Source organism: Faecalibacterium sp. OF03-6AC, from assembly GCF_003478175.1.
Taxonomy (GTDB): domain Bacteria; phylum Bacillota; class Clostridia; order Oscillospirales; family Ruminococcaceae; genus Faecalibacterium; species Faecalibacterium taiwanense.
Map to the genome: position 1 here is coordinate 123,614 of NZ_QUEN01000004.1, position 55,173 is coordinate 178,786.

Genomic DNA, 55,173 nt, shown 5'->3' on the forward strand with positions numbered 1-55,173 from the left:
CCTTACATGCAGCTGCGCAGTGTGGATATCCTCGACGCAAGCCGCCGGGTCATCAATATCATCACCAACCGTCCCCGCATGTGGCTGGCGCTGGATCACCCGGTGATCCTTGCGGCGGAGCGGCTGATGCCCACTGACCTGTTCAGCGTGCCCTCCGGCATGATCCTTGGCATCATCACCGCCGAGGGCAGCGGCCAGAGCCATGCCGCCATCATTGCCCGGGCAATGAATATCCCGGGCATCGTGCAGGTGGGCCGGGATTTTCTGGACGACTGCGACGGCCGCACCGTGATTTTGGATGCCACCGGGGGCCAGTGCACGCTGGACCCGGACGCTGCCGCCCGCCAGCAGGCCGAGACCCGCATCTGCGAGCTGCAGCGGGAGAACAAAGAGATGGGGCAGCTGCATGCTCTGCCCAACAGGACAAAGGACGGCCAGCCCTTTGAGCTGCTGGCCAACTGCTTTGGGCCGGAGGACATCGACACGGCCATGCAGTCCGGTGCACAGGGCGTGGGCCTGCTGCGCACCGGCTACATGATGCTGCCGGGCCGCATTCTGGACGAGCAGGAGCAGTATTTCTTCTACTGCTCCTGTCTGGCAGCGGCGCAGGGCCGTCAGGTGACCGTGCGCACCTTCGACTTTGGCTCAGACCGCACCATTTCCGACGCCTATCAGGGCCTGCAGTCTTCCAAGCTTGGCCTGCGGGGCATCCGCAACAGTCTGCGCCAGCCCCACCAGTTCGAGACGCAGCTCTGTGCGCTGCTGCGCGCCGCCGCCCGCGGCCCGCTGCGGGTGATGTTCCCCATGGTGACGAATGTGGAGGACTGGGACGCAGCCATGCGTGTGGTGGAGCGCTGCCGCGAGCACCTGCGGGAGCGCGGCGTGGCGTTCAACGAAGATACAAAGTTCGGCGTGATGCTCAGCGTACCCGCTGCCTGCCTGACCGCTGAGGAATTTGTAGAGCACGGGGTCGATTTTCTTGTGGTCGGCACCAACGACCTGACCCAGTACACTCACGCGGCAGACCGGGAGCTTGCCAGCGCCGAGCACTACTACCGCCCGGCCAGCAAGGCCATGAAAAAGCTCATCACCATGGTGATGGATGCCGCAAAGGTTCGCAATGTGCCGGTGACCATCTGCGGCCTTGCGGTGGGCAACCCGGCCAACACGGTGCAGTATCTGCAGCTGGGCCTGCGCAGCTTCTCGGTGAGCCCGCAGAACCTTTTGAATGTGAAGAAAGCTCTGCTGGAAGCAGAGACATAAACCCTGAAAATAACAAAAAAGCAGCTGCAACGCAGCTGCTTTTTTGTTATTCCAGATTCCCCGTCAGGGTCATTACCGAAGCAAGCACGGCCAGCGGGGCGGTCTCGCACCGCAGGATGCGGGGGCCAAGGCCCACCGTTCTGGCACCGGCCTTTGCGGCCATCTCGGCTTCCTCGGCGGCAAAGCCGCCCTCGGCACCAGTCACGATGGCAATTTTCAGCTTTTCACCATCGGCGGGCTTTGCTGCGGCCAGCAAGTCGCGCAGGGGCGCGCCGCCGCACTCGTAGCAGAACAGCACAAGGTCGTACTGTGCAAAGGTGCGGCACACGGTCCCGAAGTTTGCCAGCGGCAGGGCCACATCCGGCAGAACACCGCGGCCGCACTGCTTGGCGGCTTCCGCTGCAATGCGGTTGTAGCGCTCGTTCTTCTGCTCCTCTTTTTTGGGGGCCGCCACGCAATACCGGCTGAAGAAGGGCACGATGTGGGCTGCGCCCAGCTCCACGCCGTGCTTGATGATCTGCTCCAGCTTGTCCTGCTTGGGGTAGCCGGCCAGCAGAGTGACCTCCACGCTGGGTTCGGCGGCGCTGGGATAGCCCGGCTCCACCCGGAACTCCACACACTCATCGCCAAAGCCGGTGATGGTGGCGGTGTATTCCACGGCATTGCCGTCGCATAGAATGACAGTATCGCCCAGCCTTGCGCGCATCACACGGGCAAGATGGTGGGCATCGGCCCCGCGCAGGGTGGCGGTGCCGTCAGAGATCTCGGTGGTAAAATAACGGTGCGGCATAAAATCTCCTTACGCTTTCTTGCAGACGATGCACTCCCAGCCGCGCTTCTCCTTCACTTCCACAACGGCAAGGCCGGCCTTTTCCAGACCTGCGATCACTTCGTCCTTGCGGCTGTCGATGATGCCGCTGGCAATAAAGGTGGCACCCTCTGCCATCAGGCCGGGCACAGCCGGTGCCAGACTGAGAATGGCGTTGGCCACGATGTTGGCGGTGATGATGTCGTATTTGCCGCTGGCCTTATCGGAAAGGTCGCCCACCAGCACGGTCAGCTTGTCCTGCACGCCGTTCAACGCGGCGTTCTCGCCTGCGGTGCGCACGGCCACAGGGTCGATGTCCACGCCCTCGGCCACAGCAGCGCCCAGCTTCAGCGCCGCAATGGCAAGGATGCCGCTGCCGGTGCCGATGTCCAGCACCCGCTCGCCGCCGGTCACCCGCTCGTCCAGCGCTTCCATGCACAGGCTGGTGGTCTCGTGGCCGCCGGTGCCGAAGGCAAGGCCCGGGTCAAGGATCAGCTTTACCCGGTCGGTGTCGTACTGCTGCCACGAGGGCACCACCGCCAGACGTTTGCCGATCTCCAGGGGGTGATAATACTTGCGCCAGCCGTTCTGCCAGTCCTCCTGCTCCACGCCCTCGGTCTCCACGGTGTAGGCGATGTTTGCAGCTTCCATGCGGGCGGCAATGAGGGCCAGCGTCTCCACGGGGGAAGCGCCCGGCTCCAGATACATATGGATGATAACGGTATCGCGGGGCTTGTCCAGCAGCTCCTGCTCGATCAGATCCACATGGGCGATCTCGGCCACCTGCTGCTCGATGTCGCTGTAGTCTTCGATATAGATGCCGCCCTCGGCGATCATGGTAGCAACGGCTTCGGCGTTGTCGGCATCGGCCTTGGCCACGGTCAGGCGGATATCAGTCCATTCCATAATGCTGTCTCCTTTTATTTTGCATCCTCGCCCTCTCCGTCATTGCTTGCGCAATGCCACCTCCCCCAAAGTGGGAGGCCTTGGCAGTCCATGCAAAGTTTGCGGTTTTGCCAAGGGCTCTCCCTTTGGGAGAGCTGGACGCGAAGCGGCCTGAGAGGGCGCATGTTCTTTATAATAGTATAGTACCCGATTCGGCTGTGGGATGCAAGCCTTTGGGCAAAATGTACGTAAAAAGAAAGGAATTTTCAACACAAAGACGACCCTTGTGAGGAAAACCCAAAAATTATCGACTGAAAAACGGCAAAATGAGGACTTTTGATGCATTTTGATAGAAAAAAGGCGAAAGGGACTTTCTTTTTTTGCGGAAATATGTTACTATTCTATTACGGAATTATGGACGGCCTGCAACCAGAGGCGTCTGTAAACACAAACATTTCTTAAGGAGGAATGTGCTTTATGATGAAGTATCTCCAGAAACTGGGCAAAGCTTTGATGCTCCCCGTCGCGGTCCTGCCGATCTGCGGTATCCTGATGGGCCTCGGTTATGCCCTTGCTCCGGGCGTTATGGGCGTTCCCGGTGCTGCAACCTCCGGTGCAGCTTACACCGTTGGCTTCCTGCTGGTCAAGGCAGGCGGCGCTCTGATCGATAACATGGCATGGCTGTTTGCCATTGGTGCCGCTGTCGGCCTTGCAGACAACGACGGTACCGCAGGTCTGGCCGGTCTGGTCAGCTTCCTGATGATGCAGCAGCTGCTGAACCCCGGTGTGGTCGGCATGGTCCGTCACCTGGAAGAAGGCACTGCTACCTACATCGCCTTCCAGAAGGTCGCCGGCAACTCCTTCATCGGCATTCTGGCCGCTGTTGTGGGCGCTGCCTGCTACAACAAGTTCAAGGATATCCAGCTGCCTGACTGGCTGGCATTCTTCTCCGGCAAGCGCTTCGTTGCAATCGCTACCGGTCTGATCTCCATTCTGGTGTCCGTTGTTCTGCTGTTCGTCTGGCCCGTCATCTTCGACGCTCTGGTCGCAATCGGCAACGGCATCGCTGGCATGGGCGGCATCGGCGCTGGCATCTACGCCTTCCTGAACCGCCTGCTGATCCCCACCGGCCTGCACCACGCTCTGAACAACGTGTTCTGGTTCGACACCATCGGTCTGGGCGACCTGTCCCACTTCTGGGCTGGCGAGACCTCTGCTGATGTGGGCTGGAGCCTTGGTATGTACATGTCCGGCTTCTTCCCCTGCATGATGTTCGGTGTCCTGGGCGCTGCTCTGGCTATGGTCAAGACCGCTAAGAACAAGAAGGCTGCCATCGGCCTGGTTCTGTCCGCTGCAATCTGCGCCTTCGTCTGCGGCGTTACCGAGCCCTTCGAGTTCGGCTTCATGTTCCTGTGCTTCCCCCTGTACGTTGTGTACGCTGCTCTGTACGGCATCTTTACCGTCATCACCTACTACTCCGGTTTCCGTGCCGGCTTCTGCTTCTCCGCAGGTGCCACCGACCTGGTGTTCTCCGCTTCTCTGCCCGCAGCTGCCAAGACTTGGATGATCATTCCTCTGGGCATCGCAGCCTTCGTGGTGTTCTACGCAGTGTTCTACTTTGCCATCACCAAGTTCGACCTGAAGACCCCCGGCCGTGAGGACGAGGACGAAGAGGCCGAGAAGAAGGTCGTTCTGGCAAACAACAACTATACCGAAGTTGCTTCCGCTGTTCTGGCTGCTGTCGGCGGCAAGGAGAACGTGAAGGACGTTGGTTACTGCGCAACCCGTCTGCGCTTTGAGGTCAAGGATAACGCCAAGGTGGACGAGAAGGCCGTCAAGGCCGCTGGTGCTGCCGGTGTCATCCGCCCCAGCAAGAACGCTTGCCAGGTGATCATCGGCACCAAGGTCCAGTTCGTGTACGACGAGCTGAAGAAGATGCTGTAACGCACACAGCATTCTGAACGGAGTTTGTGCGGGAGACTGGTTGCTCCTGCATTTCCATAAAAGCCGCCGGGAGAAGGGCAGAGCCTGCCGCTCCCGGCGGCTTTTTGCGTTCCCGCGCGAAGTGTGCTATACTGGTACAAAAGGCAGATGCGGGAGGAAAAACCATGAGCAAAGTGTACAGCTGGCGGAAACTGAACGAAAAAGAACTGACGAGGGTCTATCTGGACGAAATGCGGCGGGACTTTCCGCCCACGGAGCTCAAGCCCCTGAGCATGATCCTGAACAGCGAAGCGGACGGCACCGCCCACACATGGGGCGTGTTCGACGGCGAAACACTGGCGGCGTACCTGCTCATGGTGCGCCCGGCAGGCAGCAGGGTGAGCCAGCTGGATTACTTTGCCGTGCTGCCGGAATACCGTGCTGCAGGGCTGGGCGCGCAGCTGCTGGCCGACCTGCCGCAGCATGAGCGCGGTGCGCAGGCCATCCTCATTGAGGCCGAATGCCCGGATAAGGCGGAGGACGAAGCTATGGCTATGCGGCGGCTGGGCTTTTACGCCCGGTGCGGCGCGCGGGACACCGGATTCACCGAGCACCTGTTCGATGCATGGTTCCGCATTCTGGTGCTGGACTGCCCGGGTGCCGGTACCTTTGCGGACCGGCAGGCCGTGGATGCACTGGTGGACTGCTACCGCCGTACCATCAGCGAGACCGAGTGGCAGAAGTACGTGCAGTTCTACTGCCCGGACGGAACAAAATACTGCTGAGCAGAAGGCGCTCTGTGCAAATTATGTGTACAGAGCGCCTTTTTGTCATATTTTTGTTGACAGACTCCCAAAAAGTGGTACGCTAAAAGCACAGCAAAATGCTTTTAGAGGAGGGCAATATTATGGCAGAAAAAATGACCCGGCGTACCTTTATGAAGGGCGCAGCAGCTGCGGCTGCAGCAATCTCTTTGTCCGGCGTGCTGGTCGGCTGCGGCGGTGGAAGTGCTGCGGCCGATGAGGTGAAGCTGGGCGCATATACGGTGAAACTGTACAGTGCGAATACACATGCAGAAGTACAGGGCACCGGCGGCTCTTCGTATAAGATCACGGCAAAGGCAGATATTACATTTGATAAGAATGCGGGAGGCACATTCCAGGAACTGCCCTGTAAAGGAATGTTTACGGGTAAGATCGACACGGTTTCTCTGAATACAGACAAACCGACCGGCAGCCTTAAGATGTCGAATTTCGCAGTTCTGAACTGGTTCATGAGCAAGGCGACGGTTGATGTGGATATGACTGTCCCGGATGCGGAAACTTACCAGAAGATCGCAGACGGGACGCCGGTAGAAGTGACGGTCAAGATCAATAATATTGAAGGAACGCTGTACATTGTGCAGAGCGGCAAGGAGTTCCATGTGGTAAACACGGACCCCGGCACTGCAAACTGAGAAACAGCGCAGCATAACGAATCGAAAAGCGGAAGGTGTCATTGAGCGGCACCTTCCGCTTTTTGTCACCCTGCCCAGCGGAAAGCGGAAATTTTCGGCGCTTTTTCGGAAAATGTAAAATCAAGAGCGATGATTCCGTGACTGACTTTACAAAAAGCTGACAGACAGACAAACTCATGCGCCAAAGATTTACCTCCATTTTGCGCGGGTGTGGTCGCACGGAAAACGGCGGTGCGGTACAATAAGGCCGTTCCCAAGGAAAACACATCAAAACAAGAAAACATCGGCCGGAAATGCATTCCGGCATTTATTGGAGGAAAAGGGTTATGAAAAAGATCACCCGTCGTTCGTTTATCACTGTCTGCGGCGCTGCTGCTGCAGCTATGGCTCTGACCGCCTGCGGCGGCGCAGCCTCTTCCACTGTGGCATCCTCTGCTGCGGAGTCCACCTCTTCTTCTGCCGCTGCTGAGACCGCTGCAGGCACCCTGTCCGGCAATGTGGCTACCGGCGGTTCTACCTCTATGAAGAACGTCATCGCTGCCCTGACCGAGGGTTTTGCCGAGGTGGAGCCGGGTGTCACCGTCAGCTACGACCCCACCGGTTCCGGCGCAGGCATCACCGGTGCTACCGATAAGACGCTGGACATCGGCCTGTCCTCCCGCGCCCTGAAGGACGACGAGAAGAACGACGTGGACGGCACCACCGTGGCTCTGGACGGCATCGCCATCGTTGTCAACAAGGACAGCAAGGTGGCAGACCTGACCGTAGATCAGTTGAAGCAAATGTTCACCGGCGAGATCACCAACTGGAAGGATGTGGGCGGCGACGACGGCGAGATCGTTCTGGTGGGCCGCGAGGCCGGTTCCGGCACCCGCGATGGCTTTGAGAGCATCGTGGACGTGAAGGACAGCTGCAAGTACGCACAGGAGCTGACCGCTACCGGCGCTGTCATCAGCGCTGTGGAGGCCAATCCTCTGGCCGTCGGCTACGCTTCCCTGTCCGCTGTGGGCGACACCGTTGCCATGGTTACAGTGGAGGGTGTGGAGTGCAGCGAGGACACCGTGAAGGACGGCAGCTACAAGATCCAGCGTCCCTTCGTGTTCGTCACCAACAAGAGCGTGACCCTGTCGGAGCAGGCACAGGCCTTTGTGGACTTTGCCACCAGCAAGGACGCTGCCGACCTCATCCGCACCGCAGGCGCTGTGCCGGTGAACGAGTAACGGTTAGCGGGCTCGCCCTCTCAGGCCGCTTCGCGTCCAGCTTGCTCCCCTTCTGGCACTTTGTGCCATCTCCCCCGGACGGGGGAGTCTATCAAAGGGAGAGCCCTTGGCAAAACCGCAAACTTTGCGTGGACTGCCAAAGCCTCCCCCTTTGAGGAAAGACTTCCCCCGTTCCGGGGGAAGATGTCGCGCAGCGACAAAAAGGGGAATGTGGCACGGCGTAAGCCGTGACGGAGAGGGCGAGGCCGTTCACAAAATACCCTGCCGCGTCGGGCTGCCGTTTCTGCGAGCCGACGCGGCTTTTATAAAGGATTTCAGCTATGAACAAAAAATCCTATCTGAGCCGGGTGCGGCTGCCCCGCACCCCCGCCGAATGGCTGGAAGCGGTGATGAACTTCATCTTCTTCCTGTGCGGGATGCTGGCGGTGGGCTGCGTGGTGCTCATCTCGGTGTATATGGTGGTCTCCGGTGTGCCGGCCATCCACAAGATCGGCCTGTTCCAATTCCTGTTCGGCACAAAGTGGGCCTCCACGGCGGCCCAGCCGCTGTTCGGCATCCTGCCCTTTATCCTGTCCAGCATCTACGGCACGCTGGGCGCTGCCATCATCGGTGTGCCCATCGGCCTGCTGACGGCGGTGTTCCTCTCCAAGGCCGCCGACCCCAAGCTGCGCACCGTGGTGGTCACCGCCATTGAGCTGCTGTCCGGCATCCCCAGCGTGGTGTTCGGCCTGCTGGGCATGCAGGTGCTGGTGCCCGCCGTGGCAAAGACCTTCGGCATGGCTTCCGGTGCCTGCCTGCTGAGCGCAATCGTGGTGCTTTCCATCATGATTTTGCCCAGCATCGTGTCCGTGTCGGTCACGGCACTGAACGCCGTGCCGCCGGAGTATGAGCAGGGCAGTCTGGCACTGGGTGCCACCGACACCGAAACATGGTTCAAGATCAGCATTCCGGCAGCCAAAAGCGGCATTGCCGCAGGCATTGTGCTGGGCATCGGCCGTGCCATCGGCGAGGCCATGGCGGTGATGATGGTGGCAGGCAACAGCCCCAACATGCCGGACAGTCCCTTCCGCAGCGTCACCTTCCTGACCACCGCCATCGCCAAGGAGATGAGCTATGCCGGCGGTCTGCAGCGGCAGGCGCTGTTCAGCATCGCGCTGGTGCTGTTCGTCTTTATCATGATCATCAATGTTGTGCTGAATGTTGTGCTGAAGGGAGGAAGCCGGGATGAATAAGGGCCTTTCGCCTTCCCGTCAGATGTGGAACCGGGTCATGACCGCACTGGTCTGGGCCAGCGCTGTGCTAGTGATGGTGCTGGTGGCCGGTATCATCGGCATGGTGCTGGTGCGGGGCATCCCCCACATCAGCTGGAAGTTCCTTTCCACCACTGCCAGTGTGCTGAAAAAGACCGACGGCATCCTGCCCGCCATTCTCAACACATTGTATGTCATTGTTCTGACATTACTGATCGTACTGCCGCTGGGCGTAGGCGCGGCAGTCTACCTGACCGAGTACGCCTCCAACCGGCGGATTATCGAGGTCATCGAGTTCACCAACGAAACGCTGGCCGGTATCCCCAGCATCATCTACGGTCTGGTGGGCATGCTGGTGTTCAGTCAGGCACTGGGCTTCCAGACCTGTCTGCTGTCCGGCAGCCTGACGCTGGTAGTGATGAACCTGCCCACCATCATCCGAACCACGCAGGAATCCCTCAAGACGGTGCCGCAGGGCTACCGGGAGGGTGCCATGGGCTTGGGTGCAGGCAAGTGGCACATCATCCGCACCATCGTGCTGCCCTGCAGCATCGACGGCATCGTGACCGGCTGCATTCTGGCTGTGGGCCGCATCGTGGGCGAAAGTGCGGCCCTGCTTTTCACCGCCGGTGCCGCAGAGGTCATTGCCAAGAGCGTGGCCAAAGCCTACACCTCCAACGGTGCCACCCTGTCGGTGCTGCTGTACCTGCGTGCCTTTGAGGACGGCGATTTCGCTTCCGCATGGGGCATCGGTGGGGTGCTGCTGGTGCTGGTGCTGGCCATCAACCTTGCGGCGCGGCTGGCAAAGACCAAGCTGAAACAGAAACAGTAAAATTTGATTTTACTGTTCAAAATGGCCTCCGCGTTCGCTCTGGCCATGAATAGCGGAAAATTTATTTTTATTTCGTAGATTTGAAAAATCCGCGGATTTTTCAAATCTACATTTTCACGGGAAGGGCCGAAACAGTAAACTTCCTGTTTGAATTCAACAATGAGGTACTCTATGGAAAACACGAATGTGCCGGTCATTTCGGCAAAAGACCTGAACCTCTGGTACGGCGACTTCAAGGCACTGAAAGGCATCTCGCTGGACGTGGGCGAGCGGGAGATCACCGCTCTCATCGGCCCTTCCGGCTGCGGCAAGTCCACCTTTTTAAAGACCCTCAACCGCATGAACGACCTTGTGCCGAATGTGCGCATCGAGGGCGATGTGCGGCTCAAGGGCGAGGATATCTTTGCCCGGGAAATGCAGCTTACCGACCTGCGCCGCCGGGTGGGCATGGTGTTCCAGAAGGCCAATCCCTTCCCCATGAGCATTTACGACAACATCACCTACGGCCCCAAGCTGCACGGCGTGCGCAATAAGGCTGAGCTGGACGAGCTGGTGGAAAGCAGCCTGCGGGGCGCGGCCCTGTGGGACGAGGTGAAGGACCGCCTGAAAAAGAGCGCGCTGAGCCTTTCCGGCGGACAGCAGCAGCGTCTGTGCATCGCACGCGCGCTGGCGGTGAAGCCCGAAGTGCTGCTGATGGATGAGCCCACCAGCGCTCTGGACCCCGGCTCCACCATGAAGGTGGAGGAGCTGATGAGTGAGCTGAAGAAGAACTATACGGTGGTCATCGTTACCCACAACATGCAGCAGGCGGCCCGTATCAGCGACCGCACCGCCTTCTTCCTGCTGGGCGAGCTGGTGGAAGTGGGCCCCACGGCGCAGATCTTCAGCGCACCGCAGGATAAACGCACCGAGGACTACATTTCCGGTCGGTTCGGTTAAAGGAGGAAACAGCTATGAGTATCCGTAAACAGTACGACACCGATCTGGAATCGCTGAAAAATTCGCTGACCGAAATGGGCCGCAACTCTGCCGATGCCGTGGAGAACGCTCTGGAAGCGCTCTGCGTTGCTGATGCCGATGCGGCTGCGGCCATCGTGAAGGGGGATGCCCGCATCAACAATATGGAGCGGGATATCGAGCACCGCTGCATGACGTTGCTGCTGCGTCAACAGCCGGTGGCAGGCGATCTGCGCCGCATCTCCACTGCCATGAAGGTGGTCACGGATATTGAGCGCATCGGCGACCATGCCGCCGACATCGCCGAGATCATCCCCCACCTTGTTACCGTCCGCAAAGAGGGCGACCCGGCGGTAAGTCAGGCCATTGTCATGGGCAAAAAGGCCCACCAGATGATTCTGGATGCCCTCGATGCCCTGACGGCAGAGGACGAAAATGCCGCCCGCAGGGTGATTGCCGCAGACGACGAGGTGGATTACGACTTCAATGCCATCAAGCATCAGCTGGCGCAGGAGATCGCCGAAGATCCCGGCAAGGTGGATGCAGCGCTGGACCTGCTGATGGTCATTAAGTATCTGGAGCGCATCGGCGACCACGCCGTGAATGTGGCCGAGTGGGTGCAGTTCGTGCGCACCGGCCGCTATAAGGACGAGAGCATGTTCTGAGCATTTCCCTTCCTCATTTTTGAGGGTTCGTGTTTTCTTTATTTCTCCTGAAAAAGGCCGTTTCTGCCCGGTGCGGAAGCGGTCTTTTTCTGTAAGACGAAACTCGTGGACGAAAAATAATAAAAGTTTTTTAGCTTTCTGCAATATTCCGGCAGGCCGGTTCGTATCAGAAGTGTAAGGGCCGGCAAAGGGCCTGCGATCTCTGTGCGGCGGGTGTCCGGCTTCCCCCAGTCCCCGCCCGCCGCACCTTTATGGAGGAAGATCAAAATGACACAGATGAAGCATTTTCCGCTGGAAGCACGCAGCGAGACGGTCAGCCGCGAAGCACTGGTGCAGGCGGCACTCAAAGAGATCACCCAGAATTACCGCGAAGCAAGCCTTTCCAACGTGGCACGGGAGTACGGCGTTTCGCTGGCATATGTCAGCGAGTGCGTGCGTGCCCAGACCGGACGCACCTATAAGGAATTGCTGCAAAAGCACCGTATGGAGACCGCTGCCCGCCTGCTGCGCCGCAGCGACATGAACATCCAGCAGATCATTTCTCTGGTGGGCTACGAGAACACCAGCTATTTCTACCGCCTGTTCCACGAGCGGTATGGTCTCAGCCCGCGGGAATACCGGCTGGTGCGCACCGGCCATGGCCGCGCCAGCGCATAAGGTACTTGCTCTAAAAGCAGGGACTGCTGCACATCGTTTTAGCCGAAAGTGCAGCAGCCCCTGCTTTTTGCCGTTTTGGAGCAGTTTAAGGTACTTTGGTGCGGGAACTGGATTTTTATGGTAATTTGTAGTACAATAAGAACAATTCTCAAAGTGCTGTGCCGAACCGAGCGCAGCACAGAAAAGACGAGGTGGAATGGAATGTTTCGTGGAGCAGTGAGAGGTGATCTTGCGCAGATCCTGAAGATCTATGCCCATGCCCGTGCCGCAATGAAGGAATCCGGCAACCCGACCCAATGGGGGGATGATTTCCCGCCGCAGGAACTGCTGGAGGAGGATATCGACTCGAACCGGTTGTTCCTCTATGTGGTCAACGGACAGATCGAGGCCGTATTTGCATTTATTCTGGGGGCAGACCCCACCTATGCCGCCATTGAGGACGGCCAGTGGCTGGACGATACCCTGCCCTATGGCACGGTGCACCGTCTGGCATCGGCCGGAAAGCACAAGGGCGTGGCATCGGCAGTGCTGGACTGGAGCATGGAGCACTGCCAGAGCCTGCGTGCCGACACCCACGCCGACAACAAGATCATGCAGCATCTGCTGGAAAAGAACGGCTTTACCCGCTGCGGCATCATCCATGTGGCAGACGGCTCGCCCCGCTTTGCCTACCAGAAGCTTGCCCCCACCCAGCCGCTGGAAGCATAAAAATACAAAAACCTCTGGAGCTGTTGCACTGGATTTTATCCTTGCGCAACAGCCCCTTTTATTTTTCCTGAAAAGCAAACCTGTCCTTGCTACAAATACAGATTGACAGAAAAACCCCATGGGCACCGACCTGAATGCAAATTTGTGAACGAAAAATGTCTGAAAATGCTTTCATTTCTCTGCCGTATGTGCTATAATAACACCCGTCCTTGTGTAAGAGACAGGAAGCTGTGCGCCATTGGCGTACAATAGGAAAGAGGAGTGTCTATATGAAAACGTTGAATAAGGCAGTTGCCCGCTACAACGGCATCAGCCTGATCGTTCGCATTCTGATCGGTCTGATCATCGGTGCGGTGCTGGCTCTGGTGGCCCCCGGTGCAGGCTGGGTGGGTGAACTGGGCAGCCTGTTCGTTGGCGCACTGAAGGGCATCGCCCCGGTGCTGGTGTTCGTGATTGTGGCAAGTGCTCTGGCACAGGGTTCTTCCAAGCTGGACCGCCGCTTCGGCACGGTCATCTGGCTGTACATGCTCACCACCTTTCTGGCTGCTGCCATCGCAGTGGTGACTAGCTTTATGTTCCCGGTCACGGTCGTGCTGGCAGACGCTGCCCAGTCGGACGTGGTGCCGCAGGGTCTGGGCGAAGTGATGGGCACTCTGCTCACCAACTTTGTGGCAAACCCCGTCAGTGCCATCATGAGCGGCAACTACATCGGCATCCTGTTCTGGGCCTGCATGTTCGGCGTGGCCATGAAGAAGATCGGCTCTGACACCACCAAGACCTTTATGGCAAACACCGCCGATGCGGTCTCCCAGATCGTGCGCTGGATTATCAATCTGGCACCCTTCGGCATCATGGGTCTGGTCTACACCAATGTTTCCGGCAACGGCCTTGCCATCTTTACCCAGTACGGCAAGCTGCTGGCCCTGCTGGTGGGCACCATGCTGTTCATGGCCCTCATCGTCTCCCCCCTCATCATGTTCCTCTATCTGGGCTGCAACCCCTATCCGCTGGTGTTCCGCTGCCTGCGTGAGTCCGGCCTGACCGCCTTCTTCACCCGCAGCTCCGCCGCCAACATCCCCGTGAACATGGCTCTGTGCGAAAAGCTGGGTCTGGACAAGGATATGTACTCCGTCTCCATCCCGCTGGGCGCTACCATCAACATGGACGGTGCCGCCATCACCATCACCATCATGACGCTGGCCGCTGCTAACACTTTGGGCATTCAGGTGTCTCTGCCTGCAGCCATCGTGCTGAGCGCCATGAGCGCTCTGGGTGCCTGCGGTGCTTCCGGCGTGGCCGGCGGTTCCCTGCTGCTGATCCCCATGGCCTGCTCCCTGTTCGGCATTTCCAACGATGTCGCCATGCAGATGGTGGGCGTCGGCTTCATCATCGGCGTGGTGCAGGACTCTGTGGAGACTGCCCTGAACTCTTCCGGTGACGTGGAGTTCGCCGCCACCGCCGAGTACCATCAGTGGCGCAAGCAGGGCAAGCCCCTGCCGGAGTTCCTGAGCGGCAAGAAGAATTAAAAGAGTAAAAAAATGGCTGGCATCCTGCGATGCCAGCCATTTTTTGTCAGTCGATGACCTTTGCCTTCTGCAAAGCCACCAAAATCAGCGGGATGAGCACCAGCTGTGCAATGATGCCCGGCACGGCGGTGAGCAGTGCGCCGGACAAAAACGCGCTGAACGGGAAGCTGGAACCGGTCAGGCCGGCCAGCACAAAGCGTACCGTACCCCAGACCAAACGGCCTGCCACCATGGCGGTGACAAGAGAAGCGTACATCATGGGCACGGTGTGCTTCACCTTGTGCCAGAGCACGCCGGACACAAGGCCGTAGGCGGCCAGCTCAAAGGCCATGGCAATGGCGATGGGGAACATCGGCGGCATGCCGAACAGCACCGACCGCACCAGCGGAGCAATGAAGCCCACGGCAAGGCCCCATGGGCCGCCCAGCACAAAGCCGCACAGCAGAATGGGAAAGTGCATCGGGCACAGCATGTTGCCCACCTGCGGCACATGGCCGGTGATCATGGGCAGCACAAAGGCCAGTGCAAGGAACAGTGCAGCCAGCACGAGGCTGCGGGTGGTGGAATGGGGGTTCGTTTTCATAAAAAGCTTCCTCCTTTGGCCAGACAAAAAAGGGGTCTGCCCGGCTTACAAGCCAACGGCAGACCCCTTCGTGGTGTCTATAGCAGCAAAAATAAGATGGCAGAACGCAAAGGCCCCCTGTGGGTTTTGCTCTGCACCGCTGCGTAAGCGCAGCGGTGGATAAAATGCTCTATCAGGATGGAGAACACGGGCTTCTGTCCGCACACCCGGCTTCGTGCCGGAATCTGTGAAAAATATAGCAGATGCCTCTGGCTTTGTCAAGATACGGCAAAAAGCCTGCAATTTGACCAAAAAGCGGCAAATTTCCGTGAATATTTCCCCGCGTGTGTACATTTTGCATGAAGAAGCTTGACCTTTTTGCATAGAATAGCTAATATAAACTTGAAAAAGAGCGCGCTGCGGGCAGCAGGACTGCACCGGCGCTGACGAAAGGCTTTTTTGAACATGTGCAAATCTGAGGTTCATACGGGAGGACCATCATGACAAATGCAGAAAAACTTACTCTGGCCAAGCACGCCTGCCACATCCGCATGGGCGTGATCGAGGGCACGCACAGCGCAAAGTGCGGCCATCCGGGCGGCAGTCTGGATATCGCCGAGCTGCTGAGCTACCTCTATTTCGTGGAAATGAACATCGACCCGAAGGACCCCAAGATGGCCGACCGCGACCGTCTGGTGCTGTCCAAGGGCCATGCTGCACCGGCACTGTATGCAGCGCTGGCAGAGCGCGGCTATTTCCCGGTGGAAGACCTCAAGACCCTGCGTAAGATCGGCAGCTATCTGCAGGGCCACCCCAACATGAACGAGACCCCGGGCGTGGATATGTCCACCGGCAGTCTGGGTCAGGGCGTGTCTGCCGCTTGCGGCATGGCACTGGGTGCCAAGCACGCCGGTAAGCCCATCAACGTCTTTGCCATCGTGGGCGACGGCGAGGTGGAAGAGGGCGAGTGCTGGGAAGCTTTCATGTTTGCCGCACACTACGGCCTTTCCAACCTGTGCGTTGTGCTGGACCGCAACCATCTGCAGATCGACGGCACCACCGAGACCGTGATGAACAGCGCCCCGCTGGAAGAGAAGCTGAAGGCCTTCAACTTCAATGTTGTCACCATCGACGGCCACGACTACGACCAGATCGAAGCCGCCATGCAGGCATTCCATGCAGAGACTGTAAAGCCCACCTGCATCATCATGGACACCACAAAGGGCAAGGGCGTTTCCTATATGACCAACTCTGTGGACTGGCACGGCAAGGGCCCCAACGATGACGAGTACAAGATCGCAATTGAGGAACTGAACGCCGCATACGCCGCGCTGGAGCAGGAGGAAAACTAAGATGGCAGATGTGAAGAAGATCGCTACCCGTGAAAGCTACGGCAACACCCTGAAGGAGCTGGCCGCAGAGGGCCACGAGGATCTGGTGGTGCTGGACGCAGACCTTGCTGCCGCCACCAAGACCGGCATGTTCCGCAAGGCTTACCCGGATCGTCATTTTGACTGCGGCATTGCCGAGGGCAACATGATGGGCGTGGCTGCGGGCCTGTCCACCATGGGCTACGTGCCCTTTGTTTCCAGCTTTGCCATGTTCGCCGCCGGCCGTGCCTTTGAGCAGGTGCGCAACTCCATTGGCTATCCCCACCTGAACGTGAAGATCGGTGCTACCCACGGCGGCATCTCGGTGGGCGAGGACGGCGCTTCCCATCAGTGCTGCGAGGACTTTGCCCTCATGCGCAGCATCCCCGGCATGACCGTGGTCTGCCCCGCCGACGATGTGGAGGCCCGTGCCGCTGTGCGTGCTGCCTACGCAATGGAAGGCCCCGTCTATCTGCGCTTTGGCCGTTTGGCTGTGCCTGTGTTCCACGATGCCGAGAACTATCACTTCGAGATCGGCAAGGGTGAGCAGATCACTGAGGGCAGCGACATTGCCATCATCGCCACCGGCCTGATGGTCAACGAAGCCCGCATGGCTGCGGAGCAGCTGGCTGCCGAGGGCATCCATGCCCGGGTCATCAACATCCACACCATCAAGCCTCTGGACGAGGAGATCGTCCTCAAGGCTGCAAAGGAGTGCGGCAAGGTCATCACCGCCGAGGAGCACAACGTCATCGGCGGTCTGGGCGAGGCCGTCTGCGCCGTGCTGAGCGAAAAGCTGCCTACTCCGGTGCGCCGCGTAGGCGTGCAGGACGTGTTCGGCTGCTCCGGCCCTGCATGGGACCTGCTGCGTGAGTACGGTCTGGACGCCGCTACCATCTGCAAGACTGCCCACGAAATGCTGGGCAAATAAAGCTGTCCGGAATCTCACAAAAGCTGAAGGGGCTGCTGCACGTTTGTTCAAAACGATGTGCAGCAGCCCCTTTTTGCGCCCCAATGTGACCCGGTTACGGAAAAGCCCTGGCGTTTTGGGTATACTGATGCCATAAGAACAACCACGAACGAACCCTTTCAGGAGGTAGAAATATGGCAGTTGTTACGATCACGAAAGAAAATTTTGAGCAGGAGGTGCTGCAGAGCGCAAAGCCTGTCCTGCTGGACTTCTGGGCCAGCTGGTGCGGCCCCTGCCGCATGCTCAGCCCCGTTGTGGACGAGGTAGCTGAGGAGCGCACCGATGTGAAGGTGGGCAAGGTGAATGTGGACGAGCAGCCGGAGCTGGCCGGGGAGTTCGGCGTCATGAGCATCCCCACTCTGCTGGTGTTTGAGCAGGGCAAGCTGGTGCGTCAGGCCGTGGGTGCCCGCCCGAAGGCCAGTGTGCTGGAGCTGCTTGGGTAAATATGCGTGCTGAAAAGGAGCTGTTGCGCCATGCGACGGCTCCTTTTCTTCTTTTCCCTGTACAAACGCACAGAAAAATCGTATCATTGAGTTGGAAACACCGTCACTTTCCTACTTTACAACTTTACCGAGATAAAGTAAAATAAACTCAAGTAAGAAATGGGGGAACCGACAATGGAATTCAGCATTGCAAACCTGCAGCCCAAGGAGCGCGCCTCCTTTGCGCTGCGCGCCTTGTACGAAGCGGCGGGCTGCCGCAAGTATCATATGGGCCGGTTTGAGGAGTACGGCCTGTATCAGGCCAACCGCAGCTTTTTGTCGTCCGAGCAGGTCATCACCTTTACCGATCTGGATGGCCGTCTGCTGGCCCTCAAGCCGGACGTGACCCTCTCCATTGCCAAGACGGCACAGCCCGCCCCCAGCGAGACCCTGTGCTACTACTATCACGAGAACGTCTACCGCCCTTCCGCCGAGAGCCACACCTTTAAAGAGATCAGCCAGATGGGCCTTGAGATGCTGGGTGCGGTGGGCGAAGCACAGGTGCAGCAGGCGGTGTGTCTGGCGGCGCGGTCGCTGGATGCGCTGGGGGCCGAGTGGGTGCTGGAAGTGAGCCACATGGGCTACCTGTTCGGCCTGTTCGACGCGCTGGGCGTGCCGGATGCCGCCCGCGCAAAGCTGCTGGAAAAGCTGCGGGAGAAAAACGCCCACGAGCTGCGGGCTGCAGCCGGAGCAGCCGGTCTTGCCGATGCCGCCGACATCCTGTGCAGCGTGCTGGGCCTCTGCGGCAGCTATGCCGATACCCTTGCAAAGGCCGCTGCCCTGTGCCGCAATGACGCCATGCGCGCGGCTGTGGCCGAGCTGGAAGCGCTGGCTGTGCCGCTGGAAAAGGCGGGCGGCGTGATCCGGCTGGACATGACGCTGGCCGGTGAGATGGAATACTACAACGGCCTTGTGTTTCAGGGCTATCTGAAAGCCCTGCCCCGCCCCCTGCTCAAGGGCGGCCGCTACGACCTGTTGATGCAGAAGTTCACCCCCGGTGCCGGTGCCATCGGCTTTGCGGTCTATCTGGACGAGCTGGACCGCCTGAGCGCCCCGCTGCCGCCGGTGCAGAAGAACAGCACCGACAGGGTGATGCTGAACGTGGCTCTGCCCAAGGGCCGTCTGGGCGATAAGGTGTATCACCTGCTGGCGGGCATCGGCTACGGCTGCCCGGAGGACTACAACGCCACCCGCAAGCTGGTGGTGGAAAACCCGGAGGCCGGCATCCGCTACTTCCTCGTCAAGCCCAGCGACGTTGCCATCTATGTGGAGCACGGTGCCGCCGATGTGGGCATCGTGGGCAAGGACATCCTCACAGAGGCTTCTGCCGATGTGTACGAGCTGCTGGACACCGGCCTTGGCAAATGCCGCATGTGCGTTGCCGCCCCGGCCGATTACCAAGACGACCCCAGCCGCCCGGTGCGGGTGGCCACCAAATTCGTCAACATTGCAAAGAGCTACTACGCATCTATGGGGCGGGACATCGATATCATCAAGCTGAACGGCTCCATTGAGCTGGCCCCCATTCTGGGCCTTTCGGACGTCATCGTGGATATCGTGGAGACCGGCACCACCCTGCGGGAGAACGGCCTGAAGGTGGTCACCGAGTTCATGCCCATCTCGGCCCGGTTCATTGCCAACAAGGCCAGCTACCAGTTCAAGCACGCCGAAATGGACACCATGCTGGAAAAGCTGCGGGCGGAACTGCAGAACAAGGAGGAAGCAAAATGATCAAGCTGTATAACTTTGACGAGCTGAAGCCCGAAGAGATTCTGAACCGTGATATCCGCGCGGAAAAGAACGTGGAGGATGTGGTGGACGGCATCATTGCCGATGTGCGCGCCCGGGGCGACGATGCCCTGAAGGATTATGCGCTGAAATTTGACGGCGCGAAGATCGATGCCCTGCAGGTGACGCAGGAGGAGATCGACGAAGCCTTTGCGGGCATGGACCCCTACTTCCTCGAAACGCTGCGCGAAGCCGCTGCCAACATCGAGAGCTTCCACCGCCAGCAGGTGCACAAGAATTTTGTGGTGAACGACAAGCCCGGCATCGTGCTGGGGCAGAAATATACCCCCATTGAAAAGGCCGGTGTCTATGTGCCCGGCGGCACGGCGGCCTATCCCTCTACCGTGCTCATGGACGTGATCCCGGCAAAGGTGGCAGGCGTGTCCGAGATCGTCATGACCACCCCCGCCGGAAAGGACGGCAGGGTGAACCCGGTCATCCTTGCAGCCGCTGCCACCGCAGGCGTGACCAGGATCTTCAAGACCGGCGGCGCACAGGCTGTGGCGGCTCTCGCCTACGGCACCCAGAGCATCCCTGCGGTGGATAAGATCGTTGGCCCCGGCAACATCTACGTTGCCACCGCCAAGCGCAAGGTGTTCGGCAAGGTGGGCATCGATATGATCGCAGGCCCCAGCGAAATTCTGGTGCTGGCCGACGGCGGCTGCAACCCCGCATGGGTGGCAGCAGACCTGCTGAGTCAGGCCGAGCACGACAAACTGGCAAGCCCGGTCCTCGTCACCGACAGCCCGGAGCTGGCCAAGGCCGTGCAGGCGGAGCTGGAGGTGCAGATCCCGCAGCTGCCCCGTGCCGCCATCGCCCGCGCCAGCGTGGACGACAACGGCAAGATCATCCTCTGCACCGACCTGCACAAGGCCATTGAAGCCTGCAACATCATTGCACCGGAACATCTGGAAGTGTGCGTGGAGGACCCCTTCGGCGTGCTGAACGAGATCAAAAACGCAGGCAGCATCTTCCTTGGCCGCAACGTGCCGGAAGCGCTGGGCGATTACTTTGCAGGCCCCAACCACACCCTGCCCACCAGCGGCACCGCCCGCTTCTCAAGCCCCTTGGGCGTAGACGACTTTGTAAAAAAGTCCAGCTTCCTCTACTACACCCGGGAAGCGCTGGGCGAAGTAGCCCCCCGCATCGCCGATTTTGCCGAGCGCGAGGGCCTGCACGCCCACGCCCGCAGCGTGACCATCCGGTATGAAAAGTGAGGATTTGAACCATGAGTAAATTCCTTTCTCCCACGCTGGCCGCTGTCACCCCCTACACCCCGGGTGAGCAGCCGCAGGATCAGCAGTACATCAAACTGAACACCAACGAAAGCCCCTATCTGCCCTCCCCGGCGGTGATCGCTGCCGTGAGCGAGCACGAGGTGGAAAAGCTGCGCCTTTACTCCGACCCCGCCTGTGCCGACCTGCTCAAGGCGGCCGCAGCCCACTTCGGTTTGCAGCCGGAGCAGATCATGCCCGGCAATGGCAGCGACGAGAACCTCTTCTTTGCGCTGCGTGCCTTCTGCGACGCAGACCACCCGCTGGCCTATGCCGACATCACCTACGGCTGCTACGGCGTGTGGTGTGGGCTGATGCACATTCCCAGCCACATCATCCCGCTGAAAGAGGATTTCACCCTTGACCCGAAGGACTACTACGGCCTGAACCAGACCATCGTCCTTGCAAACCCCAACGCCCCCACCGGTATTGCACTGCCCCGGGCGGAAATTGAGGGCATCTTAAAGGCAAACCCGAACAATGTGGTCATCGTGGACGAGGCCTATGTGGACTTTGGCGGCGAGAGCTGCGTGCCCCTCATCGACCAGTACGAGAACCTGCTGGTGGTGCAGACTTTTTCCAAGTCCCGGCAGCTGGCCGGTGCGCGTCTGGGTCTTGCCATGGGCAATGCAAAGCTCATTGCCGACCTGAACCGGGTCAAGTTCAGCCTGAACCCCTACAACATCAACCGCCTGACCCTGAAGGCCGGGCAGGCTGCGCTGGAAGATACCGCTTATTTTGACAGGACCCGCGCCGCCATCGTGGACACCCGCGCATGGACAAAACAACAGCTGGAACAGCGCGGATTTGCCGTGCTGGACAGCCGCTCCAACTTCCTGTTTGCAAGTACCAACAGGAAAGACGGCGAAACACTCTACAAAGAGTTGAAGAAAAATGGCATTCTGGTGCGCCATTTTGACGCGCCCCGCATCCAGAACTGGCTGCGCATCACCATTGGCACGCCGGAACAGATGCAGACGCTTATGGAAACGCTGGATAAGATCATGGAGGAATGAACCATGCCGAACCGAATGATCTCGCTGGAACGCAACACCAATGAGACCCAGATCGACCTTACCCTTGATCTGGACGGCACCGGCCGCTACGAGGTGGACACCGGGTGCGGCTTTCTGAACCACATGCTGGAGCTGTTCGCCCGCCATGGCCGTTTTGACTTAGTGCTCACCTGCCACGGCGATGTGCAGGTGGACTACCACCACACCACCGAGGATGTGGGCATTGCACTGGGTCAGGCCTTTGCACGGGCGCTGGGCGATATGCGCGGTATCCAGCGCTACGGCAGCTTTTATCTGCCCATGGATGAAGCGCTGATCCTGTGCGCCGTCGATCTTTCGGGCCGCTGCACTCTGAACTGGGATGTCCATTGCAGCACCGAAAAGGTGGGCGATTTTGACGTGGAGTGCGCCAAGGAATTCTGGCTGGGCTTTGCCCGCAGCGTGCCGGCCACTGTCCATTTTGTACAGTTTGCCGGTGAAAATACCCACCACATCCTCGAGGCCTGCTTCAAGGGCGCAGGCCATGCATTGGGCGCGGCCGTGAAGATCGACGAAGCCCACAAGGACGAAATTCCTTCCACGAAAGGACTGCTGGTATGATCGCAATTATCGATTACGGCGTGGGCAACCTGTTCAGCCTGAAGTCCAGCCTGAAACAGCTGGGACTGGAAGCCGTTGTGACTGCGGATGCGGACACCATCCGCAAAGCCGACCGGCTCATCCTGCCGGGCGTGGGCGCTTTTGCCGATGCCATGGCAAAGCTGGAGGCAACGGGTCTTGTGCCGGTCATGAAAGAAGAAGCCGAAAAGAAGCCGCTGCTGGGCATCTGCCTTGGCATGCAGCTGCTGTTTGAAAAGAGTTACGAGTACGGTGAGCACGAAGGCCTTGGCTTTGTGAAGGGCGAGGTCTGCCCGCTGGAGCCCGACCTTGCGGACAAGAGCCTGAAGGTGCCGCAGATCGGCTGGAACGCCTTGCACCTTGTAAAGGACGACCCGCTGTTCAAGTACATCCGTGAGGGAGAATACGTCTATTACGTCCACAGCTACTACGGCAAGAACTGTACGGAGAGTACACTGGCTGTGAGCGACTATTCCATTCCCGTCACCGGCGCGGTGCGGGCAGGCAGGGTGTACGGCACCCAGTTCCACCCGGAAAAGAGCGGGGATACCGGCCTGCGCATTCTGAAAGCATTTGCGGAATTGTAAGGAGAAAAATTATGCAGCTTTTTCCAGCCATCGACCTGCGGGGCGGCAAGGTGGTGCGCCTGACGCAGGGCGACTACAGCCGCATGACCGTCTACGGCGAGGACCCCTGTGCACAGGCGCGGGAGTTCCTTGCAGCGGGGGCCAAAAATCTGCACGTCGTCGATCTGGACGGCGCAAAGGACGGCACCCTTTCCAACTACGATACCATTGCCGCGCTGGCAAAACAGGGCGGCTTATACATTGAGGTGGGCGGCGGCATCCGCACCGAGGAGCGCATTGAAACATATCTTTCCCTCGGCGTGGGCCGCTGCATCCTTGGCAGCGTGGCGGTGACGGATTTTGCCTTTACCGCCCGGATGCTGAAAAAATACGGCGATAAAATTGCCGTGGGCGTGGACGCAAAGGACGGCTATGTGGCCATCCATGGCTGGAAGGAGGTCAGCGCCGAGCCGGGCGTGGACTTCTGCAAGCGGCTGGAAGATGCCGGATGCACCGCCATCATCTACACGGACATTGCCTGCGACGGTGCCATGAGGGGCACGAACCTCGGACTGTACCGCACGCTTGCCAAAGAGGTGCCCGGCGTGGCCTTTACGGCCAGCGGCGGCATCTCGTCCGAAGCAGAGCTTCTGGAACTGAAAAAAATGGGCACTGCCGCTGCCATTTTGGGCAAGAGCCTGTACACCGGCGCACTGGACCTTGCGCGCTGCGTGCATCTGGTGCAGGAGTGAACGGAGGGGAAACGACATGATCACCAAACGCATTATCCCCTGCCTTGATGTGCGAAATGGCCGCGTGGTCAAGGGCACGAACTTTGAAGGCATCCGGGACGTGGCCGACCCGGTGGAAATGGCCCGCATGTACAACGCTGCCGGTGCCGACGAGCTGGTGTTCTACGATATCACCGCCAGCTTCGAGGGGCGGGCACTGTTCACGGATATCCTGACCCGCGTCGCCAGCGAAATTTTTATCCCGCTCACGGTAGGCGGCGGCATCAACACGCTGGAAGATTTTGACCGGGTGCTCAAGTGCGGCGCGGACAAGGTCAGCGTCAACTCGGGCGCACTCAAAAATCCCGGCCTTATCCCGGCGGCAGCACAGCGCTACGGCAACCAGTGCGTGGTGCTCTCTGCCGATGTGAAGCGGGTGGACGGCCAGTTCCGGGTGTTCGCCAAGGGCGGGCGCGAGGACACCGGCCGGGATGCACTGGACTGGATCAGCTGGTGCGTGGACCACGGCGCAGGCGAGATCTGCCTGAACAGCATCGATACCGACGGCGTGCGCAGCGGATTCGACCTTGAGATGCTGGATGCAGTTGCGGCGCGGGTGAACGTGCCCATCATTGCCAGCGGCGGCGCAGGCAAAAAGGAAGACTTTCTGGAGCTGTTCCGCCACAAGGGCATCGACGCAGGCCTTGCGGCGGGCATCTTCCACCAGAAGCTGCTGACCATCCGCGACCTGAAAGAATACCTCAACGCAAACGGCGTGGAGATGCGGCTGTAACGCCGGGGCATTTCTCCCCGGCGCGGGGAGAAGCCGTAACGCGAAACTGGATTTCCGCAAAAACAACCCGCAAACTCTTGCGTTTGCGCACCGAATACGCTAAACTAGTAATATCCCCATCCGGGGAGGGAGAACCGTTATGAATCTGAAATTTGATGAAAAGGGCCTGATCCCTGCCATCGTGCAGGACCACTACACCAAAGAGGTGCTCACCCTCGCATACATGAACGCCGAGACGCTGGCGCTCACCATTGCCGAGGGCCGCACTGTGTTCTGGAGCCGCAGCCGTCAGGAGATCTGGCGTAAGGGCGAGACCAGCGGCAATGTGCAGCGGGTGGTGTCCATCACCGCCGACTGCGATGCCGATGCACTGGTGGTGGAAGTGGTCAAATCCGGCCCCGCCTGCCACACCGGCGCCGAGAGCTGCTTTTTCAACGAAGTATACGTCTCGCCGGAGCTGAAGCAGTTCAGCTGGCAGGGCCTGTACCAGCTCATCAAGGGCCGCAAGGATAGCCCCAAGGAGGGCAGCTACACCACCTACCTGTTCGAGAAGGGCAAGGAGAAGATCCTGAAAAAGGTGGGCGAAGAGTGCACCGAGGTCATCATTGCGGGCGAAAAAGAGGATAAGGAAGAGACCGTTTACGAGATCAGCGATCTTGCCTACCATGTTCTGGTGCTGATGGTCAGCGCCGGCATCACGGTGGAGGATGTGACCCGTGAACTGGAAAAACGTCACGTCATTGACCACAAGGTCAAACAGGAAAGGATGCAGTGAATTATCTATGGCAGATTATAAGAAGTCCAGTGTCCATTGCCACTCCACCATGTGCGATGGCAAAAATACCTTGCAGGATATGGCAAGTGCTGCGTGTGCGCAGGGCCTGACCACGCTGGGCTTCACCGGCCATAGCTACACCCAGCGCGACCGTGAATACTGCATGAGCCCCAGCCGCACCGCCCAGTACAAGGCCACCATTGCCAAGCTCAAGACTGAGTACAAGGGCAAGGTGGATATCCTGTGCGGCATCGAGTGGGATATCCTGAGCGAGGATAAGCGCACCGGCTACGATTACTGGATCGGCAGCGCACACCACCTGTACGGCAAGAACACCGGCAAGTATTACGAGATCGATTTCCGCCCGCAGGACCTGTGGGACTGCATCAACGATGATTTTGACGCAGACCCCCTTGCCGCTGTGGAAGCCTACTTTGCCGAGGTGGAAAAGGTGGCTGCCCTCAAGCCGGATATTCTGGCCCACATCGACCTCATCAAGAAGCTGAATGCCAACGGTGAGTTCTTCGACGAAGAGTCGCCCCGCTACAAGGCCGCTGCCCTCAAGGCACTGCAGGCCGCAAAGGCAAACGATTGCCTGCTGGAAGTGAATACCGGCGGTGTGTACCGCGGCTACCGCAAGGACTTCTACCCCGGCCCGTGGCTGCTGGGCGAGTGGCAGAAGATGGGTGGCAAGGTCATCATCACTTCTGATTCTCATGATATCAACAGCCTGACCTACGGCTTTGACGAAGCTGCCGCCGCCATCAAGGCTGCAGGCTTTACCAGCGTGCAGGTGCTTACCGGCAGCGGCTTCGAGACGCAGGAGCTGTAAGAGCGCTATTTTATTGCCAGCATCCTCGCCCTCTCAGTCATCGCTGACGCGATGCCAGCTCCCCCAAAGTGGGAGCCTTTGGCAGTCCACGCAAAGTGCATCGTTATGCCAAGGCCTCTCCCTTTGGGAGAGGTGGCACCGAAGGTGACGGAGAGGGCGAGCCAGCAAAAAGATCGATCATCTGCAATGCCTTTTCCTGTTTTTTATAAATCGGGAGGGGATTGCAGATGTTTTGTTTTGTGTACAGATATCTTAAAAGTTATAATTTTGGAGGACCCCTATGACCCACGCGCAGCCCCAAAAGAAAAGCTTCTTCAACATGAACGTAGACCTGATGCACGGGCCTATTTTAAAAAGCCTGCTGCTGTTCATGCTGCCCATTCTGGTTTCCAACCTGTTCCAGCAGCTCTACAACACGGTGGATACCATGATCGTGGGCAATGTGCTGGGCGATACAGCCCTTGCTGCCATTGGCTCCTGCGGCTCGATCTACGAGCTTTTAGTCGGCTTTGGCATCGGTATCGGCAATGGCCTTGCCATCGTTGCAGCGCGCTCCTACGGCGCGCAGGACGAAGACCTGCTCAAGCGCACGGTGGTGGGGTCGGTCGTCATTGGTCTGATCGCGTCGCTGGTCATTACAACGGCAGGCTTTTTCGGCCTGCATGCCCTGCTGCAGCTGCTGGATACCCCGGCGGAAATTCTGGAAGATGCCTACAGCTACATCATCGTGATCGACCTTGGCGTTGTGGTCATGTTTATGTATAACCTGTGCGCAGGCCTGTTGCGCGCCATTGGCAACAGCGTAATGCCGCTGGTGTTCCTGCTCATCAGCTCGGTGCTGAACGTGGGGCTGGACCTGTGGTTCATTGCCGGGGTTGGCATGGGCGTGCAGGGCGCAGCGGTGGCAACGGTCATTGCACAGGGCATCTCGGTGGTGCTGTGCGTTCTGTACGTGCTGGCAAAGGTGCACATCCTCATCCCGGAGAAAAAGCATTTCGCCGTGGGCAGTCATCTCTACTGGGAGCTGTTCAGCCAGAGCATCTCCATGGGCCTGATGAGCAGCATCGTGTCTGCGGGTTCGGTGGTGCTGCAGTACGGCATCAACGGGCTTGGCACCCTGACCATTGCGGGGCACACCGCTGCCCGCAAGCTGTTTGCCTTTACGGATATGCCGCTCATCTCCATGGCGAACGCCGGTTCCACCTTCGTTTCCCAGAACCGCGGCGCAAACCAGCCCGACCGTGTGCGCAGGGGAATGCGGCAGATGTATCTGTACTCGGTGGTGGTGATGGCCGCCGCCGTGGTGCTGATGAACTTTGGTGCTCAGTGGATGGTGCAGCTGATCTCCGGCTCTTCGGAACCCATCGTGCTGGAAAACGGTGCGCGGTACCTGCTGTGGAACGCACCCTTCTATGCCGTTCTGGGCGTGCTGCTGTGCACCCGCTACGCGCTGCAGAGCCTTGGCCAGAAGGTGCTGCCGCTGTTCTCCAGCGTGATCGAGCTGGTGGGCAAGGTGATCTTTGTGCTGGTGTTCATCCCGAAATTCCAGTACAACGCCGTGATCCTGTGCGAGCCCATCATCTGGTGCTTCATGGCGGCATATCTGGTGGCGGTGTACCTGCACGAGCCGTTTGTGTTCCCGAAAAAATAACCCTCTCAGTCATCGCTGCGCGATGCCAGCTCTCCCGAAAGGGAGAGCTTTTTGCATTTTACGGGAAGCACAAAGAAAGCTCCCCCTTTCGGGGGAGCTGGATGCGAACAAAGTGAGCAGACTGAGAGGGGTTACAGCGCCGAATAGCCAAAGCTGTTCACCAGCGCATCGATGTGCTGGCCGGCCTTGCACAGGGGACAGTCGCGGCTGTCAAAGCTGGCGTAGTCCGGCAGGCTGGCGGGGTCAAAGATGGAGGTGACTTCATAGCCCATGCACTCGTGGGTGGTGGCAAAAATAGCGGAAAGGCCTGCCACGGTGCCGCCGTAGTAGTTCACGGCCTCCACAGCGGCCTGCACGGTGTAGCCGGTGGTGATGGAAGCCGCCAGAATGAGCACATGCTTGCCCTTGACCATGGGGGCCAGATTGTCGCGCAGGATGATCTGGCTACCGGTGGTGTACTCCGGGGTGATCACATAAATGGTCTGGTGGGCGTTCATGTTGGCAAAGCCGTCCTTGGTCAGCTCGTTGGCAAGGCAGGTGCCGATCACCTGCGTGCCGTCCAGACAGAGCACGGTGTCCACAATGGTGCTGTGCTGGTAAGCGGCCACCAGCTCCTTTGCCACGGCCTTGGCCTCGGAAAGGCGGGACTTCTGGGTGGTGACATCGATGTAATAGTTGATATGGCTGTGGCTGGTAGCAAAGTGGCCCTTTGCTACGCGCAGGAACAGGTTACTTTTTTTGGTGGGAAGCTTTACCATATTGATCATCGAAACAGCACTCCTTTTCAGGTTTTCCGGGTTGCCCCTCAAATGCAAAAAGCACCGCATCGCTGCGATGCTCCTGCACATTTTTATAACCCTATTGTACCGGAAAAGAAACCTGTGCACAAGGCATAAATCCACTAAAAAACTTTGTACATTTTACATGATATCGCCCAAAACTTGGATACAAATGGCCCGCATACGCAAAAAGACCCGCACCATATGGCGCGGGTCTTTGGAAAACTATGATCGAAGAAATTATTAGAGGCCCAGATCGTTGGCAGTGATGTTCCAAGTTGCATAAACATCATTGTAGAGATCCTTGCCGGTTTCGTCAGCAGAATGCTTCGGGCAATAACGAACAGCAACATTGGTAGCACCAGTCAGATTAATGCCGGTGACAGTCAGAGCAACATTGGGCAGAATCTGATTCTTGGTGGTGGCATCATTGCCGCCAGTCAATTCAAAAGTAGCTGCTGCAACGCCGGTAGGATGCGTGTTAACGTTATAGGAACCGGGATGCTCGCCGCCAGTTACATCAACCTGGAAGTGACCTTTGCTGACCTGTAGGCCGGCAATAAGGGACTTGATCTTAAAATTGCAGACAAGCTTCTTGTCGGTAAGATTATAAGTCGGCTTGCTGTCGCCGCTCAGCAGAGTGGCTTCACAGATGCCGCCGCCCGGCTTCAGGGTGCTACCAACCGTACCAGTGGGCTGGTTCGGGTTGGAGCAGCCGGTCAGGGAGCCGGAGACTGCCACGGCAGCGGCGGCCAGTGCGGTATATTTCATAAAGTCACGGCGGGAGAATGTATAGGACATGTTCGTTCCTCCTTTAAAAAGCAGATCAGTACGGCCTTACGGCACTACCTATAAGATAGGCGAAACCGGGCCGGATGTCAATGCCTTTTGGCAAAATAAAATGATGAAATTTTGAGCTGTGACGTTGTTTTGCGACGAAATTTCGTCCCGGGAAACCGTTCTCTCAGGCGCGGGTCACGTCTGCGGCGGTCATGACAAAGGTCATGGTCTTATCCGCTGCAAAGGTGGGCATGTAAGTAACGCTCAGCTGCTGCCAGCCCTTGGGGACCATCAGCATCAGCTGCAGATAGCCGGTACCCTGCGGGGGCAGATTGGTGGAATCCGAGAAGGTCTGAGAGTTGGAGTTGTACAGCGAGATGTTGGCACCGCACTCCACGCTCTGGCCGTCGCAGGAAGCAGAGAAATCGGTAGAAGCTGCTGCCAGTGCATGGAAGTTTGCATCCACGTTCTCCTGCGGGGGCACGGGATAAGCGGCGTTGATCTCGGCCAGATTCTGTGCGCCGATGTTGAAGGTCTGGTTCTTGGTGCGGTTGACCACGGTGACCAGAACAGCAATGTATTCGTAACCGGCCTGTGCAGGTACGGTATCAATGTTGAACAGGCTGGTCAGCTGAACGCCAAGGCCGTTCCAGTTGCTGACCTTATCACCGACCTTGACATCCACGATGGTGGCATTGCCATTCTGCTGGCAGCCGCCCAGCAGGCTTGCTGCGCCCAGAGCAGCAACGGATGCGCCGGTGCACTTGAGGAAGGTACGGCGGGAAATGGAGTTGGACATAGAATAAATCCTCCTTTTGATAGGAAAAAACCGTATTCCAGAATGTTCTATTCTGTTTATACCCTTTCTGCCCGAAAGATGCAAGGGTTTTGGGGCTGAATTTACAGCTTTTTCACAGGAATATCACCCTTCGTGGGTAAGGCCCTTCACATGTGTTTCGCTGGTTTTGACCAGATTTAACAGGCTGGGCGTATAAAGCGGGAACTCGCGGGTCAGGCTTTCTGTGGTCATGGTCAGGCAGGCCGGGTCCTTTACGCCCTCGCCGCCGTTCACATCCTGTCCGTCCAGCAAGGCTTCCACGTTGGCTTCGGACATGCGCATCACGGCATCGGAGCAGCCGCGCCAGCGGATGGGCTCGATGCTGAACATACTGGCGGCGTTGTGGGGCTCGGCCGAGTACAGCAGGCGGAACATTTTGGCTACGGCCATCATCAGGTAGGCGCTCACCTCGGTGGTAAGGGCCTTGCTGTGGCACTGGCCGATCTTGGCGTACAGCACGTTCAGGCTGTTGGAGATCAGCTTTTTGTTCATGGTGGGCAGCACGCTGCCGTGGTAGATGTTGTCCTTCATCTTGTCCGGGTTCGGGATGTCTTCTGCCGAGAGCATCATGCCGTTGCGCTCTGCACTGCGGCCCAGAAGATAATCGCAGGAAACATTATAATAGTCTGCCACGCGCACCACAAAGTCCAGGCCGCATTCGCGGATGCCTTTTTCGTAGTGGGACAGCAGCGCCTGCGAGACGCCAAGATCCTCGGCGGCCTGCTTCTGGGTGATGCCGCGTTCCTTGCGCAGCAGCTTGATGATACGGTTGAATTCCATGATTTTTGGCTCCTCAAAGTTCGATGTAGGGGGACATCCTTGTTTTTGGTTTACAGCAGGTTGATTATACACAACGAAAAACCTTTTGTAAAGCAAGAAAAGTGACGATATTTTTCGTTGATTTTCGTCATTTCTGTCAAAAGGCTTGCTCTGGACACCATATCTATGTTAAACTATAGGTATTAACGCATACATTTTGTGGCGTGCGCGGGGCCGCAGCTGCCGCCAAAGAGCAAAAAATCTGGCAGACGACACGTTTTTCTGCCAGATTTTTTCTCCGCAGCGGGTTTTACCGTCCGTTCCCGTGCCGCCGCACAGCGATAAAGAGAGGCACTATCCATGAAAACGTTCAAGCTTCATCTCATCCGCCACGGCATGACTGCGGGCAACCTGCAGGGCCTGTACATCGGCAGCGGCACCGACATCCCTCTGTGCGACGAGGGCCGCGCTCAGCTCAATGAGCTGAAAGAGCGGTTCGAGTATCCGCAGGTGGATACCGTGTTCTCCTCCCCGCTGCTGCGCGCGGTGGAAACAGCCAACATCCTGTTCCCGGATGCAAAGCACACCTTTACCGTGCACGACCTGCGGGAGGCCGGCTTTGGCAAGTTTGAGAACAAGCCGGTCAAGGAGCTGGTGCACGACGAGGACTTTAAAAAGTGGATCACCCCCGGCTCCGGCTATGTGCCCGAAGGCGCAGAGCCTACCGACCAGTTCCACGCCCGCTGCGCCGAAAGCCTGATGAAGCTGTTTGAGTATATGATCCGCATGGATGTGACCGAAGCAGCCTGTGTGACCCATGGCGGCGTGATCATGAGCATGCTCAGCCAGCGCGCGGTGCCCACCCGCCGCCCGGAGCAGTGGATGGCAGACCCCGGCTGCGGCTACACGGTGCAGACCGATGTGCAGCTGTGGATGCGGGACCGTCTGGTGGAAGCCATCGACATCGTGCCCTTTGGCTATGCCGATACCCTGCGCGGTCAGGCCGAAGCCGAGGAGAACGAAGCCTTTGAGTAAGGATTCGGTTACAGTTTCGGCCCATCCCTTGACAGAAGCGGCGCAATCCTTTATTGTATAAGGGAACGATTATTTTAGGAGGAAGTTCCATGTCCCAGTCCATTTCCCGCCGGTCATTCCTGAAATGTGCCGGTTCCGGTGCGGTCAGCCTTGCGGCAGCGCTGCTCACCGGTGTATCTGCTGCGGCGCAGCAGCCGCATCTTGCAGGCGAACCTGCCCTGCTGGACGGCAAAGCTGCCGTGGAGCTGCTGGGCTATGCCCCTGCGCAGGAAATGGGCAATGTGCTGGTGTACCTCTCGGTGGAAAACCTCTCCGCATCCACCCTGCCGGTGGGCGCAAGCTATCTGCAGAGCCGTGAGGTGTGCACGCTTGGGGAGCTGTACAGTATGGGCACCGGCGTTACCGCTGTGTGCGATGGCAAGCCGGTGCGCTGCGGCAGCTTTGCTGCGCCGCTCTACGGCGAGAACGCGGCGGATGCTTCGGTGTTCACCCTGAACCTGACGGCGGGCCGCGGCGCGCTGCTGCACTGCTTCTGCGCAGTGCCGGACAACTGGCAGACGCTGGAGCTGACCTATCACCCGGATTTCGCGGCGGGCCGCAGCGTGACCTTTACGCTCAACCGCAGCACGGACCGCGCCGTGCTGGGCGTGGTGCCCACCTCTCCTGCCGAGGTCGGCAGCGTGGTGGATCTGTAAAAATAACCTTAAAAACCGAAGTATCCTCGCCCTCTCCGTCATTGCTATGCAATGCCACCTCTCCCATAGGGAGAGGCCTTGGCAAAACCAGAAGCTTTGCCGCAATGCCAAAGGCTCTCCCTTTGGGAGAGCTGCCGAACAATGTGAGGCTGAGAGGGCGAGGACGCTGACCTATAATAAAAAGACCATCTGAGATGCAGTTAAAAATGCCTCAGATGGTCTTTTTTGTTTTGTCAATTCAGCACATTCTGCCCGGCGGAATCCAATACCGTCAGCTCCTGCCCGGTCACGCTGGAGACCAGCGCAATGTAGCTGCGTCCGGTGCGGATGGTCAGCGGCCTGCCGTCGGCATCATAAAAGGCAAAGGTGGAGTCTGTGCCCTGCGTCCATGTGATGTGCCACAGCTGGCTGCCGTTCAGCCAGACACCGCCGCCAAGGGACAGGTCGTAGTCCAGCGTGGTGCCGTCGTCCCGCAGGCTGGAAGCGGAGTAAAGGACCAGCAGATTGTCGAATTGCGCCTGCGCGCCGGTGTTGGCATCCAGCTGGGCGGTGCCGTCTGCACGGAGCATTCCGTAGGTGCCGCTGGCCGCATCGTAGGCAAAGCCGGTGGTGCTTTGGGGCGCAAAGTTGATCTGCACCTGTTCGGCATCCCGGGAACCGGGCTCCGGCAGGCGGGGCTCTTTGGCCTGCGGCAGCAGGGCGGGCAGAGCGGAAATGGCAGAGCAGTCCTCGGCAGTGCTGGCCGAGGAGGAAGCGCTGCTGCCGTGGTCGCCCAATGCGCCGGAAAGGTTCAGGCTGCCCAGCACGGAAGCGACCTCCGCGCCGCTGGTATGCCACAGCGGCGCGCCGCTCCAGACATCATCGCAGGAAAAGGCGTTGCGGCCCACTTCCAGCGCGTCCACGGCCCGCAGGTTATAATAATCCAGATAGTTGCGGGCAAACTGCCCTGCACCCCGCTGGATGGGCAGTACTTCCTGCCCGCTGAGCAGCCGCCAGTAAAGATCCTGCCCAAGGGTCACTGGGCCGACGGTTGGCATGGCCGCTACCGAAGGATAAGCCAAGCACAGGCTGGTGGGCTGGCCGCTCTCGGTCAGGGCTTCCAGCACCACCGATGCGCTGCCAATGCCCCACTGTGTGGTGCTGGAAGCGGCGTTGTCGATCACCACGGCGGCGGTGCGTTCGCCGGGATACTGCAGCTCCTGCCCGGTCAGCGGGTCGGTGGGCGCTGCACTGTCCGGGGCAGTGGGGCCGGCCAGCGCACACCCGCACAGCAGGGCTGTGCACAGCACCGCCGTGCCAAGGGCCAGATTCCAGATGCGTTTCATGCGGTTCCCTCGTTACTGATAGCTGAAGTTGGACCACTCGTCGTCGTCCACGATGGCAAGATAGGTCTTGCCGCGGTTGAAAAGCATCTGCGCACCGGTCTTGTCGTAGACCAGCAGCGGATGCTCAGGCGAAGCCTTTTCCCAGCGGCCATGCTGTACAGCGCCGCGGCTGAAATAATAGGCATCGCCGCCGGAGATGTAGCTTACCTGCTGCACATCGCCGGAGTCGCCGGAATAGCGTTCGATGGGCGCAAAGCAGACCAGCAGGTTGTCAAAGCTCAGCTGCTTTGCGTTCAGCTCGTCCACGGTGTTTTCAAACTTGCCGGAGATACGGCTGTACATCTGCATTTTATAGGTGCGGGCCTGCGGATCATAGCGGAAGCTGGTCTTGTAGTGGTCCGAGTGGGTGATGCTGACCGTCCTGCCGGATGCTGCATCCTGCATGGCGTTCTCCTCGCCGGTGCGGTAGTCCGCAAAGCGGAAGAAGGTGGTGTCGTAATCGTATTTCAGGCCGATGCCCGCGTTGGAAGCGGCCTGCCGGATCTCCTTGCCGGAGGTGAACTCGGTGTGTTCATAGGCCACATCCCGGCCCCGGCTGTCGCGGTGAGCCACATGCGGATGGGTGGGAGTATTAAAGTAGCTCTTGCCGCCGATGTTCAGGCCGGAATAGTTGTATACGCTGATGAATTTGGTGCAGGCGGCGCTCTCACCGTCGTGGTAGTACAGCGCCTGATAGGGCATCAGCAGCTGCAGGAACTGGTCGCGGCCAGAGCGCAGCGGGCCGATCTCCGGGATGGAGCCGGCATCGTGGAACACCGCGCAGAAGCGGGTGATGCCGCCCTCCACCTTGCACTCGATCAGCAGATCGGCAGAGGAAAGGCCGCGCTGCGGACGGGCGTTCTGACGAGAGGTGTTGGAGATGTTGTTCACCATCACGCCCACGATGCGGCCATTGCTGCGCTTGGCCTCACCGGTCAGCGGGTCGGCATCGTAAGCGGGCAGTGCGGCAAGACTGGCAGCGGGCTGCTCGCCTGCTGCCAGCGAGGAAGCCGCCATGGCCTCCGAGGATGCAGCAGAAGAAGCTGCGCCGGAAGAACTGATGCCCAGTGTCTGCTGGAGCCAGCTGGAAAAATTGCTGCCCAGAATGGCACTGCCGGAAGCACTGCAGCTGGAAAGCGCCAGCGAAGCGGCAGCGGCACCGGTCAGGCGAAGAACAGCACGGCGAGTGATCTTCATAGGAAAAACCTCCTGCAAAAAACGTATCGGCGCGGCCCGGCAGAATGCCAAAGCCGGGAAAAAGTTTGCGGGTGCAGCGCGGCGGGGCGCACACTGCCGGGCAGTAAAACGCAGCGCACTGCAGACGGATTTGATTTGATTGTAACGATTCTTGCCGGGTTTGTAAAGAGGAAGTTATCGGGATGAAGCCCCTTCCGCTGCCGACACCGGAGCATCTTCGATCTGCTGCGCGGATAAAAAGCGGAAGCCCACACCGATGCAGGAGCTTTTTGCGCCTTTTTGCCCGGGAACCCTTGCAATTTTGCGCAAGTTGTGGTAATATTATTCGGCAGTATGTTCACTGCGGAAATATGCGCTCGTAGCTCAGCCGGTAGAGCATCTGACTTTTAATCAGAGGGCCAGGGATTCGAGTTCCCTCGAGCGCACCAAAAGGACGATAAATCGTTGAGATAAACGGTTTGTCGTCTTTTTTGTTTTATACGGGCTTTTGGGGCTTGTACCTATGATTTTTTCAAAAATTTCAGAGGTCAGAGGTACAAAAATGAAGAAGATTCAGAAGAATGCAGCCCGATTTGATAATCTAAAGCAAGATTTTTTGGACGATAAGAAGTATTCTGGCACGGCAGAAGCCACGTTGAACGGCTATCGGTATGATATTACACGGTTTTTGAAGTTTCTGTCAGATGAACAGTCAGCCGTGAATCGATGCAAGTAGATAGAACGATTGATCGATTTGTGCTAGACTTATCAATAAGAAATGGATTATCTTGCAGAGGTGCGTATCTGGATCAGGAAAAAGACTACTTATCTGGTTCGACAAAAGCAACCTATCAGAACAAAGCGTATCTGAGCAAAAACGATCCCAATTTACATAACACACCAAAAGATGCAATCGTTTTTGACGCAGCGGTCAATGCGGTGGTGGCCCCCTGTTTTGCCCGCGGAAAATACCGGCAGATTTTGAATGAAGCAAAGTATTATCAGGCAATTGAAAGCATCTACGATGACTTTACTGCGGCAGTAGAACGCTCTGCGGCGCAGGATACAGTTTATGTTCAACAGATAAAACACCAGGATACTATTATGCTTTTCGTACTTCAGCTGGGATCTTGTTCTGGCTCAGATATCCCACAGGGAGGGCGCAGAGGTGGAAACTGCGGCGGCACCTGCGCGCATGGCGGCCATGACGTCGGCTTTGTCCCGCAGCAGGCCGCCTGCAATGACAGGCACCTGTGTGCGGGTGCTGATCTCGGCGATGACCCGGGGCATGATGCCGGGAAGGATCTCGACAAAATCTGGCTTGCCCTGCTCCAGCTGGCCGGACAGGCTGGTCAGTGAGAGGGAATCCAGAATGAATGCCCGCTGGACGGTCAGTAGGCCGCGGTGGCGCGCCCGGCGGATCAGGGTCGGGCGGGTGGAGATGATGCCGTCCGGGTGGCACAGGGCGTTGAGGGAGTCCACCGCGATCTCCCGTGACGAAAGGCCGTCCACAAGGTCAATGTGAACCACGGCCAGTTTTCCGGCATCATGTATGCGGTGCACCAGACCGTCTACGGTGAGCAGGGTGCTTGCCAGCAGAAAAATAGTACTGCAGGGCGAGGCCAGCGCAGCAGTCAGGGCTTCGTCCGTTTTCACAGCGGCGATCACCGGTTCGTCCAGCAGGGTTTCAGCAAGAGGATGCATCGGGTAAGACTCCTTTTTATCAAGTGCTTCTATTATCCTATAAAACAGCCGCCGTGTAAATGAGCTGCACGGCGGCTGTAATGTAAAATTTTGGGTTGATCAGAATGTGGTTGCAATCAGCTCACCGCCGCCCAGAATGGCAGTGGTATTGGAACAGCTGACCATGACGATAAACATTAAAAAATAAACAATTAAAAAATATTTTGTGTACGAGCTATAGGTTTGGGCAAAGATCGTCAATGCTCTGCCCAGTCGCAGCTGCGGCCAACAGCCTTGTGCCAGCCGGAGAGCAGACGGGTGCGCTCGGCCTCTTCCATCTGCGGGGCAAAGGTCATATTGCAGTGCCACAGGCTGCGGATCTCGTCCCGATCCTTCCACACACCGGTGGCAAGGCCCGCCAGATAGGCAGCGCCCAGAGCGGTCGTCTCCCGGATGGCCGGGCGCAGCACGGTCTTGTTCAGGATGTCAGCCTGGAACTGCATCAGGAACTGGTCGCGGGATGCACCGCCGTCCACCTTCAGCGAGGTGATGGGCACGCCGGTGTCCTTTTCCATAGCAGCCACGAGGTCTGCGCTCTGGTAGGCAATGGACTCCTCTGCCGCGCGGATGATGTGGTTCTGGGTGGTGCCGCGGGTGATGCCAACAATGGCACCGCGGGCGTACATATCCCAGTACGGTGCACCCAGACCAGTAAAGGCCGGCACGATGTAAATGCCGCCGTTATCCGGCACCTTCTGGGCATAGTATTCCGCGTCGCGGCTTTCCTGGATCATGCGCAGGCCGTCGCGCACCCACTGGATGACGGCACCGCCTACAAAGACGCTGCCCTCCAGCGCGTACTCCACCCTGCCGTTCAGGCTGATGGCGATGGTAGAGATCAGGCCGTTCCGGCTGCGGCAGATGGTATCGCCGGTGTTCATCAGCAAAAAGCAGCCGGTGCCGTAGGTGTTCTTGGCCTCGCCCTTGCGAAAGCAGCTCTGTCCGAACAGCGCAGCCTGCTGGTCACCGGCAATGCCGGCCACCGGGATCTGCACACCGCACAGGTCGGTGGTGCCGTAGACCTCGCTGGAATCCGTCACGCGGGGCAGGATGCAGCGCGGGATATCCAGCGCCTTGAGCAGGGTGTCGTCCCAGTCCAGCGTGCGGATGTTATACAGCATGGTGCGGCTGGCGTTGGTGCGGTCGGTGACATGCACTCTGCCGCCGGTCAGCTTCCAGACCAGCCATGTGTCCACAGTGCCGAACAGGATCTCCCCTGCTTCGGCGCGCTCCCGCGCACCGGGCACATTGTCCAGGATCCACTTGATCTTCGTTGCGGAGAAATAGGCATCGGGCATCAGGCCGGTGTTCTCCCGGATGTAGTCTGCCATGCCGGGCTGCTGCAGCAGTTCATCCACCAGCGGAGCCGTGCGGCGGCACTGCCAGACGATGGCATTGTAGATGGGGCGGCCGGTGGCCTTTTCCCACAGGATGGTGGTCTCCCGCTGGTTGGTGATGCCAATGGCGGCAATGTCGTGGACATCGACGCCGCTCTGGGCCACCACCTCGTTCATGACTCCATACTGGGTGGACCAGATCTCCATAGGGTTGTGCTCCACCCAGCCCTGCTGCGGATAGATCTGCTCAAACTCGCGCTGCTGCACCGCAATGATGTTCTGCTCATTGTCGAACAGGATGGCACGGCTGCTGGTGGTTCCCTGATCCAGCGCCAGAACATATTTTGTACTCATGCTTTTGCTCCCTCCGTATCGTTTCAGGAGTGTGTATCACAGATTTCGTGTCGCCACAACGTCCACGCCGGTGCCGCACACATCTGCCAGCACCACCTGCCCGGTGCGGACGGGGGCGTGCAGGGTGACGCGATCCAGCGCAGCCATGACCTCGGTCATCTTCTCTTTGGGCACGGCCTGCGCAGTCTTTACCGGGCAGCGCGGGTACAGCCCGCCCTCCGCCCGCACGGTGCTGGTGAGGATGCGGGTGGGGTGGGTCAGCTCTTCCCTGCCGTAGGCGGCACCGTTGGGGCAGGCGTTTCCAGTTACATTATAATCATTTTCCGGGTCTACCTGCAAGTGGCAGCCGCAGGGACAGCAGATGCAAATGACTTCTTTGATGCTGCTCATTCTGCAATAACCTCCTCTACCGCAACGGTCAGCGGGCCGTCTGCTTTTTCCAGCAGGACTTTTGGCAGTGCGATGTGCTCCATCTCACCGGGAGCCATGCGCTGGCGCTTGAACCGGGCCAGCTGCCTGCCGCCGCAGGTCACGGTGATCTGGCTGGGGCCGTAGTTCTGCCGCACACGGAAGGAAATGTTCACGCTCCTGTCCACATCAGCGGGGCGCACCCGCTGCGGCACGGTGTAGCCCACGCCATTGCCCGGAACAAGGTCAAGCACAACCGTATCGGAGGCTTCGCCCTTCAAAACATAGGCCGCCGCAGAAGCACCGGCAAGGTCGCTTTCGCCCGAAACGAAGTCCACCAGATCATGCACGTGCACCACATTGCCGCAGGCGAACACACCGGGGATGCCGGTCTCCATATTCTCGTAGACCACAGCGCCCTTGGTGTGAGGGTCCATGGGGATGCCCGCCTGCCGGGTCAGCTCATTTTCCGGGATCAGGCCGACGCTGAGCAGGATGGTGTCCACATCAAATTCCATCTCGGTGCCCGGGATGGGGCGGCGGTTTTCGTCCACCTTGGCAACGGTGGCCTTTTCCACGCGGGCCTTGCCCTGAATATCCACGATGGTATGGGACAGATACAGGGGGATGTCGAAGTCCTGCAGGCACTGCACGATGTTGCGGGTCAGGCCGCCGGAATACGGCATGACCTCCACGCAGGCCAGCACTTTGGCACCTTCCAGCGTCATGCGGCGGGCCATGATCAGGCCGATGTCGCCGCTGCCGAGGATGAGCACCCGCCTGCCTACCAGATAGCCCTCCATGTTGACATAGCGCTGGGCCGCACCGGCGGTGTAGATGCCGGCAGGGCGGGTGCCCGGGATGCCGATGGCACCGCGGGTGCGCTCCCGGCAGCCCATGCAGAGGATGATGCTTCTGGCTTCCAAAATCTGATAACCCTTTTCCCGGCTGACACAGTGGATCTTTTTGTCCGGGGTGACGTCCAGCACCATCGTGCCCAGCTCCACCCGGACACCGGTGGAGCGCAGCAGTTCAATGCAGCGGCCTGCGTATTCCGGGCCGGTGAGCTGCTCGCCAAAGCGGTGCAGGCCGAAGCCGTTGTGGATGCACTGGTTCAGGATGCCGCCCAGTTCGTTGTCGCGCTCTAAGATAAGGATATCGCGCAGACCATGCTGCCATGCGCTGTAAGCTGCGGCAAGGCCTGCAGGGCCGCCGCCGACGATGACCAGATCAATCATGGTGCTCTCCCTCCTGCTTGGTTTCGCACAGTAAGACGTTGGTGCCGGCCTTATCCTGCAGCACGTCCAGCGGACGGATGCCCAGCGTTTTGCTGATCAGCTCCAGCACCCGCGGCCCGCAAAAGCCGCCCTGACAGCGGCCCATACCGGCACCGCAGCGGCGCTTGACACCGTCGATGGTGGTGGCGGGGATCTCTTCGTGCAGAGCGTCCAGAATTTCGCCCTCAGTGATCGTCTCGCAGCGGCAGATCACGCGACCATAGGCGGGTTCCTTTGCAATGAGCCGGGCTTTTTCTTCGGGCAGAAGCTCCTTGAAGCGCACCCGGGTGCGGCCATCCCTGTAATCCGCCTTGGGGGCGGGCAGATCGCCGTGGGCTTCCAGAATTTTGACGGCTTCTCTGGCAACGGCCGGTGCACTGGAAAGGCCGGGCGATTTCATGCCCGCCAGATCGATGAAGCCGGGTGCGCCTTCTGCTTCGCCGATAACGAAGTCGCCCGTGTCCACATTGGCACGGACACCCGCAAAATTGCGGATGGACTCGCTGAAGCGGATGTTCGGCACGCTGCGGCGCGCTGCGGCGCTGACGAAGGCCAGCCCGGCAGCGGTGCAGGCGGTATCGTCCCCTTCCACGGGGGCGGCGTTCGGGCCGACGATCAGGTTGCCGTGGACGGTGGGGGCCACCAGAACGCCCTTGCCGTTTTCGTTGGGGCACTGGAAGATGACGTGGTGCACACGGCTGCCCTCGGATTTATCCAGCAGGTAGTATTCGCCCCGGGTGGGCTGGATGGTAAATTTGTGGGGTGCGGCCATATCGTGCACGGCCTGCGCCGAGACACCCGCCGCATTGATGATATAGCGCGTTTCCACAATTCCGGAGGGGGTGGTCAGTGCCCAGCCGCCGGCGGTCTTTTCGATGTGGGTCACAGGGCAGCTGCGGTGCAGCTCCACGCCATTGCGCACAGCCACTTCTGCCATTGCCAGCGCAAACTCCCACGGGCTGACGATGGCGGCGCTGGGCGCATACAGCGCGCCAACAACAGTGGGGGCCAGATTCGGTTCCATGGAAAGCGTTTCCTCTGCGGAAAGCAGCCGGATGCCCGGTACGCCGTTGGCGATGCCGTTCTCATACAGTTTCTGCAGGTGGGGCAGCTCTTCCGGGCTGAGGGCCAGCACCAGACTGCCGCACTGCAGGTACGGCACATCCAGACGGGCGCAGATCTCCTTGGCCAGTGCAGAGCCCTCCACGTTGAGCCGTGCCATCCGGGTGCCCGGTTCGGGGTCGTAGCCAGCGTGCAGAATGGCACTGTTGGCCTTGGTGGTGCAGTCTGCCACGTCATTTTCAGCCTCGAAAATGGCGGTCTGCAGCGGGTAATGGGACAGCTCATAGGCTGCTGCCGCACCAATGACACCGCAGCCGATAATTGCTACATCCAGCATAAAAACCTCCTGATCGCTCCGTTTGCCGAATAAAAGAAAAAGAGCAGGACAAACAAAAGGGCCTTTCGACTCTCCCCTTGCTTGTTCTGCTCGATTCTCTGAACAAACTTTTATTGTCTTTATGATAATGCGATCTGCACAAGATGTCAAGCATTTGTTGAAAATTTAAAGCTCATTTTTACCTGTGCGGCTTTTTTCTGCTCTTTACGGGCGCGGAGGCTTTTGGCAGAGCACGGCCTGCTGCAGCATGGCCTGCAGCGCTGCGCCCGGCCACAAGGCCGGAGCCGAACGCCCAGTGCAGGTTAAAACCGCCGCAGCTGCCTGCGCAGTCCAGCGTTTCGCCCACAAAGTAAAGGCCCGGACAGCCCTTGAACTGGAAGTGCTGATCCACCTCCCGCAGGGCCAGCCCGCCGCCGGTGGTCTGGGCCTGCTTCCAGCTGCAGGGGGTCAGCCCTTCAAAGCGCCAGTGCTTGGCGGTGTGGGCCAGCTTCTGCCACTGTCCGGCGGTGAGCACGGCAGGCGCGTCGCTGTCCTGCAGCCCGGCGGCAGACCACACAGTACGGCCCAGCTTCTGGTTCAGCAGGCCCAGCCAGAAGTCAACGGCGCTGCCCCCTGCCGTCTGGGCGGCGTGGGCCGCAAACAGGCTGGCAAGTGCGGTTTCGTCCACTGCCGGGAAGAGGTCCAGCTCCACAGCAGGAGCCTTGGGGCCGCGGCCCGGGGCCAGCAGGCCGGACAGCTGCATGATGCAGATGCCGGAAAGGCCGTAATCGGTGAACTGTACCTCGCCGTTCTCGCAGGCAAGCACACGGGCACCGTCCAGCAGGGATGCTGCTGCCTTGGCACGGATGCCAGCCAGCGCTTTACTGGGCTTTGCGCACTGCAGGGCGGTCAGGCAGGGGTACAGCGGCTCCACCCTGCCGCCGCACTGGGCGGCGAACCGGGTGCCAAAGCCGTCGGTGCCGAACTGCGGCCCTGCCTCGCCGCCCATGGCGCAGATGACGGCATCGGCGCGCAGCGTTTCGGCAGAGCCCTCTGCCGTCTCGAACTGCACGGCGTAGCCGCTGCGGCTCTGGCTCAGGGTGCGCACGGTGCAGCCGGTGCGCAGCTGCACATGGTGCTGCGCAAGGTGGTGCTCCAGCAGGGCCAGCACGTCCGCCGCCTGATTGGAGTACGGATACACCCGGCCCGCCTCGTCGGTGCGGGTGTAAAGCCCCAGCGCACGGAACCAGCGCAGCGGGTCGGCGGTATTTACGGCATCCAGCAGCGGACGGAGTGCTGCCGGGTCGGCGGTGAAATACAGCTCCGGTGCAATGCCGGTGTTATCCAGATTGCAGCGGCCATTGCCGGTGGCGAGCAGCTTTTTGCCCGGCTTCGGGTTGCGCTCCAGCACAATGACCTGTGCAGCGGGGGCACTTTGTGCCGCCGCCAGCGCGGATGCAAGACCGGCGGCACCGCCGCCCAGAATGAGGATGTTCGGCATCCGGACACCTGCCTTTCTCAGCAGAATTTTAGGATCTGTCTTCATAAGCGGGGTGCTGTGCTTATGAAAACGGCTTTTTGTATCATTGTAGCAGAACCCTGCCGGAAACGCAACGAAGAGGCAGCTTTCCGTGCAGGTCTTTTTGCGCGGAGGCAGCAGGTATAAATGGCCCGGCCTGACAGATACTAGTGCTGCAGGCATTTTTAAGGAAACGGAGGAGCAAAAACATGAAAGCAACAGGAATCGTGCGACGCATCGACGAGCTGGGCCGGGTGGTGATCCCCAAGGAGATCCGCCGCACCCAGCGCATCCGCCGCGGCGACCCGCTGGAGATCTTCACCACGGGCGACGGCGAGGTGATCTTTAAAAAGTATTCGCCCATTGGCGAGATGAACGCAGTAGCGGCCCAGTATACCGAGGTGCTCAGCAAAAGCTTTGCACTGACCGCACTGGTGGCCGACCGTGACCGCATCCTGACGGTGAGCGGCTCCGGCCGACGGGAGCTGGCCGACCGCAGCATCAGCCAGCCGATGGAAAAGCTGATAGACGGCCGCAGGCTGTACCAGAGCGAGGGCATTGCCGAAAAGTGCATCCTGCCCTGCGAGGGCTCGCCCCGAGCAGTACTGTGCGCCGCACCCATCATTGCGGCGGGCGATGTGACCGGAGTGGTGGCCCTGCTGACCGAAGACCGCACGGCCACGCCGGATGCCGCCCAGCTCAAGGCCGTGAATGTGGCAGCGGCATTTCTGGCAAGGCAGATGGAAGAGTAAAGAACATGCCAGAGCGCTTTCCTTATAATAAGGAGGGCGCTTTCTTCGTTTATGACAGAATTATGAATCTTTTAAAACATTTTTCCAAGGGGCTTGACAGCACCGGAAAATTGGTTATAATGGTCTTAGCACTCAGGAACAAGGAGTGCTAAACAAACAAAGCGAACGCAAAAAGGAGGCAGGCGCTATGACGATGGATGCACGCAAGCAGCGAGTCTTGCAGGCGATCGTGGCGCTGTATGGTCTCGAAGGCGAGCCTGTTGGCAGCAGCGTGCTGGCAAACTACTTTGACATGGCAGTTTCCAGCGCAACGCTTCGCAATGAGATGGCGGCGCTGACAAAGCTGGGCCTGCTGGAGCAGCCCCACACCAGCGCGGGCCGTGTGCCCAGTGCCAAGGGCTACCGTTACTACCTTGATAATCTGCTTGCCGACGATCAGCCGCTGGACCGTGTGACCCGCGCCCGTGTGGATGCGGTGTTCGCAAGCCTCGACCATGAGCCGGAAAAGCTGGCCGCAGGTGCCGCCAAGGCGCTGGCCGCCATCAGCGGCTGCACCGCCGCCGTCAGCACCCCATGTGCCGAAGACCTGTGCATCGCCCACTATGAAGTGGTTCAGGTGGGCCGCAGCGCAGCGGCTGTGCTGGCCGTTACCACAGCCGGTTACGTCCGTACCCGTGTGGCACGGGTGCGCACCGGCCTCTCCCGCGAGAATGCGGCAGCACTTGCCGCACTGCTGAACCGCAACCTTACCTTTGTAGCGCCGGTGGATCTTTCCACCCGGCTGCTGGCAGAGCTGTGCAGCCAGATCGACCCGGAGCTGGTGCCTGTCATCAGCGCGGCAGCGGCCATCCTGCAGGATTCCGTCAAGCCCCACGTATTTCTGGGCGGCGAGCAGTATCTGCTGGACTGGCCCCAGCTGGACGGCAAGGTGGGCGACATCCTCACCCTGCTGAACGACGAGGAGCAGGCCGCTGGCCTGATCGCACCTCCGGCAGAACGCAGTGAGAGCGTGCTGCTGGGCGAGGATCTGGAACCGCAGATCCCGGGCCTGTGCATCGTGAGCGACCGGTATCTGGTGGGCGGAGGCCTGTGGGGCTCCATTGCATTGATCGGCCCCACCCGGATGCCCTTCCAGAAGCTGATGCCGCTGCTGCATTACTTTGCAGACCAGCTGGGCGAGGGCATGAGCGGCAAACGAAAAGACACCCCGCAGGCTGCCGTACCGCGGCGGACTGTGATCTATAAGGAGGATCTGGAATGAGCGAAGAAGCAAAAAAGACGGCTCCGGCTCAGGAAGCGGAGCAGCCCGAAACGGCTCCCGAGGAAAAGGCCCAGCAGGCAGCACCCGAACAGGAACCTGCTGCTGAAGCTGCCGACCCGAAGGATGACAAGAAGAAGGATGGCGGCTGGTTCAACAAGAAGGCCCGTGAGCTGGAAGCCGTAAAGGCAAAGCTGGATGCTGCCGAAGCCAACGCCGCACAGGCCAAAGACCAGCTGCTGCGCATGGCAGCGGAGTACGAGAACTACCGCAAGCGCTCCACCCGCGAAGCCGACCAGAAGTTCAACGATGGCGTTTCCTTTGCGGTGAACCAGATCATCCCCATTCTGGACACGCTGGAGATGGCAGCAAATGCCCCCACCACCGACGAGAACTACAAAAAGGGCGTGACCATGACGCTGGACAAGGCCGCCAAGGCGCTGGATGCCCTCCATGTGGAGGAGATCGAAGCGCTGGGCAAGCCCTTTGACCCCAACTTCATGAACGCAGTGCAGCAGATCCCCGCCCCGGATGGACAGGAGAGCGGCACCGTGATCACCGTCTACCAGAAGGGCTACAAGCTGGGCGATAAGATCGTCCGCCATGCGACCGTTGTAGTGGCCGAATAACAAAGCAGAAACCCGAAAGGGTTTTGAATATAACATCCGCTTACAAACATCTGAGCATCACATAAACAATAAGATTTGTTCTTTCGAGAGGAGTTTTCATTATGAGTAAGATCATTGGCATCGACCTTGGTACTACCAACAGCTGCGTGGCTGTCATGGAGGGCGGCGAGCCCGTTGTTATCGCAAACTCTGAGGGTGCACGCACCACCCCGTCTGTGGTGGGCTTCACCAAGACCGGCGACCGTCTGGTTGGTCAGGTGGCAAAGCGTCAGGCCATCACCAACCCTGAGAACACCGTTGCTTCCATCAAGCGCTTCATGGGCACCGACCACAAGGTGACCCTGAACGGCAAGGAGTACACTCCCCAGCAGGTCAGCGCTATGATCCTGCAGAAGCTGAAGGCTGATGCCGAGGCTTATCTGGGCGAGCCTGTTACCGAGGCTGTCATTACCGTTCCTGCATACTTCAACGACAGCCAGCGTCAGGCTACCAAGGACGCAGGCACCATTGCAGGCCTGAACGTCAAGCGTATCATCAACGAGCCTACTGCCGCTTCTCTGGCATATGGCATCGATAAGGAAGAAGACCAGAAGATCATGGTCTACGATCTGGGCGGCGGCACCTTCGATGTGTCCATCATCGAGATGGGCGACGGCGTTACCGAGGTTCTGGCCACCAACGGTGATACCCATCTGGGCGGCGATGACTTCGATGAGCGCATCATCAACTGGATGGCAGATGCCTTCCAGACCGAGAACGGCATCGACCTGCGCAAGGACAAGATGGCTGCGCAGCGTCTGAAGGAAGCTGCCGAGAAGGCAAAGATCGAGCTGTCCAGCGCAATGAGCAGCCAGATCAACCTGCCCTTCATCACTGCCGATGCTACCGGCCCGAAGCACTTGGATATGACCCTGACCCGCGCAAAGTTCAACGAGCTGACCGCTGATCTGGTCGATCGTACCATGGGCCCCGTCCGCAAGGCTCTGCAGGATGCAGGCCTGCGTCCCTCTGACCTGAAGAAGGTCCTGATGGTCGGTGGTTCCACCCGTATCCCCGCTGTCTACGATGCAGTCAAGAAGGAACTGAACTGCGAGCCCTTCAAGGGCATCAACCCCGATGAGTGCGTGGCTGTGGGCGCTGCCATTCAGGGCGGCGTGCTGCAGGGCGATGTGAAGGGCCTGCTGCTGCTGGATGTCACCCCGCTGAGCCTGGGCATTGAAACTCTGGGCGGCGTGTGCACCAAGATCATCGACCGCAATACCACCATCCCCACCCACAAGAGCCAGGTGTTCTCCACCGCTGCAGACAACCAGCCCTCTGTTGAGGTCAACGTTCTGCAGGGCGAGCGTGAGTTCGCACGCGACAACAAGAGCCTGGGTGTCTTCCATCTGGACGGCATCGCTCCGGCTCCCCGTGGTGTGCCTCAGATCGAAGTTACCTTCGATATCGATGCAAACGGCATCGTGAAGGTCAGCGCAAAGGATCTGGGCACCGGCAAGGAGCAGAACATCACCATTACCGCTTCCACCAACATGTCCAAGGAGGACATCGACAAGGCTGTGAAGGAAGCTGAGCAGTTTGCTGCCGACGATAAGAAGAAGCGTGAAGAGGTCGATATCCGCAACGGTGCCGACCAGATGGTGTTCCAGACCGAGAAGATGCTGAAGGAGAACGGCGACAAGCTGCCCGCCGACGTGAAGAGCGAGGCCGAGAGCAAACTGGCCGACCTGAAGACCGCTGTTCAGTCCGGCAACGTGGACGACATCAAGGCAAAGCAGGAAGCTCTGAGCCAGGTGTTCGAGAAGATGTATCAGGCAGCCGCTGCCGCACAGCAGGCCGCCGGTGCACAGCCCGGCCCCGATGCAGGTGCAAACAACCAGCAGAAGCCGGGGGATGACGGCGTTGTGGATGCCGACTTCAAGGAAGTCTGATAAAAAACACAGCAGTGTGTGCCCGGCCAAACCGGCGGACGCACGCGTGGAATAGCAAAAGCCGCTCCGGTTTTGCCGGAGCGGCTCTTGCTGGTTATAGAGCGAGGAACCAACCGGGGCGTTTCCCGGATCAAACGTTCCCGGAGAGGTGAGTGGATATGGCACAGGAAAAGCGTGATTACTACGAAGTGCTGGGGGTATCCAAGACTGCGACCGATGCCGAGATCAAAAAGGCATACCGCAAACTTGCAATGAAATACCACCCGGACTATAACCCCGGCGATAAGGACGCCGAGGAAAAGTTCAAGGAAGTAAACGAAGCAAACGAGGTGCTTTCGGACCCGAAGAAGCGCCAGCTGTACGATCAGTACGGCTTTGCAGGTGTTGACCCTGCCTATGCAGCACAGAACGGCGGCGGCCCCGGTGCGGGCGGCTTTGGCGGTTTTGGCGGCGACGGCGTGGATCTGGGTGACATTTTCGGCGATATCTTTGGCGGCGGCTTCGGCGGCTTTGGCGGTTCGTCCCGTCGGGCCAATCCCAACGCACCCCGTAAGGGTCAGGACATCCGCGTGCGCATCACCCTGAGCTTTGACGAGGCCGTGCACGGCTGCAAGAAGAACATCACCATCACCCGCCAGCAGGAGTGCACCGAGTGCCACGGCAGCGGCTGTGCCGCCGGTTCCAGCCCCGAGACCTGCCCGGACTGCGGTGGCCGCGGCTTCGTGATCCGTCAGCAGCGCACCCCCTTTGGCGTGATGCAGACCCAGCAGCCCTGCTCCCGCTGTGGCGGCAAGGGCAAGCTGGTCAAGAATCCCTGCAAGGTCTGTCATGGCAGCGGCAAGGTGGCTGCTAAAAAGACGCTGGAGGTGTCCATCCCCATGGGCATCGACGACGACCAGAGCTTTGCACTGCGCGGCATGGGCGATGCCGGTGCAAACGGCGGTCCTTCCGGTGATGTGATCGTCATGGTCACGGTGCGCCCCAGCGAGGTGTTCCAGCGCGACGGCTACGATGTGTGGGTCACAGTGCCCATCACCTTCAGTCAGGCTGTGCTGGGCGACACTGTGCAGGTGCCCTCCATTGACGGCAAGGTGGAGTACACCGTGCCCGAGGGCACCCAGAGTGGTACCACCTTCCGCCTGCGCGGCAAAGGCATCCAGTACCTGAATGGCCGCGGCCGCGGTGATATGTACGTCAAGTGCGAGGTGGAGATCCCCAAGAAGCTGAACAAGACCCAGCGGGAGGCCCTGAAGAAGTTCGAGGGCACCCTGAAAGAAGAAAACTACGAAAAGCGCAAGGGCTTCTTCAAAAAGCTGAAGGACATGTTCAACAGCTGAGACGGAAAACCGCATAACATAAAAAGCGGCGGCACTTCCCAAACGGGAGGTGCCGCCGCTTTTGTTTTTTTTCAGAACAGAGACCGGGACTTAGTTGCCGAAGATCAGCAGGGCGTTGGGCACCAGGCCGATGATGGTTGCGCAGGAACCAATGAACCAGAAGCTGCAGCCGATGTCATGGATGGTGTTCGTGGGGCTTTTTTCAGCATGGGCAACCAGAGCGTTCATGCCGTTTTCCACCCAGTTGGAGTTGATATTTGCCTTGCGGTAATCGTGGATGGCAGAAACAGCCTTGTACCAGCCGTACAGCGGGAACCATGCCATGGCGGCTTCCACAACACCTACGCCGCCCTCGGTGTAGGTCATTTCTTCGCAGGACAAAACATTGTATGCAGCAGGATAAGTAATGGCGTTCGTCATAAAGCAAAACTCCTTTTTTAGGTTTGATAAAAAAAGCGGCGGCTCTTCCGCTGAAGAGCCGCCGCAAAAAGCCCTTTGGTGTACTCCTGAAAATTAGAAGTAGATGTTGCCCAGAGAAATAACAGCATACAGACCCAGACTGCCGATGGTAAAGACTGCGTTGTTGACAATGATACCAGCGTAGTAGAAGCCGTTGGTCACGTTGCCCTTGCACTCGGCCAACATGTTGTTCCATGCATTGGACAGCCAGTTGTCGCGGTCCTTTGCAACTTCCTCACGGCACTTGCCAATGCCGATCTGGGTAGCATAGCCGGGCCAGAACCAAGCTGCCAGTGCCTGACCGACAGTAGCACCGCCTTCGGTGTAGGTCATTTCTTCATTAGACAGGACGTTGTAAGAAGCAGGCATCATCATTTTGTTTTCCATAATAACACTCCTTTGAATCAAAGCTATACAGACAGTGCAAGATCGCACTGTTTAAAACCCAAAAATAAACCGGGATATGCGCTTGGAGACCGTTCTCATGAAGCAGGGCGCGCCGCCGCATGACGCGAGTAGTTGCTTGCAGGAAAAGGAAAGCAGTGCTGTTCTCTGCAGGCAAAAGGCCGTTCAGACGGTATACAGTGCTCAGGCAGCCGATTTCTTATTTCTGCTTGATGAAAAGCCCGCGGCCCTCTCTGGCGGAAAAGGCCGCGGGTAAAGGGGTCTTTGGTCTCTCCGGACGGATCTTATGAGCAGGGTCAAAGCAGGACGATGGCAGCATTGACCAGAAAACCAACGCCGGTAGCGCTGGTCGCGGTGACCCAGACGATGCGTCCCAGATCACGCAGCATGTTCTGCGCACTGGAATCCATATCGCGGCTCAGAGCATCCAGACCGGTATCCAGCCAGTCGTTGGGGTGGCTCTTGCGGTAGTTGCGCATGGCGGTAACACCCATGTACCAGCCAATGGGCGGAATCCAGTTCAGCAGAGCTTCCGTAAAGGTAGCACCGCCCTCGGTGTAGGTCATCTCTTCGCAGGAAAGAACGTTGTAGGAAGCAGGCATCATGATCTTGTTTTCCATAATAACACTCCTTTGAATCAAAGATCGTATCAGCACATTCTATGCACTGTTCACACCAGATCGAACCATCGGTGAAGAGCAACTGCTCTATATCGCCATTGTACAACACCCGTTGCATTTTTTCAAGGGGTGAATGGGCAGAGTGCGCAAAAACTGGAGAGACTTCCGAAAAGAACTGGAAAAATTTGTGAAAAAAGACTGCAATAATTTGACATAAAACAACAGCGCCCTTTCCTTTGCGGAAAAGGCGCTGCCATGTTTACCCGGCCACACCGGCACGGTAGAGGTACGGGTCGCTCTTGAAGCTGTCAAAACTGTAGAGCACAAGGATCTGGTCATAATCGTTATCCGCGATCAGCTGATCCAGACCGTAGTTGTAGTTGCGGAAGTCCACCACATCGATCTGGGCGTAATTTGCCGTCAGATACGGTGCAAAGCAGTTGGCGTAGCTGTCCTTGATCACCAGAATGCGCCCGGTACCGTCGCCCTCAATGCGGCTCAGGCCGTTGTTGCCATGCAGGAACATGGCGTACTTATCGTACACGTTCAGCTTGTCCGTGTCGTACAGGCCGGTGGTCTGGCCGTCTGCGGGCTGGCCTGCAGCGGTGACGTTATAGATGGTCAGGCTGTTCGGCAGGTCGTAGTAGGTGATGGTATCCGGCACGGCATTCCATGTGCGTGCCTTGGAGTAGTGGGTGCCGTAGAAATTTTCGGCGGTCAGAGCCGTGTGCGCGGCGGGGTCGAAGGGGGTCAGGCTCAGCGTACCGCACAGCTGCTGGTAGGCGTAGTATGCGCCAAGGCTCGTCCAGTGATGGTCGGTGCGGTAGTAGATATATTCGTCCTTGTGTTCGGCAAGGGTCTGCCGCACATCCACAAAGCGCCCTCCGGCGGCCTGTACGGCGGCGGAAAGCTGGTCGAGATAGGCATCCTCGTCCAGCAGCGGCGCGTTTGCAGGCACGTTTTCCGGGTAAATGACCGATGCTGCCGGGGCCAGCAGTACATCCACCTTACCCGGGTGGCGCTGGCACAGTGCTTCCACAGCGGCGGTGTTCTTGGGCAGGGTGCGGTTCTCGCTGTCCAGCAGGCCGAAGGTGCGGGGGAACATCATGTGCTCTTTGCCCAGCAGGATGCCGCCGTTCTGCTCCTTCTGCAGCAGGGTGGTCTCCACTACGCTCTGCAGGCTGATCCACTCATCGCGGCCGAACACCTGATCCTTCACGTACTTTGTGTAGGCGGTAAAGTAGCTGTTCAGCCCCTTGGCGGAAAGCTGGGTCAGCGCCGGGCGCTGGGAAAGGGTGGTGTTTTCCATCTCGCTGTAGGCGCGGTCCGGTGTAATAAGGTCCAGTGCGAACAGACTAAGAAAGAACAGGCTGAACACCACCAGCACCGGGTAGTGCAGGAGCGAGGAAGATTTTTTGGAATGCTTGTCCATCTTCACGCCTCCTTAAAAGTTGAAATAGAGGAATGGGCTGTTGGTGCTGCCCACCACATAGGCGGTGGAGACCACCAGCAGCGCCAGAATGGCGGCACAGCGGGTGACGGCATTCTTTTTGAGCAGGTTCCAAATCTTTTCAATGAGCGGGGTGCAGCAGAGGATGCTGACCACCAGCAGCACACTGTAGTTGCGCAGGAAGTACAGCGGCGAAACACCGCCGGAAGGAACGAACAGCTTGTGGAACAGCAGACCGAAGCTTACGCCCGTATCGTTGCCCACGAACATGGCCCAGCCCACCACAACGAGGAACAGAGTGTAGATGTGGGGCCACACTCTGCCCTTTTGCAGGTGGGGCAGCAGGAACAGCTTTTCTACAGCCAGCAGCACAAAGTAGTACAGGCCCCAGCAGATAAAGTTCCAGTTCGCGCCGTGCCAGATGCCGGTGAGCAGCTCCACCACGAACAGGTTGAAGATCTGGCGCTTCAGGCCCTTGCGGTTGCCGCCAAGAGGAATATACACATACTCCCGGAACCAGCCGGAAAGGGTCATGTGCCAGCGCCGCCAGAACTCGGTGATGGATGCGGAGATATAAGGGTAGTTGAAGTTTGCGGGGAAGTCGAAGCCCAGCATCTTGCCCATGCCAATGCCCATCATGGAGTAGCCGGAAAAGTCAAAGTAGAGCTGCAGGCTGTAGGCGATGATGCCCAGCCACACCAGCGGGGTGGATGCATTGGCAAGGCCCACAAAGGTGGTGGAAGGGCTGTCCGCAACGCCGATGATGTCTGTCCACAAAGCACCGATGGCATCCGCCAGCAGCACCTTTTTGGCAAGGCCAAAGGTGAACAGGGTCATGCCCTCTTCGATCTGCTGCAGGCTGTAGCGATGCCGGTATACGTGCAGCTGGTTCGAGACATCGCGGTATTTCACGATGGGGCCAGCGATCAGCTGAGGGAACATGACCACATAGGCACCAAAGTCGATGATATTACGCTCTGCCTTTACATCCCGGCGGTAAACATCGATAGAGTAGGAAAGGGTCTGGAAGGTGTAAAAGCTGATGCCCAGCGGCAGAGTGCCAATGCCCTGGATCTCGGCAAAGGCGGTGCCCAGCAGGGCGTTTGCGCTGCGCAGCACAAAGTTTGCGTATTTGAAGTAGAACAGCATCCCAAGGCTGCCAATGAGGGCTATCAGCAGAAATGTCCTGCGCAGGGCCGGCTTTTGGTCGAAGTGCTCGATGCACAGGCCGCTGATGTAGTTGATGAGGATGAGGGCCACCATGACCGGGAAAAACCGTACCTCGCCCCAGCAGTAGAACACCAGACTGCAGAGGAACAGAACGGTGTTCTTGAGCTTTGCGGGCGCAAGGTAATACAGCGCCAGCGTGATGGGCAGAAACCGGAACAGAAAGATGATGGTGCTGAAAACCAAAGCGTCAGCCTCCTTTTAGCCGAAAAAAGCCGATGCCGCAAATGGCACCGGCCTTGGGTGGATCCAGATTCAGTCTGCCAGTGCGCTGTCCACGGCGCTGTCCAGATCGGCAGTGCACTCGTTGGATGCGATCACCATGACAATGGTGTTGCCCTTGAAGGCGATGACAGCGTTCTCCACGTTATCCTGCGCCTGAGCAAACTCGGCGTAGTTGCCGTAGAAGGCCACCTGATCCTGCTGGTAGGAAGCCAGCTGGTTGGCTACGTCCTCGGCCTTGCCGTCGGCGGCTTCGAGCACCAGCACCAGACCGGCATCGCCGTTGTCGTTGCTCTTCACGCCCTTGTAGCTCACCACGTCCTCAGCCTTCAGGCCGAAATCGTACTCAATGTTCATGGCTGCGATCTCGAACTGGTTGGAGATGGGGTCGGCTTCCAGCAGAGCATTGAAAACACCGTCCAGTGCATCAGAGCCGTTCTCGGCAGCATTGTCCACAACAGCGGATGCGGCGGCGCTGGAAGCGGGAGATTCCGCAGCAGCGGTGGAAACGGAGGAGGGAGCGGCCGAAGAGCTGGCGGAACTGCCGCAGCCGGTAAGAGCGACAGCAGCCAGCGCGCCGGTGAGAGCAATTGTAAAGATTTTTGTGCGATTTATCATAAAATATTCCCTCTTTTGTTCAAAACATTCTTGCAGCTGTCCAAAGCGGTCCTGCATCAGGGCAGACTATTGTTATCTTACCATAACTGTGTGCAAAATGCAACGAAAAGCCCCTCGGTTTTACGGATTTTTAACCGGTGATCTTCTCCCCTGCAGCAAGCTTCTGCAGCACGGCAACGGCATCCTCAAAGCACAGGCCGCTCTGCTGGATCAGGGCCGCATTTTCCGGCCCCACATAGCGCCAGTGCCACGGCTCGTAGGTGATCTCGGTAACGGCTTCTGCGTTTTTGGGGTACCGCAGGATGAAGCCGTATTCCACGGCATGGGCGCTCAGCCAGCGGAAGGCCTCGGTGTTTTCAAAGCCCTCGGTCAGGTCGGTGTGCTCCGGGCTGTTCAGGTCGGCAGCAAGACCGCAGTTGTGCTCCGAGTAGCCCGGCGGGTTCACGATATTTGCCGCCTGCTTTTTTGCTTCGGCTTCGCTCAGGCCCTTATTGCGGAAATACTGGGTCTTTTGGTCGTAGAGGTTCTTCTGGTAGTCCACGCTGCGGTAGCCGCTCTGCATCCAGATGGTCACGCCGTCCTTTGCGGCGGCGGCCTGCATGGCGAGGAACGCATCGGCGGCTTCGGTCTGCAGGGTCTTGTTCACAGCGGTGGCCGAGCCGCACGCCTTGGTGGTAAAGGTATGATCGTCCGGCATTTTGTTCGTGTGGTTCACCAGCACCATGCGGGGATCATCCAGAATGGCCTGCGCCTGCCGGGCGGTCAGCAGACTGCTTTCTGCCTCTGATGCTGCCGAGGCGCTGGACGTGGAAGTTGCCGAGGCGGCAGGCACAGCGGAACGGCTGTGCAGCACGAACGAGGCCCCGCCCACGGCAATGCAGGCCACGACGGTAACGGTGAGCACGCGCCGCACGGCGGGCCGCAGATGGCGGCGGTGATGAGGATGGACAGACAGGTTCATCTGGAATACCTTCTTTCCGGTGGATGTGCATAGAGTTTGCTTCCTATGGGCAAGCTATGCCCGGAGGGGAAACAATATGAAAATGACAGCACAGGAATATGCGCGCCGGGTGCGGCGCATCGGGCCGCACTCGCCCTTGGGGCTGGACTGCCTGTGGGCTTTTGGCGTGGGCGGCGGTATCTGCCTGCTGGGCGAAGTGCTGCGCCAGAGCTATCTTGCCATGGGCGTGGAAGCCGACCTTGCCGGCACCCTGACCAGCTGCAGCCTGATCGTGCTCTCAGCGG

Annotated in this window: 57 protein-coding genes and 1 tRNA gene (2 of these 58 only partly in view); 35 read left to right on the forward strand and 23 right to left on the reverse strand. The window is 58.9% G+C overall.

Annotated elements, in window-relative coordinates:
• A protein-coding gene (locus DXA66_RS06185; RefSeq protein WP_118527575.1) for a phosphoenolpyruvate--protein phosphotransferase crosses the window boundary here: on the forward strand, positions 1–1,263 show its 3' portion. It extends 345 nt beyond the left edge of the window; 1,263 of the gene's 1,608 nt are visible here — the last part of the coding sequence; the start codon falls outside the window, past its left edge; the stop codon is at positions 1,261–1,263.
• A gap of 46 nt (positions 1,264–1,309) precedes the next feature.
• Here the strand turns inward: DXA66_RS06185 and DXA66_RS06190 are convergent, their stop codons facing one another.
• A complete protein-coding gene (locus DXA66_RS06190) occupies positions 1,310–2,053 on the reverse strand; it encodes a 16S rRNA (uracil(1498)-N(3))-methyltransferase (RefSeq protein WP_118527577.1) in 744 nt (247 codons plus the stop codon).
• Positions 2,054–2,062: 9 nt separating this feature from the next.
• Entirely contained in the window at positions 2,063–2,977 is a 915-nt protein-coding gene (gene prmA, locus DXA66_RS06195; protein WP_005943732.1) for a 50S ribosomal protein L11 methyltransferase, read from the reverse strand.
• 456 nt (positions 2,978–3,433) lie between these two features.
• Between prmA and DXA66_RS06205 the strand changes: the two genes are divergently transcribed.
• The 11 genes from DXA66_RS06205 (at position 3,434) to sstT (ending at position 14,150) form a co-directional block, all read left to right on the forward strand.
• The gene (locus DXA66_RS06205; RefSeq protein ID WP_118527579.1) at positions 3,434–4,900 is read left to right on the forward strand and encodes a PTS transporter subunit EIIC; all 1,467 of its coding nucleotides are present in this window, start codon (positions 3,434–3,436) and stop codon (positions 4,898–4,900) included.
• A gap of 164 nt (positions 4,901–5,064) precedes the next feature.
• Entirely contained in the window at positions 5,065–5,664 is a 600-nt protein-coding gene (locus tag DXA66_RS06210) for a GNAT family N-acetyltransferase (RefSeq protein WP_118527581.1), read from the forward strand.
• A gap of 122 nt (positions 5,665–5,786) precedes the next feature.
• On the forward strand, positions 5,787–6,335 hold the full coding sequence (locus DXA66_RS06215; protein WP_158576338.1) for a twin-arginine translocation signal domain-containing protein: 549 nt from the start codon (positions 5,787–5,789) through the stop codon (positions 6,333–6,335).
• A 326-nt stretch (positions 6,336–6,661) separates the two neighbouring features.
• On the forward strand, positions 6,662–7,555 hold the full coding sequence (locus DXA66_RS06220) for a phosphate ABC transporter substrate-binding protein (RefSeq protein ID WP_118527585.1): 894 nt from the start codon (positions 6,662–6,664) through the stop codon (positions 7,553–7,555).
• 320 nt (positions 7,556–7,875) lie between these two features.
• Positions 7,876–8,787, forward strand: coding sequence for a phosphate ABC transporter permease subunit PstC (gene pstC, locus DXA66_RS06225; protein ID WP_118527587.1), 912 nt, complete (start codon positions 7,876–7,878; stop codon positions 8,785–8,787).
• The gene (gene pstA / locus DXA66_RS06230) at positions 8,780–9,637 is read left to right on the forward strand and encodes a phosphate ABC transporter permease PstA (RefSeq protein ID WP_118527589.1); all 858 of its coding nucleotides are present in this window, start codon (positions 8,780–8,782) and stop codon (positions 9,635–9,637) included. The genes pstC and pstA overlap by 8 nt, the downstream gene beginning before the upstream one ends.
• 171 nt (positions 9,638–9,808) lie before the next feature.
• Positions 9,809–10,576, forward strand: a complete 768-nt coding sequence (gene pstB / locus DXA66_RS06235; RefSeq protein ID WP_118527591.1) for a phosphate ABC transporter ATP-binding protein PstB — start codon at positions 9,809–9,811, stop codon at positions 10,574–10,576.
• A 14-nt stretch (positions 10,577–10,590) separates the two neighbouring features.
• Positions 10,591–11,259: a phosphate signaling complex protein PhoU gene (gene phoU, locus DXA66_RS06240; protein ID WP_118527593.1), complete on the forward strand. Its 669-nt coding sequence runs from the start codon at positions 10,591–10,593 to the stop codon at positions 11,257–11,259.
• Between the two features lie 267 nt (positions 11,260–11,526).
• Positions 11,527–11,916, forward strand: coding sequence for a helix-turn-helix transcriptional regulator (locus DXA66_RS06245; protein WP_118527595.1), 390 nt, complete (start codon positions 11,527–11,529; stop codon positions 11,914–11,916).
• 201 nt (positions 11,917–12,117) lie between these two features.
• Entirely contained in the window at positions 12,118–12,624 is a 507-nt protein-coding gene (locus tag DXA66_RS06250; protein WP_118527597.1) for a GNAT family N-acetyltransferase, read from the forward strand.
• A gap of 278 nt (positions 12,625–12,902) precedes the next feature.
• A complete protein-coding gene (gene sstT / locus DXA66_RS06255; RefSeq protein ID WP_347562854.1) occupies positions 12,903–14,150 on the forward strand; it encodes a serine/threonine transporter SstT in 1,248 nt (415 codons plus the stop codon).
• A gap of 46 nt (positions 14,151–14,196) precedes the next feature.
• Here the strand turns inward: sstT and DXA66_RS06260 are convergent, their stop codons facing one another.
• Complete coding sequence (locus DXA66_RS06260) at positions 14,197–14,733, reverse strand: ECF transporter S component (protein WP_118527601.1); 537 nt, start codon at positions 14,731–14,733, stop codon at positions 14,197–14,199.
• 45 nt (positions 14,734–14,778) lie between these two features.
• A complete protein-coding gene (locus DXA66_RS14100; protein ID WP_147365159.1) occupies positions 14,779–15,198 on the reverse strand; it encodes a hypothetical protein in 420 nt (139 codons plus the stop codon).
• Positions 15,199–15,212: 14 nt separating this feature from the next.
• Here DXA66_RS14100 and DXA66_RS06265 point away from each other — a divergent pair, with 14 nt between their 5' ends.
• The 13 genes from DXA66_RS06265 (at position 15,213) to DXA66_RS06325 (ending at position 27,578) form a co-directional block, all read left to right on the forward strand.
• Positions 15,213–16,064, forward strand: coding sequence for a transketolase (locus DXA66_RS06265; RefSeq protein ID WP_118527603.1), 852 nt, complete (start codon positions 15,213–15,215; stop codon positions 16,062–16,064).
• A gap of 1 nt (position 16,065) precedes the next feature.
• Positions 16,066–17,013 (forward strand): transketolase family protein, encoded by a 948-nt coding sequence (locus tag DXA66_RS06270; RefSeq protein WP_118527605.1) that lies wholly within the window; start codon positions 16,066–16,068, stop codon positions 17,011–17,013.
• A 173-nt stretch (positions 17,014–17,186) separates the two neighbouring features.
• A complete protein-coding gene (gene trxA, locus DXA66_RS06275) occupies positions 17,187–17,495 on the forward strand; it encodes a thioredoxin (protein WP_097776904.1) in 309 nt (102 codons plus the stop codon).
• A gap of 174 nt (positions 17,496–17,669) precedes the next feature.
• Positions 17,670–19,265, forward strand: coding sequence for an ATP phosphoribosyltransferase (gene hisG, locus DXA66_RS06280; RefSeq protein WP_118527607.1), 1,596 nt, complete (start codon positions 17,670–17,672; stop codon positions 19,263–19,265).
• Complete coding sequence (gene hisD, locus DXA66_RS06285) at positions 19,262–20,539, forward strand: histidinol dehydrogenase (protein ID WP_118527609.1); 1,278 nt, start codon at positions 19,262–19,264, stop codon at positions 20,537–20,539. The genes hisG and hisD overlap by 4 nt, the downstream gene beginning before the upstream one ends.
• 11 nt (positions 20,540–20,550) lie before the next feature.
• A complete protein-coding gene (gene hisC, locus DXA66_RS06290) occupies positions 20,551–21,612 on the forward strand; it encodes a histidinol-phosphate transaminase (protein WP_118527611.1) in 1,062 nt (353 codons plus the stop codon).
• 3 nt (positions 21,613–21,615) lie between these two features.
• On the forward strand, positions 21,616–22,212 hold the full coding sequence (gene hisB, locus DXA66_RS06295) for an imidazoleglycerol-phosphate dehydratase HisB (protein WP_118527613.1): 597 nt from the start codon (positions 21,616–21,618) through the stop codon (positions 22,210–22,212).
• Entirely contained in the window at positions 22,209–22,817 is a 609-nt protein-coding gene (hisH, locus tag DXA66_RS06300; RefSeq protein WP_118527615.1) for an imidazole glycerol phosphate synthase subunit HisH, read from the forward strand. Before hisB ends, hisH begins: the two co-directional genes overlap by 4 nt.
• A gap of 11 nt (positions 22,818–22,828) precedes the next feature.
• Positions 22,829–23,548 (forward strand): 1-(5-phosphoribosyl)-5-[(5-phosphoribosylamino)methylideneamino]imidazole-4-carboxamide isomerase, encoded by a 720-nt coding sequence (gene hisA, locus DXA66_RS06305; RefSeq protein WP_118527617.1) that lies wholly within the window; start codon positions 22,829–22,831, stop codon positions 23,546–23,548.
• 16 nt (positions 23,549–23,564) lie between these two features.
• Positions 23,565–24,320, forward strand: a complete 756-nt coding sequence (hisF, locus tag DXA66_RS06310; protein ID WP_118527619.1) for an imidazole glycerol phosphate synthase subunit HisF — start codon at positions 23,565–23,567, stop codon at positions 24,318–24,320.
• Positions 24,321–24,459: 139 nt separating this feature from the next.
• Positions 24,460–25,095, forward strand: a complete 636-nt coding sequence (gene hisIE, locus DXA66_RS06315; protein ID WP_005943640.1) for a bifunctional phosphoribosyl-AMP cyclohydrolase/phosphoribosyl-ATP diphosphatase HisIE — start codon at positions 24,460–24,462, stop codon at positions 25,093–25,095.
• Between the two features lie 7 nt (positions 25,096–25,102).
• Positions 25,103–25,927, forward strand: coding sequence for a histidinol-phosphatase HisJ family protein (locus DXA66_RS06320; RefSeq protein WP_118527621.1), 825 nt, complete (start codon positions 25,103–25,105; stop codon positions 25,925–25,927).
• 280 nt (positions 25,928–26,207) lie between these two features.
• On the forward strand, positions 26,208–27,578 hold the full coding sequence (locus tag DXA66_RS06325) for an MATE family efflux transporter (RefSeq protein WP_118527623.1): 1,371 nt from the start codon (positions 26,208–26,210) through the stop codon (positions 27,576–27,578).
• A 131-nt stretch (positions 27,579–27,709) separates the two neighbouring features.
• On the opposite strand, the gene DXA66_RS06330 is transcribed toward DXA66_RS06325, so the two are convergent.
• From DXA66_RS06330 to DXA66_RS06345, 4 genes are all read right to left on the reverse strand, one after another.
• Positions 27,710–28,345, reverse strand: coding sequence for a phosphoribosyltransferase (locus DXA66_RS06330; RefSeq protein ID WP_118527625.1), 636 nt, complete (start codon positions 28,343–28,345; stop codon positions 27,710–27,712).
• Between the two features lie 255 nt (positions 28,346–28,600).
• Positions 28,601–29,158: a twin-arginine translocation signal domain-containing protein gene (locus DXA66_RS06335; protein ID WP_118527627.1), complete on the reverse strand. Its 558-nt coding sequence runs from the start codon at positions 29,156–29,158 to the stop codon at positions 28,601–28,603.
• 163 nt (positions 29,159–29,321) lie between these two features.
• On the reverse strand, positions 29,322–29,936 hold the full coding sequence (locus DXA66_RS06340; RefSeq protein WP_118527629.1) for a twin-arginine translocation signal domain-containing protein: 615 nt from the start codon (positions 29,934–29,936) through the stop codon (positions 29,322–29,324).
• Between the two features lie 123 nt (positions 29,937–30,059).
• Complete coding sequence (locus DXA66_RS06345) at positions 30,060–30,755, reverse strand: helix-turn-helix domain-containing protein (protein WP_097776917.1); 696 nt, start codon at positions 30,753–30,755, stop codon at positions 30,060–30,062.
• Between the two features lie 339 nt (positions 30,756–31,094).
• Between DXA66_RS06345 and DXA66_RS06350 the strand changes: the two genes are divergently transcribed.
• Positions 31,095–31,769, forward strand: coding sequence for a histidine phosphatase family protein (locus DXA66_RS06350; protein WP_118527631.1), 675 nt, complete (start codon positions 31,095–31,097; stop codon positions 31,767–31,769).
• A gap of 89 nt (positions 31,770–31,858) precedes the next feature.
• Positions 31,859–32,464 carry a Tat pathway signal sequence gene (locus DXA66_RS06355; protein WP_118527633.1) on the forward strand — a complete coding sequence of 202 codons (606 nt, stop codon included), beginning with the start codon at positions 31,859–31,861 and terminating at the stop codon, positions 32,462–32,464.
• A 233-nt stretch (positions 32,465–32,697) separates the two neighbouring features.
• On the opposite strand, the gene DXA66_RS06360 is transcribed toward DXA66_RS06355, so the two are convergent.
• Both DXA66_RS06360 and DXA66_RS06365 read right to left on the reverse strand, forming a co-directional pair.
• Entirely contained in the window at positions 32,698–33,789 is a 1,092-nt protein-coding gene (locus DXA66_RS06360; RefSeq protein ID WP_118527635.1) for a DUF3048 C-terminal domain-containing protein, read from the reverse strand.
• Positions 33,790–33,801: 12 nt separating this feature from the next.
• The gene (locus DXA66_RS06365) at positions 33,802–35,025 is read right to left on the reverse strand and encodes a DUF3048 domain-containing protein (RefSeq protein ID WP_118527637.1); all 1,224 of its coding nucleotides are present in this window, start codon (positions 35,023–35,025) and stop codon (positions 33,802–33,804) included.
• Between the two features lie 352 nt (positions 35,026–35,377).
• Here DXA66_RS06365 and DXA66_RS06370 point away from each other — a divergent pair.
• Positions 35,378–35,453, forward strand: a tRNA-Lys gene (locus tag DXA66_RS06370).
• 691 nt (positions 35,454–36,144) lie between these two features.
• Here DXA66_RS06370 and DXA66_RS06375 read toward each other — a convergent pair.
• The 6 genes from DXA66_RS06375 to DXA66_RS06400 form a co-directional block, all read right to left on the reverse strand.
• Positions 36,145–36,708: a glycerol-3-phosphate responsive antiterminator gene (locus DXA66_RS06375; RefSeq protein ID WP_118527639.1), complete on the reverse strand. Its 564-nt coding sequence runs from the start codon at positions 36,706–36,708 to the stop codon at positions 36,145–36,147.
• Positions 36,709–36,944: 236 nt separating this feature from the next.
• A complete protein-coding gene (glpK, locus tag DXA66_RS06380; RefSeq protein WP_118527641.1) occupies positions 36,945–38,438 on the reverse strand; it encodes a glycerol kinase GlpK in 1,494 nt (497 codons plus the stop codon).
• 36 nt (positions 38,439–38,474) lie between these two features.
• Positions 38,475–38,828 carry a DUF1667 domain-containing protein gene (locus DXA66_RS06385; protein WP_154256078.1) on the reverse strand — a complete coding sequence of 118 codons (354 nt, stop codon included), beginning with the start codon at positions 38,826–38,828 and terminating at the stop codon, positions 38,475–38,477.
• Entirely contained in the window at positions 38,825–40,084 is a 1,260-nt protein-coding gene (locus DXA66_RS06390) for an NAD(P)/FAD-dependent oxidoreductase (RefSeq protein ID WP_118527643.1), read from the reverse strand. The genes DXA66_RS06385 and DXA66_RS06390 overlap by 4 nt, the downstream gene beginning before the upstream one ends.
• The gene (locus tag DXA66_RS06395) at positions 40,077–41,522 is read right to left on the reverse strand and encodes an NAD(P)/FAD-dependent oxidoreductase (RefSeq protein ID WP_118527645.1); all 1,446 of its coding nucleotides are present in this window, start codon (positions 41,520–41,522) and stop codon (positions 40,077–40,079) included. Before DXA66_RS06395 ends, DXA66_RS06390 begins: the two co-directional genes overlap by 8 nt.
• A gap of 178 nt (positions 41,523–41,700) precedes the next feature.
• Positions 41,701–43,002: an aminoacetone oxidase family FAD-binding enzyme gene (locus tag DXA66_RS06400; protein WP_118527647.1), complete on the reverse strand. Its 1,302-nt coding sequence runs from the start codon at positions 43,000–43,002 to the stop codon at positions 41,701–41,703.
• Positions 43,003–43,229: 227 nt separating this feature from the next.
• Between DXA66_RS06400 and DXA66_RS06405 the strand changes: the two genes are divergently transcribed.
• The 5 genes from DXA66_RS06405 to dnaJ all read left to right on the forward strand — a co-directional run bounded on the left by DXA66_RS06405 (position 43,230) and on the right by dnaJ (position 48,927).
• Positions 43,230–43,772 carry a stage V sporulation T C-terminal domain-containing protein gene (locus tag DXA66_RS06405; protein ID WP_118527649.1) on the forward strand — a complete coding sequence of 181 codons (543 nt, stop codon included), beginning with the start codon at positions 43,230–43,232 and terminating at the stop codon, positions 43,770–43,772.
• Positions 43,773–43,959: 187 nt separating this feature from the next.
• Positions 43,960–45,033, forward strand: coding sequence for a heat-inducible transcriptional repressor HrcA (gene hrcA, locus DXA66_RS06410; RefSeq protein WP_118527651.1), 1,074 nt, complete (start codon positions 43,960–43,962; stop codon positions 45,031–45,033).
• Positions 45,030–45,659 (forward strand): nucleotide exchange factor GrpE, encoded by a 630-nt coding sequence (locus tag DXA66_RS06415; protein ID WP_118527653.1) that lies wholly within the window; start codon positions 45,030–45,032, stop codon positions 45,657–45,659. Before hrcA ends, DXA66_RS06415 begins: the two co-directional genes overlap by 4 nt.
• A 101-nt stretch (positions 45,660–45,760) precedes the next feature.
• Positions 45,761–47,590, forward strand: coding sequence for a molecular chaperone DnaK (gene dnaK / locus DXA66_RS06420; protein ID WP_005943578.1), 1,830 nt, complete (start codon positions 45,761–45,763; stop codon positions 47,588–47,590).
• Positions 47,591–47,748: 158 nt separating this feature from the next.
• Entirely contained in the window at positions 47,749–48,927 is a 1,179-nt protein-coding gene (dnaJ, locus tag DXA66_RS06425; RefSeq protein ID WP_118527655.1) for a molecular chaperone DnaJ, read from the forward strand.
• A gap of 90 nt (positions 48,928–49,017) precedes the next feature.
• Here the strand turns inward: dnaJ and DXA66_RS06430 are convergent, their stop codons facing one another.
• Entirely contained in the window at positions 49,018–49,347 is a 330-nt protein-coding gene (locus tag DXA66_RS06430) for a hypothetical protein (protein ID WP_005943576.1), read from the reverse strand.
• A 93-nt stretch (positions 49,348–49,440) separates the two neighbouring features.
• Positions 49,441–49,773 (reverse strand): hypothetical protein, encoded by a 333-nt coding sequence (locus DXA66_RS06435; protein WP_097776930.1) that lies wholly within the window; start codon positions 49,771–49,773, stop codon positions 49,441–49,443.
• Positions 49,774–49,870: 97 nt separating this feature from the next.
• On the opposite strand from DXA66_RS06435, the gene DXA66_RS14270 reads away from it, so the two are divergent.
• On the forward strand, positions 49,871–50,047 hold the full coding sequence (locus tag DXA66_RS14270; protein ID WP_158576340.1) for a hypothetical protein: 177 nt from the start codon (positions 49,871–49,873) through the stop codon (positions 50,045–50,047).
• A 40-nt stretch (positions 50,048–50,087) separates the two neighbouring features.
• Here DXA66_RS14270 and DXA66_RS06440 read toward each other — a convergent pair whose 3' ends face one another.
• From DXA66_RS06440 to DXA66_RS06460, 5 genes are all read right to left on the reverse strand, one after another.
• Positions 50,088–50,411, reverse strand: a complete 324-nt coding sequence (locus tag DXA66_RS06440) for a hypothetical protein (RefSeq protein WP_005943572.1) — start codon at positions 50,409–50,411, stop codon at positions 50,088–50,090.
• A 259-nt stretch (positions 50,412–50,670) separates the two neighbouring features.
• Positions 50,671–51,843, reverse strand: a complete 1,173-nt coding sequence (locus DXA66_RS06445; protein WP_118527657.1) for a DHHW family protein — start codon at positions 51,841–51,843, stop codon at positions 50,671–50,673.
• A 12-nt stretch (positions 51,844–51,855) separates the two neighbouring features.
• Positions 51,856–53,274: an MBOAT family protein gene (locus tag DXA66_RS06450; protein WP_118527659.1), complete on the reverse strand. Its 1,419-nt coding sequence runs from the start codon at positions 53,272–53,274 to the stop codon at positions 51,856–51,858.
• 69 nt (positions 53,275–53,343) lie between these two features.
• The gene (locus DXA66_RS06455; RefSeq protein ID WP_187119381.1) at positions 53,344–53,928 is read right to left on the reverse strand and encodes a DUF4358 domain-containing protein; all 585 of its coding nucleotides are present in this window, start codon (positions 53,926–53,928) and stop codon (positions 53,344–53,346) included.
• Between the two features lie 130 nt (positions 53,929–54,058).
• On the reverse strand, positions 54,059–54,889 hold the full coding sequence (locus DXA66_RS06460) for a M15 family metallopeptidase (RefSeq protein ID WP_044953885.1): 831 nt from the start codon (positions 54,887–54,889) through the stop codon (positions 54,059–54,061).
• Between the two features lie 76 nt (positions 54,890–54,965).
• On the opposite strand from DXA66_RS06460, the gene DXA66_RS06465 reads away from it, so the two are divergent.
• A protein-coding gene (locus tag DXA66_RS06465; protein WP_097774624.1) for a SpoVA/SpoVAEb family sporulation membrane protein crosses the window boundary here: on the forward strand, positions 54,966–55,173 show its beginning. The gene runs 254 nt beyond the window's last position; only the first 208 of its 462 coding nucleotides appear in the window; it begins with the start codon at positions 54,966–54,968; its stop codon lies off the right edge, out of view.

Excerpts from the sequence above, each read along its gene's own strand:
- DXA66_RS06205 (WP_118527579.1), top strand. The coding sequence starts at position 3,434 with ATGATGAAGTATCTCCAGAAACTGGGCAAAGCTTTGATGCTCCCCGTC.
- DXA66_RS06385 (WP_154256078.1), bottom strand. The coding sequence starts at position 38,828 with ATGAGCAGCATCAAAGAAGTCATTTGCATCTGCTGTCCCTGCGGCTGC.
- DXA66_RS06345 (WP_097776917.1), bottom strand. The coding sequence starts at position 30,755 with ATGGAATTCAACCGTATCATCAAGCTGCTGCGCAAGGAACGCGGCATC.
- DXA66_RS06320 (WP_118527621.1), top strand. The coding sequence starts at position 25,103 with ATGGCAGATTATAAGAAGTCCAGTGTCCATTGCCACTCCACCATGTGC.
- dnaK (WP_005943578.1), top strand. The coding sequence starts at position 45,761 with ATGAGTAAGATCATTGGCATCGACCTTGGTACTACCAACAGCTGCGTG.
- DXA66_RS14100 (WP_147365159.1), bottom strand. The coding sequence starts at position 15,198 with ATGAACCTCAGATTTGCACATGTTCAAAAAAGCCTTTCGTCAGCGCCG.
- pstB (WP_118527591.1), top strand. The coding sequence starts at position 9,809 with ATGGAAAACACGAATGTGCCGGTCATTTCGGCAAAAGACCTGAACCTC.
- DXA66_RS06400 (WP_118527647.1), bottom strand. The coding sequence starts at position 43,002 with ATGCCGAACATCCTCATTCTGGGCGGCGGTGCCGCCGGTCTTGCATCC.
- prmA (WP_005943732.1), bottom strand. The coding sequence starts at position 2,977 with ATGGAATGGACTGATATCCGCCTGACCGTGGCCAAGGCCGATGCCGAC.
- DXA66_RS06455 (WP_187119381.1), bottom strand. The coding sequence starts at position 53,928 with ATGATAAATCGCACAAAAATCTTTACAATTGCTCTCACCGGCGCGCTG.
- hisIE (WP_005943640.1), top strand. The coding sequence starts at position 24,460 with ATGAATCTGAAATTTGATGAAAAGGGCCTGATCCCTGCCATCGTGCAG.
- DXA66_RS06340 (WP_118527629.1), bottom strand. The coding sequence starts at position 29,936 with ATGTCCAACTCCATTTCCCGCCGTACCTTCCTCAAGTGCACCGGCGCA.
- trxA (WP_097776904.1), top strand. The coding sequence starts at position 17,187 with ATGGCAGTTGTTACGATCACGAAAGAAAATTTTGAGCAGGAGGTGCTG.
- DXA66_RS06220 (WP_118527585.1), top strand. The coding sequence starts at position 6,662 with ATGAAAAAGATCACCCGTCGTTCGTTTATCACTGTCTGCGGCGCTGCT.
- DXA66_RS06350 (WP_118527631.1), top strand. The coding sequence starts at position 31,095 with ATGAAAACGTTCAAGCTTCATCTCATCCGCCACGGCATGACTGCGGGC.
- DXA66_RS06260 (WP_118527601.1), bottom strand. The coding sequence starts at position 14,733 with ATGAAAACGAACCCCCATTCCACCACCCGCAGCCTCGTGCTGGCTGCA.
- hisC (WP_118527611.1), top strand. The coding sequence starts at position 20,551 with ATGAGTAAATTCCTTTCTCCCACGCTGGCCGCTGTCACCCCCTACACC.
- DXA66_RS06460 (WP_044953885.1), bottom strand. The coding sequence starts at position 54,889 with ATGAACCTGTCTGTCCATCCTCATCACCGCCGCCATCTGCGGCCCGCC.
- DXA66_RS06405 (WP_118527649.1), top strand. The coding sequence starts at position 43,230 with ATGAAAGCAACAGGAATCGTGCGACGCATCGACGAGCTGGGCCGGGTG.
- DXA66_RS06355 (WP_118527633.1), top strand. The coding sequence starts at position 31,859 with ATGTCCCAGTCCATTTCCCGCCGGTCATTCCTGAAATGTGCCGGTTCC.
- pstC (WP_118527587.1), top strand. The coding sequence starts at position 7,876 with ATGAACAAAAAATCCTATCTGAGCCGGGTGCGGCTGCCCCGCACCCCC.
- DXA66_RS06330 (WP_118527625.1), bottom strand. The coding sequence starts at position 28,345 with ATGATCAATATGGTAAAGCTTCCCACCAAAAAAAGTAACCTGTTCCTG.
- DXA66_RS06265 (WP_118527603.1), top strand. The coding sequence starts at position 15,213 with ATGACAAATGCAGAAAAACTTACTCTGGCCAAGCACGCCTGCCACATC.
- hisG (WP_118527607.1), top strand. The coding sequence starts at position 17,670 with ATGGAATTCAGCATTGCAAACCTGCAGCCCAAGGAGCGCGCCTCCTTT.
- DXA66_RS06250 (WP_118527597.1), top strand. The coding sequence starts at position 12,118 with ATGTTTCGTGGAGCAGTGAGAGGTGATCTTGCGCAGATCCTGAAGATC.
- DXA66_RS06325 (WP_118527623.1), top strand. The coding sequence starts at position 26,208 with ATGACCCACGCGCAGCCCCAAAAGAAAAGCTTCTTCAACATGAACGTA.
- hisA (WP_118527617.1), top strand. The coding sequence starts at position 22,829 with ATGCAGCTTTTTCCAGCCATCGACCTGCGGGGCGGCAAGGTGGTGCGC.
- DXA66_RS06215 (WP_158576338.1), top strand. The coding sequence starts at position 5,787 with ATGGCAGAAAAAATGACCCGGCGTACCTTTATGAAGGGCGCAGCAGCT.
- DXA66_RS06390 (WP_118527643.1), bottom strand. The coding sequence starts at position 40,084 with ATGATTGATCTGGTCATCGTCGGCGGCGGCCCTGCAGGCCTTGCCGCA.
- DXA66_RS06430 (WP_005943576.1), bottom strand. The coding sequence starts at position 49,347 with ATGACGAACGCCATTACTTATCCTGCTGCATACAATGTTTTGTCCTGC.
- hisF (WP_118527619.1), top strand. The coding sequence starts at position 23,565 with ATGATCACCAAACGCATTATCCCCTGCCTTGATGTGCGAAATGGCCGC.
- hrcA (WP_118527651.1), top strand. The coding sequence starts at position 43,960 with ATGACGATGGATGCACGCAAGCAGCGAGTCTTGCAGGCGATCGTGGCG.
- DXA66_RS06360 (WP_118527635.1), bottom strand. The coding sequence starts at position 33,789 with ATGAAACGCATCTGGAATCTGGCCCTTGGCACGGCGGTGCTGTGCACA.
- glpK (WP_118527641.1), bottom strand. The coding sequence starts at position 38,438 with ATGAGTACAAAATATGTTCTGGCGCTGGATCAGGGAACCACCAGCAGC.
- DXA66_RS06210 (WP_118527581.1), top strand. The coding sequence starts at position 5,065 with ATGAGCAAAGTGTACAGCTGGCGGAAACTGAACGAAAAAGAACTGACG.
- pstA (WP_118527589.1), top strand. The coding sequence starts at position 8,780 with ATGAATAAGGGCCTTTCGCCTTCCCGTCAGATGTGGAACCGGGTCATG.
- DXA66_RS06335 (WP_118527627.1), bottom strand. The coding sequence starts at position 29,158 with ATGTCCTATACATTCTCCCGCCGTGACTTTATGAAATATACCGCACTG.
- hisH (WP_118527615.1), top strand. The coding sequence starts at position 22,209 with ATGATCGCAATTATCGATTACGGCGTGGGCAACCTGTTCAGCCTGAAG.
- hisD (WP_118527609.1), top strand. The coding sequence starts at position 19,262 with ATGATCAAGCTGTATAACTTTGACGAGCTGAAGCCCGAAGAGATTCTG.
- DXA66_RS06435 (WP_097776930.1), bottom strand. The coding sequence starts at position 49,773 with ATGGAAAACAAAATGATGATGCCTGCTTCTTACAACGTCCTGTCTAAT.
- phoU (WP_118527593.1), top strand. The coding sequence starts at position 10,591 with ATGAGTATCCGTAAACAGTACGACACCGATCTGGAATCGCTGAAAAAT.
- hisB (WP_118527613.1), top strand. The coding sequence starts at position 21,616 with ATGCCGAACCGAATGATCTCGCTGGAACGCAACACCAATGAGACCCAG.
- dnaJ (WP_118527655.1), top strand. The coding sequence starts at position 47,749 with ATGGCACAGGAAAAGCGTGATTACTACGAAGTGCTGGGGGTATCCAAG.
- DXA66_RS06445 (WP_118527657.1), bottom strand. The coding sequence starts at position 51,843 with ATGGACAAGCATTCCAAAAAATCTTCCTCGCTCCTGCACTACCCGGTG.
- DXA66_RS06270 (WP_118527605.1), top strand. The coding sequence starts at position 16,066 with ATGGCAGATGTGAAGAAGATCGCTACCCGTGAAAGCTACGGCAACACC.
- DXA66_RS06440 (WP_005943572.1), bottom strand. The coding sequence starts at position 50,411 with ATGGAAAACAAGATCATGATGCCTGCTTCCTACAACGTTCTTTCCTGC.
- DXA66_RS06245 (WP_118527595.1), top strand. The coding sequence starts at position 11,527 with ATGACACAGATGAAGCATTTTCCGCTGGAAGCACGCAGCGAGACGGTC.
- DXA66_RS06395 (WP_118527645.1), bottom strand. The coding sequence starts at position 41,522 with ATGCTGGATGTAGCAATTATCGGCTGCGGTGTCATTGGTGCGGCAGCA.
- DXA66_RS14270 (WP_158576340.1), top strand. The coding sequence starts at position 49,871 with ATGAAGCAGGGCGCGCCGCCGCATGACGCGAGTAGTTGCTTGCAGGAA.
- DXA66_RS06190 (WP_118527577.1), bottom strand. The coding sequence starts at position 2,053 with ATGCCGCACCGTTATTTTACCACCGAGATCTCTGACGGCACCGCCACC.
- DXA66_RS06365 (WP_118527637.1), bottom strand. The coding sequence starts at position 35,025 with ATGAAGATCACTCGCCGTGCTGTTCTTCGCCTGACCGGTGCCGCTGCC.
- DXA66_RS06375 (WP_118527639.1), bottom strand. The coding sequence starts at position 36,708 with ATGCATCCTCTTGCTGAAACCCTGCTGGACGAACCGGTGATCGCCGCT.
- DXA66_RS06415 (WP_118527653.1), top strand. The coding sequence starts at position 45,030 with ATGAGCGAAGAAGCAAAAAAGACGGCTCCGGCTCAGGAAGCGGAGCAG.